General features: G+C 40.9%; 42 protein-coding genes and 1 pseudogene. 34 read left to right on the forward strand and 9 right to left on the reverse strand.

The window, feature by feature from the left end; all coding sequences use genetic code 11:
* The coding region (locus GQY27_RS21700) for an alpha-amylase (protein WP_236570513.1) at positions 1 to 939 on the reverse strand (939 nt) is incomplete at its 3' end.
* 325 nt (positions 940 to 1,264) lie between these two features.
* On the opposite strand from GQY27_RS21700, the gene GQY27_RS05515 reads away from it, so the two are divergent.
* On the forward strand, positions 1,265 to 2,668 hold the full coding sequence (locus GQY27_RS05515) for an MATE family efflux transporter (RefSeq protein ID WP_160032553.1): 1,404 nt from the start codon (positions 1,265 to 1,267) through the stop codon (positions 2,666 to 2,668).
* A gap of 334 nt (positions 2,669 to 3,002) precedes the next feature.
* Positions 3,003 to 4,181, forward strand: a complete 1,179-nt coding sequence (locus tag GQY27_RS05520; RefSeq protein WP_160032554.1) for an acyltransferase — start codon at positions 3,003 to 3,005, stop codon at positions 4,179 to 4,181.
* 90 nt (positions 4,182 to 4,271) lie between these two features.
* Here the strand turns inward: GQY27_RS05520 and GQY27_RS05525 are convergent, their stop codons facing one another.
* From GQY27_RS05525 to GQY27_RS05535, 3 genes are read right to left on the reverse strand one after another with little or no spacing between them, the layout of a single operon-like run.
* A complete protein-coding gene (locus GQY27_RS05525) occupies positions 4,272 to 4,946 on the reverse strand; it encodes a hypothetical protein (protein ID WP_160032555.1) in 675 nt (224 codons plus the stop codon).
* Between the two features lie 2 nt (positions 4,947 to 4,948).
* Complete coding sequence (locus GQY27_RS05530; protein WP_160032556.1) at positions 4,949 to 5,839, reverse strand: ABC transporter ATP-binding protein; 891 nt, start codon at positions 5,837 to 5,839, stop codon at positions 4,949 to 4,951.
* A 1-nt stretch (position 5,840) separates the two neighbouring features.
* Positions 5,841 to 6,206, reverse strand: coding sequence for a GntR family transcriptional regulator (locus GQY27_RS05535; RefSeq protein ID WP_160032557.1), 366 nt, complete (start codon positions 6,204 to 6,206; stop codon positions 5,841 to 5,843).
* 684 nt (positions 6,207 to 6,890) lie between these two features.
* Between GQY27_RS05535 and GQY27_RS05540 the strand changes: the two genes are divergently transcribed.
* The gene (locus tag GQY27_RS05540; RefSeq protein ID WP_160032558.1) at positions 6,891 to 7,499 is read left to right on the forward strand and encodes a TVP38/TMEM64 family protein; all 609 of its coding nucleotides are present in this window, start codon (positions 6,891 to 6,893) and stop codon (positions 7,497 to 7,499) included.
* 12 nt (positions 7,500 to 7,511) lie between these two features.
* Here the strand turns inward: GQY27_RS05540 and GQY27_RS05545 are convergent, their stop codons facing one another.
* Positions 7,512 to 8,039: a cupin domain-containing protein gene (locus tag GQY27_RS05545; RefSeq protein WP_160032559.1), complete on the reverse strand. Its 528-nt coding sequence runs from the start codon at positions 8,037 to 8,039 to the stop codon at positions 7,512 to 7,514.
* A gap of 224 nt (positions 8,040 to 8,263) precedes the next feature.
* Between GQY27_RS05545 and GQY27_RS05550 the strand changes: the two genes are divergently transcribed.
* The 22 genes from GQY27_RS05550 to GQY27_RS05655 all read left to right on the forward strand — a co-directional run bounded on the left by GQY27_RS05550 (position 8,264) and on the right by GQY27_RS05655 (position 38,964).
* Positions 8,264 to 8,734, forward strand: a complete 471-nt coding sequence (locus tag GQY27_RS05550) for a DIP1984 family protein (RefSeq protein ID WP_160032560.1) — start codon at positions 8,264 to 8,266, stop codon at positions 8,732 to 8,734.
* Positions 8,735 to 9,509: 775 nt separating this feature from the next.
* Positions 9,510 to 9,947: a DUF1641 domain-containing protein gene (locus GQY27_RS05555; protein ID WP_160032561.1), complete on the forward strand. Its 438-nt coding sequence runs from the start codon at positions 9,510 to 9,512 to the stop codon at positions 9,945 to 9,947.
* A 38-nt stretch (positions 9,948 to 9,985) separates the two neighbouring features.
* Positions 9,986 to 11,167: an NAD(P)/FAD-dependent oxidoreductase gene (locus tag GQY27_RS05560; protein ID WP_160032562.1), complete on the forward strand. Its 1,182-nt coding sequence runs from the start codon at positions 9,986 to 9,988 to the stop codon at positions 11,165 to 11,167.
* A 189-nt stretch (positions 11,168 to 11,356) separates the two neighbouring features.
* The gene (locus GQY27_RS05565) at positions 11,357 to 12,001 is read left to right on the forward strand and encodes an SDR family oxidoreductase (protein WP_160032563.1); all 645 of its coding nucleotides are present in this window, start codon (positions 11,357 to 11,359) and stop codon (positions 11,999 to 12,001) included.
* A gap of 30 nt (positions 12,002 to 12,031) precedes the next feature.
* Positions 12,032 to 12,751 carry a response regulator transcription factor gene (locus tag GQY27_RS05570; protein ID WP_160032564.1) on the forward strand — a complete coding sequence of 240 codons (720 nt, stop codon included), beginning with the start codon at positions 12,032 to 12,034 and terminating at the stop codon, positions 12,749 to 12,751.
* Complete coding sequence (locus GQY27_RS05575) at positions 12,748 to 14,112, forward strand: sensor histidine kinase (protein WP_160032565.1); 1,365 nt, start codon at positions 12,748 to 12,750, stop codon at positions 14,110 to 14,112. The genes GQY27_RS05570 and GQY27_RS05575 overlap by 4 nt, the downstream gene beginning before the upstream one ends.
* Before the next feature lie 100 nt (positions 14,113 to 14,212).
* Complete coding sequence (locus tag GQY27_RS05580; protein ID WP_160032566.1) at positions 14,213 to 14,926, forward strand: PepSY domain-containing protein; 714 nt, start codon at positions 14,213 to 14,215, stop codon at positions 14,924 to 14,926.
* 133 nt (positions 14,927 to 15,059) lie between these two features.
* On the forward strand, positions 15,060 to 15,629 hold the full coding sequence (locus GQY27_RS05585; RefSeq protein ID WP_160032567.1) for a PepSY domain-containing protein: 570 nt from the start codon (positions 15,060 to 15,062) through the stop codon (positions 15,627 to 15,629).
* Positions 15,630 to 15,899: 270 nt separating this feature from the next.
* Complete coding sequence (locus GQY27_RS05590; RefSeq protein ID WP_160032568.1) at positions 15,900 to 16,415, forward strand: DUF2179 domain-containing protein; 516 nt, start codon at positions 15,900 to 15,902, stop codon at positions 16,413 to 16,415.
* Positions 16,416 to 16,794: 379 nt separating this feature from the next.
* Entirely contained in the window at positions 16,795 to 16,998 is a 204-nt protein-coding gene (locus tag GQY27_RS05595) for a cold-shock protein (protein ID WP_047912726.1), read from the forward strand.
* Positions 16,999 to 17,119: 121 nt separating this feature from the next.
* Positions 17,120 to 17,335 (forward strand): cold-shock protein, encoded by a 216-nt coding sequence (locus tag GQY27_RS05600; RefSeq protein ID WP_160032569.1) that lies wholly within the window; start codon positions 17,120 to 17,122, stop codon positions 17,333 to 17,335.
* 140 nt (positions 17,336 to 17,475) lie between these two features.
* Positions 17,476 to 18,474, forward strand: a complete 999-nt coding sequence (locus GQY27_RS05605; protein ID WP_160032570.1) for a glycosyltransferase — start codon at positions 17,476 to 17,478, stop codon at positions 18,472 to 18,474.
* Between the two features lie 523 nt (positions 18,475 to 18,997).
* Complete coding sequence (locus GQY27_RS05610) at positions 18,998 to 20,950, forward strand: hypothetical protein (protein WP_160032571.1); 1,953 nt, start codon at positions 18,998 to 19,000, stop codon at positions 20,948 to 20,950.
* Positions 20,951 to 21,050: 100 nt separating this feature from the next.
* On the forward strand, positions 21,051 to 22,883 hold the full coding sequence (locus GQY27_RS05615; RefSeq protein ID WP_160032572.1) for a hypothetical protein: 1,833 nt from the start codon (positions 21,051 to 21,053) through the stop codon (positions 22,881 to 22,883).
* 16 nt (positions 22,884 to 22,899) lie between these two features.
* Positions 22,900 to 23,673 (forward strand): OmpA family protein, encoded by a 774-nt coding sequence (locus GQY27_RS05620; RefSeq protein WP_236570503.1) that lies wholly within the window; start codon positions 22,900 to 22,902, stop codon positions 23,671 to 23,673.
* Entirely contained in the window at positions 23,666 to 24,937 is a 1,272-nt protein-coding gene (locus tag GQY27_RS05625; RefSeq protein ID WP_160032573.1) for a hypothetical protein, read from the forward strand. The genes GQY27_RS05620 and GQY27_RS05625 overlap by 8 nt, the downstream gene beginning before the upstream one ends.
* Positions 24,938 to 24,941: 4 nt before the next feature.
* Positions 24,942 to 27,695, forward strand: coding sequence for a DEAD/DEAH box helicase (locus tag GQY27_RS05630; RefSeq protein ID WP_160032574.1), 2,754 nt, complete (start codon positions 24,942 to 24,944; stop codon positions 27,693 to 27,695).
* 108 nt (positions 27,696 to 27,803) lie between these two features.
* Positions 27,804 to 29,813 carry a type I restriction-modification system subunit M gene (locus GQY27_RS05635; RefSeq protein ID WP_160032575.1) on the forward strand — a complete coding sequence of 670 codons (2,010 nt, stop codon included), beginning with the start codon at positions 27,804 to 27,806 and terminating at the stop codon, positions 29,811 to 29,813.
* Entirely contained in the window at positions 29,814 to 31,139 is a 1,326-nt protein-coding gene (locus tag GQY27_RS05640) for a restriction endonuclease subunit S (RefSeq protein ID WP_160032576.1), read from the forward strand.
* A gap of 13 nt (positions 31,140 to 31,152) precedes the next feature.
* Complete coding sequence (locus GQY27_RS05645; protein WP_160032577.1) at positions 31,153 to 34,140, forward strand: type I restriction endonuclease subunit R; 2,988 nt, start codon at positions 31,153 to 31,155, stop codon at positions 34,138 to 34,140.
* Between the two features lie 230 nt (positions 34,141 to 34,370).
* Positions 34,371 to 36,575 carry an MrcB family domain-containing protein gene (locus GQY27_RS05650; RefSeq protein WP_160032578.1) on the forward strand — a complete coding sequence of 735 codons (2,205 nt, stop codon included), beginning with the start codon at positions 34,371 to 34,373 and terminating at the stop codon, positions 36,573 to 36,575.
* Positions 36,547 to 38,964, forward strand: a complete 2,418-nt coding sequence (locus GQY27_RS05655) for a restriction endonuclease-like protein (protein ID WP_160032579.1) — start codon at positions 36,547 to 36,549, stop codon at positions 38,962 to 38,964. Before GQY27_RS05650 ends, GQY27_RS05655 begins: the two co-directional genes overlap by 29 nt.
* Before the next feature lie 133 nt (positions 38,965 to 39,097).
* On the opposite strand, the gene GQY27_RS05660 is transcribed toward GQY27_RS05655, so the two are convergent.
* Both GQY27_RS05660 and GQY27_RS05665 read right to left on the reverse strand, forming a co-directional pair.
* Positions 39,098 to 40,018, reverse strand: coding sequence for a DUF6612 family protein (locus GQY27_RS05660; protein ID WP_160032580.1), 921 nt, complete (start codon positions 40,016 to 40,018; stop codon positions 39,098 to 39,100).
* Between the two features lie 158 nt (positions 40,019 to 40,176).
* Positions 40,177 to 40,626 (reverse strand): DinB family protein, encoded by a 450-nt coding sequence (locus GQY27_RS05665; protein WP_160032581.1) that lies wholly within the window; start codon positions 40,624 to 40,626, stop codon positions 40,177 to 40,179.
* A 221-nt stretch (positions 40,627 to 40,847) separates the two neighbouring features.
* On the opposite strand from GQY27_RS05665, the gene GQY27_RS05670 reads away from it, so the two are divergent.
* The 8 genes from GQY27_RS05670 (at position 40,848) to GQY27_RS05705 (ending at position 48,646) form a co-directional block, all read left to right on the forward strand.
* Positions 40,848 to 41,795: a nucleoside hydrolase gene (locus GQY27_RS05670; RefSeq protein ID WP_160032582.1), complete on the forward strand. Its 948-nt coding sequence runs from the start codon at positions 40,848 to 40,850 to the stop codon at positions 41,793 to 41,795.
* A 141-nt stretch (positions 41,796 to 41,936) separates the two neighbouring features.
* Positions 41,937 to 42,404 carry a signal peptidase II gene (gene lspA, locus GQY27_RS05675; RefSeq protein ID WP_160032583.1) on the forward strand — a complete coding sequence of 156 codons (468 nt, stop codon included), beginning with the start codon at positions 41,937 to 41,939 and terminating at the stop codon, positions 42,402 to 42,404.
* Between the two features lie 177 nt (positions 42,405 to 42,581).
* The gene (locus GQY27_RS05680; protein WP_160032584.1) at positions 42,582 to 43,505 is read left to right on the forward strand and encodes a prenyltransferase; all 924 of its coding nucleotides are present in this window, start codon (positions 42,582 to 42,584) and stop codon (positions 43,503 to 43,505) included.
* Positions 43,506 to 43,866: 361 nt separating this feature from the next.
* Positions 43,867 to 44,766: an oxygen-dependent tRNA uridine(34) hydroxylase TrhO gene (trhO, locus tag GQY27_RS05685; protein ID WP_160032585.1), complete on the forward strand. Its 900-nt coding sequence runs from the start codon at positions 43,867 to 43,869 to the stop codon at positions 44,764 to 44,766.
* Between the two features lie 21 nt (positions 44,767 to 44,787).
* Positions 44,788 to 45,414 (forward strand): helix-turn-helix transcriptional regulator, encoded by a 627-nt coding sequence (locus GQY27_RS05690; protein WP_160032586.1) that lies wholly within the window; start codon positions 44,788 to 44,790, stop codon positions 45,412 to 45,414.
* 325 nt (positions 45,415 to 45,739) lie between these two features.
* Positions 45,740 to 46,789, forward strand: a complete 1,050-nt coding sequence (locus tag GQY27_RS05695) for an ABC transporter substrate-binding protein (RefSeq protein ID WP_160032587.1) — start codon at positions 45,740 to 45,742, stop codon at positions 46,787 to 46,789.
* Between the two features lie 121 nt (positions 46,790 to 46,910).
* On the forward strand, positions 46,911 to 47,852 hold the full coding sequence (locus tag GQY27_RS05700) for an ABC transporter permease (RefSeq protein WP_160032588.1): 942 nt from the start codon (positions 46,911 to 46,913) through the stop codon (positions 47,850 to 47,852).
* The gene (locus GQY27_RS05705) at positions 47,852 to 48,646 is read left to right on the forward strand and encodes an ABC transporter ATP-binding protein (protein ID WP_160032589.1); all 795 of its coding nucleotides are present in this window, start codon (positions 47,852 to 47,854) and stop codon (positions 48,644 to 48,646) included. Before GQY27_RS05700 ends, GQY27_RS05705 begins: the two co-directional genes overlap by 1 nt.
* 99 nt (positions 48,647 to 48,745) lie before the next feature.
* On the opposite strand, the gene GQY27_RS05710 is transcribed toward GQY27_RS05705, so the two are convergent.
* Positions 48,746 to 49,327 carry a hypothetical protein gene (locus GQY27_RS05710; RefSeq protein WP_160032590.1) on the reverse strand — a complete coding sequence of 194 codons (582 nt, stop codon included), beginning with the start codon at positions 49,325 to 49,327 and terminating at the stop codon, positions 48,746 to 48,748.
* Between the two features lie 30 nt (positions 49,328 to 49,357).
* Positions 49,358 to 49,891 carry a hypothetical protein gene (locus GQY27_RS05715; RefSeq protein ID WP_160032591.1) on the reverse strand — a complete coding sequence of 178 codons (534 nt, stop codon included), beginning with the start codon at positions 49,889 to 49,891 and terminating at the stop codon, positions 49,358 to 49,360.
* Between the two features lie 238 nt (positions 49,892 to 50,129).
* Between GQY27_RS05715 and GQY27_RS05720 the strand changes: the two are divergent.
* Positions 50,130 to 50,625: pseudogene (locus GQY27_RS05720) on the forward strand (DUF6385 domain-containing protein); the annotation flags it as partial.

Raw genomic sequence — 50,625 nt, forward strand, 5'->3', positions numbered from 1 at the left:
AGACAGATTAAAAATCGTGGTTAAATCAAATGCTTTACCCGCAAGCGAAGCTTCGTGAAGTTTGTAATGGAGTGAAACATCAAATAGATCAATTTGATAATCGACAGTATCCAAGAATTTTTGGCAGGAAGCAAGATCTGGTTTCCAGAACTCACCTACAATATAGAAATCCTGCCCTCTTTTCTTAATCATCTCCTTGGCAAACTGTTTAACAAATTCATGATTGATGTGTTTAATCGCATCCAGACGGAATCCATTACACTGGAGGGTATCAATCATCCATTTGCCCCAGTTCATCATCTCTTCGCGAACTTCTGGTTTTCTATAGTCGATGTTAGCGAACATCAGGTAATCATAATTCCCAAATTCATCATCTACATTCTCGTCCCAGCCTTCTTCATTTGGGGCGATTCGGAAAATACCAGTTCGGTCTTCGGCTGCATCGTAGTCTGTTCCATTAAAGTGGGTATGGTTCCATTTGAATGAGGAGTAGGTATTTCCACGGCCCGGGAAATTAAATTTCGTCCATCCCTCTATTTCAAAAGGCTTGGAGATATCCTTGGTACGATTGTTCGGATCGACCTCAATGACTTGAAAACGTTCGGTCTCATCTGCCCCTGCTTTATGATTCATCACAAGGTCTACGTATACGGCAACTCCATTTTGAGTACAGATTCCCATAGCTGCTAAAAGTTCTTCTTTAGAACCATATTTGGTCTTCACCGTACCTTTTTGGTCAAACTCTCCTAAATCATAGAGATCATATACTCCGTAGCCTGTATCTTCAGGTGAACTGCCTTTGGTGACAGGAGGGATCCAGACGGAATCGATTCCTTTTTTCTTTAATTCAGGAGCTCTTTCAGACAGACGTTTCCAGTGTGCTCCATCTGCATCTACATGCCATTCAAAGAACTGCATCATAGTATGATTGCGTTTTATCATACGACCGCCCCCTCTCATTAGTATCTTTCTCTTACAACAGCACACCAAAAAGGATGTGGTTTGCGTGATGACAGACTGCCGCAATCTATAAATGCTTTTATTCAGAAATAACCACCCAGGGAGAGAACTAAACCCTATTAAGAAAATATATGGAACAAGAAACAAGATGATAAGGCTACTTATCTTCTTTATGCGTGCTTAAAAAAGATGGTAAATTATCGTGCATATATGAAAATTTTATGCTAAGATACGGTTTGTTTCAGAAAAAATTACGTAATTTTATGAAAATATAAACATTTACTATTAAGCTGAAGGTGAATCTATGACAACAGCAGCCGACGGGCGTGTTCTTAAGACAGAAAATCTCAATCTTTTTACATTAACCTGGCCCATCTTTTTAGAAATTATGTTATTTATGCTGATGGGTACCGTGGATACCTTTATGATCAGTGCTGTATCCGATGAGGCGGTATCTGCAGTAGGTACGTCCAATCAGATTGTATCGATTGCCATCCTCATTCTTGAAGTGATTGGGAATGGAGCAGCCATTGTGGTAGCTCAGTATATCGGTTCGAGAAAACTTACGGAAGCATCTCGCGTATCCGCCGTAGCAATTACACTTAACTTATGTGTCGGACTCCTCATTAGTGTTATTTTTGTATTCAGCGGCCGACATATTTTACAACTCATGAATCTTCATGGTGAAATCTTGGAACTCGGAAACACCTACATAACGATTGTCGGCGGGGGAATTTTCTTACAAGCCTTGATTAATATTATGTCCGCCATTATTCGTACCTATGGATTCACCAAACAGACGATGCTTGTATCGCTTGTCATGAACCTCCTTCATTTAGTTGGTAACTATGCACTCATCTTTGGTCATTTTGGATTCAGTCCGATGGGGGTAAAAGGAGCAGCCATCTCGACCGTGGTCAGCCGGCTGGTCTGTGTCGCAATCTTTATTTGGTTACTTTATAAAGTGATGGCCGTAAGGATCGAATGGAGACATTATTTCACGATCTCCAAAGATTATGTGAAAAAAATACTGAACATCGGTATTCCTTCTGCCTTTGAACAAATAACGTATCAAATGTGTCAGCTCGTCTTTCTGTATTATGTGACTTATCTCGGAACAGAATCACTTGCTACACGGCAGTATGCAGCTCAGATTTCTAATTATATCTACTTATTTAGTATGGCTGTATCGCTGGGAACATCGATTCTGACAGGACGCTTTGTCGGGGCAGGAAAACAGGATGAAGCCTACGCACGAGTGAAGAAAAGTGTGAAAATCGGCCTGATTTCCACAATAACGGTGGATATTATTATTATTTTGCTTCGAGAGCCGCTGATGGGGATCTTCACAGATAACGCAGAGATTATCCGATTAGGTTCTCAAGTACTCTTGTTCAGTATCGTACTGGAAACCGCAAGAACGTGTAACATGATTATGATCAATTCCTTGCGTGCAGCAGGGGATGCTCGTTTCCCAGTGTATATGGGGCTGATCTCTATGGTTGGCGTGAGTCTTCCGCTCGGTTATTGGTTTGTCTTCCATTTAGACATGGGAATTCTGGGTGTATGGGTCGCAAACGCAGTGGATGAATGGATTCGTGCCTTCATCATGCATTATCGCTGGAAAAATGGAGCTTGGCGCCGTCATGCGCTCGTGGAGCAGCCTGCTTCAAAAGATTCAGAATCTGCTGTGCCAGCTGCATTATAAATTTCTTGATCTGCAGTTAGCCTCTAAGCGAGGGTTGTCCGTATGATGCAGCTGCTCAGCATATGTATCTGCCGCCGTAAAGGCGGCTTTTTCATGTAAATATACATAGGAGCTACAAATTACAAAAAACCAGTTTTATTGTTATTTAGGATGAATTTGGAATAAATGTTATCGTAATTTGTCCAAATCCTTAAATAATTCTGTTATTATTATTAAGTTAAGGGATTTTTAATGTAAATTGTTTTCAGAAGTTTTACTATAGATAAAGTGATTTTGAGCCGGTCGAATAGAACGTCTCTATCAATCAACAAATTTAACCCAAGGAGTTAATATAATGAGTCAAACGATGACAGCTGAAAAAAGGGAACGTCTACCCGAGCTTAATCTTGTACGATGCATAGCAATTCTTGGTGTACTAAGTGTACACTCCACTTCTTTTGCTACCGTAAATATGGTGGATTCGGGTATGTACTGGCTGTATAACTTTTTTAATATTTTTATGAAGTTTGGTACACCGACGTTTATTTTCTTAAGTAGTTTTGTGTTGTTCTATAATTACTATACGAGACCGCTGGATAAGAAACTGGTTCTTGGTTTTTATAAGAAGAGATTGCTTTACATTTTAATTCCTTACTTTATGTTTTCATTGTTTTATTTTCTAATTTTACATGTTGTGTACTATCCGGATCGTTCTCTGATTGATACGATCGTAAGCTTTACAACCAAGTTGTTTACAGGTAAAGCGTACACTCATTTATATTTTGTATTTATTAATATGCAGTTCTATATTATGTTCCCGCTGGTACTGGCTTTATTCAAAAAAGTACCTTCTCTCGTCAAATGGGCAGTTCCGATCGGACTTGCCATTCAGTGGGGATTTATTCTGATGAACAAATACGGTGTAATTAGCGTGGAAAATAAAGGGAGCTGGTCTTTATCGTACTTTGCCTATTTCATGCTCGGTGCATGTCTCGGTGTGTACTTCCCTAAGATTAAAGAATGGATTGTAATCAAGAGAAGATACGCTACACCAGGAAAGGTTACAGCATGGTCGCTATTATGGATTGTATGGATCTGTGCAGGCCTGGCACATGTGTATATCTGGTACTTGAACCGTAAAGGAATTGCTGTATATGATTCGCTTTGGTATGAATTCCTGTGGAATCTGCATACCTTCTCTGCAGCGCTGGTGTTATTCCAGATTGCCTTCCTGCTATACGGTAACGGTAAGAGCGCTCTGGTACGTACGATGTCTAAAATTGGTGGATTGTCCTTCGGGATCTATCTCATTCACCCATTCTTCTTGCTTGTTTACCGTGAGTTCCCGCCGCAAACCGGAATTTCAATCCTTCACCACTTATGGTATGTTGGTGGATTCCTGCTTGCACTGATCGGATCATATATCGTAGTTGGTTTGGCATCTCACTTCTCTAAATCGTGGATTCTGTTTGGTAACCTGCCTAAACCGCAGCGAGGAGCAGGGGAACCCAAAAAACCAAATCTGCCTGCGTAAGTGAAATCATACGTTATCTTTATCGGAAGATATGACTAGACAAAAGAAGCATTCCCGTTTATGCCGGGGATGCTTCTTTTTTTATGAAGGTTAGATCGTGGATTTTCGCAGCCACATATAACATAGGAAAGCATACAGCAAAGTAAGAGGAGCGAGTAACCAAAGAATATCAGTCTGGTAGGTCGTAATCCATCTGCCGAATTCTCCCCAATATTGCCAGTAAGTCATCAGAACACTGCCTGTTCCTAGAACGATGAATGAGAGTAAGAGGAAGCTTATCAAGACTAGTTTGCCGAATCTTCTCACTATACTTGATAGCAAGAAACCGAATAGAAACAGATGGGATATGACAACAAAGTTCAGCAGAGCGAGATGCAGGAAGGAAAGACTGCTGAGAAAAGGAACATCAAAGAAGTGAAGCCCTGTACCCCATCCTGAAGTAAACTGTTCTAATTCTCTGAGGAGGGTAAGTGCGATGGAATCGATTAGACTGAAGAGAAGAAACATACTGATTGTCCCTAAGAAGTAATCTTTGCGCCGAATGCCAAAACTCAGTGAGAATGAAAAATTCATGGGAATTACCGCAATGCCTACACTCATTACAAACCCGTAAATGGACATTAAGCCGCCAGTCGTAAACGATCCAATTGACATACTAACGATCAAATTAACTACAAAACTACTCATAAGCACAATGAGGGGGACAATAAGCCATAACCAATAGTCCACAAAATGGGTACGCATTACTGTTTTAATCGCTGGCATTCTTAATTCACCTCTTCTCGGTTCGTTTGTTTGGTGAGGTGCACCATGAGCTGTTGTAAAGAAACAGGTGCAAGCTTAACGTTATTTAATTCCGCTTGTTTGCGGAAGTCTTTTTGGTTAGCGGTTTGGACGACAGCACTACACATGGAGCCCAGTGCTTCCTGATGAAGCACTTTTTTTCCTATAACGAAGTGATCTACATCAGACTGTTTTCCGCTAACAAGAAAAGCTGATCCTCGAAATTGTTCCGCTTCTTCACTTAGCAGAAGCTTACCCTCATGAAGTACAATTACCTGTTCGAGCAGGGCACTAATCTCATCAATAAGATGTGTTGATAAAACAATGGTGCGGGGATATTCCATATAATCTTGTATTAACTGATCATAGAATAATTGTCTTGCTACGGCATCAAGCCCAAGATAAGGTTCATCAAAGATGGTAAGCGGAGCACGGCTAGCAAGACCGATAATGATGCCTACAGAAGAAAGCATGCCTCTTGACAGCTTTTTGACTCTTCGATTTGCGGGCAGGTTGAATTGTAACACCAGGGAATCAGCAAGCAGAGCGTTCCAGTTAGGATAAAGGGAAGAGGCTACCAAGAGTACATCACGAACTCGAAACGTATCGGGATACTTTTGACTTTCCTTAATAAAACAAATCTGCCGAAGGACCTCCTTATTCTCATACGGTGCTTCACCAAAAACTTTTAGTTCTCCTGAAGTGGAGAAGAGCTGAGCTGTAATAAGATGAAGCAGTGTTGTTTTGCCTGCTCCATTACGCCCAAGCAGTCCGTAAATTTTGTTCTCCTGAATGGTGAGGTTTATATCATGGAGGGCATGAAATGTTTTTCCATAGCTTTTGGTCAAGCCATTTAACTCAATAACATCTGCCATTCTACTTTTCCTCCCTGTGTATCATTTCAGATAGTTCGGTTTTGCTGATCCCAAGCTTCTGCGCTTCTTGCACCATTCGGATAATGAACTGCTCATAGAACTGCTCACGCCGCTTCTCTACAAGCACAGACTGTGCTCCATCTGCTACAAACATGCCAATCCCTCTCTTCTTATACAGAATTCCTTGATCGACCAAGAGGTTTACGCCTTTAGCCGCTGTTGCCGGATTAATCTGATAAAAGGATGCAAATTGATTCGTGGAAGGAACCTGTGATTCTTCGGGCAGCCTTCCTTCGAGGATGTCATCTTCAATTCGTTCTGCAATCTGTAAAAAGATCGGGCGGTCATCATCCATCTGCATGCCCATACATTCTCACCACCAAGTTGGTTAGTTACTTATGTAACTAACCATATAACCAAACAAAGGGTTAGTCAACAATATTTGGTAAAAACGGACGGGTACACGAAACTTTTTTATATTTAAAACGTTTATTATTTTAGCGGGTAAAGGGTGTCATACTTTGGTAACGAGCTGAATATAATGAAAGTCCGGACCAAGGAGAGGTTTATCCCCGTTTCGTGAGACGGGCAGGAGGTTAATAGGAAGAGGGCAATTGAAGAAGCCAAATATTCGAGTAATTACCTCACATCCATGTTTAGCATAACAAGGACATGGACTAATTAGATTGAACTTATTCTTGGTTAATAATATAGAATTAAAGGTGATTTTATAATGAAGTGTCAAGCTTGTGGAAAAGCAGTAAAAGATGTTTTGGAGCATGTGGAGCATATTCTCCATGAATGTGGAAAAGTTCCAGGATCTTCTCCGAATTTGTCGTCAGTACCGCCAGATGCGGTGCACCAGTCAATGAAATTCTCAGAATCCATATCATAGAATAATCTAAAGAACCTGCCCCGTGTAGATGGATGGCAGGTTTTTCTCATAGTCTCACCTAATATCAACGAACTCTTCATACAATGAGGAGGATGGTCAGTTATACTGAGACGAGATATAAGCTATTCAGTTCAAATGCAAGGAATGAGGTGCTGCATGGAAGGGTTCTCCGTAACCGAATTAATCTCCTTTTTTACAGAAGAAAATATAGTGAGACTGCTGGAAAAATTCCGGGCACTGGGTCCGCTACCTGGAATTTTCCTCGCTTTTATGAAATCATTCATCCCGCCGCTTCCTACCCTGTTCATCGTGGGAGCGAATGGGCTTGTGTATGGATGGGCTGGATTCTTCTACTCTTGGATTGGACTTGTAGGAGGAAGTTTCCTCACCTTTATGGTCATACGGAAGCTCGCAGGCACGAGATGGGCAAGTCACTTGGCAAAGAGACCAAAGGTTCAGAAAAGTCTAATCTGGATCCGGCGTAATGCATTCAGTTATGTTTTTTTACTCGGCATGTTTCCGGTAGGACCGTTCGTCCTTGTAAATATGGCAGCGGGAATCGCCCAGATGCGCCCGCGCTCCTTCTTACTTGCAGCAGCTTTAGGTAAAGGAATCATGGTATTTTATGTGACCTTCATCGGCACGAATCTAGTCGCTATTATGGAACAACCTCTAATTTTGGCATTTATCCTCTTATTCATAGGTTGCGCAATTTGGATCAGCAGAAAGATCGAACGATATTATACAGGCTCTTCTAACATATAGTGAGTTCTACAGTTAATTAGGGTTCTCTGCCTTTCCCCAGTGGACGAGCAGCGGACCCTCGGTACCTAGCAGGGGATCTTGATCGGGGAGCGGAACACGAGCAATCTCTCGGAGGACCTGCGGACGTTCTTCTTTGTCTCCCGTGTGGGTATTGTAAGACATCCCGTCTGGGTAGGCACCAACTAGCTGAAAATCGAGACTGGACTCCAGTTTTTTATGACCTGTTCCGGCAGGAAGAACAAGAATATCACCGGCGGATGCAGTCAGAATAATCCCCTTTTCTCCACCAATGTGGAGTTTGACCGATCCTTTGATGACACCGAGTACTTCATGCGAGTTGCTGTGATAGTGGTGGTACGGAAATACCCCGCCTGTCCAGCTGTTTCGCCAGTTATGTTTATTGAAAATTTTCTCCGTATTCTGCTCCTCACCGCGTAATGCGCCGGGATAGAGAATGACAGGCAGTTCGGAGTTATTTGGAATCATCCCGTCATCTTTAAAATAATATACACTCGTCTCTACATGAGTCGTTCTCATCATAAAAGCCCTCCTTTGGTAGAAATAAAGCCATGAATAAGGCTGCCTGTGCCTTTTATCATGGCTTATAATCATTATATTCCAAAATTTACTATTTACTGTTATGTACCACAACATAAGAAGGGTTAAACAGGCTTTCATTCAAATTGATTGTAAGAGATTGGATATCCGCAGACTAATAAGTTACAATTAGATTACATCTAATATGTGGAGGCGTAAATCCGATTATGAAACTTGCCGAAGCACTCATTCTACGTTCTGATCTACAAAAGAAAATCCAGGAACTTCGTTTTCGTTTGCGTAATGTGATTAAGATTCAAGAAGGCGAAGAGGCAGCCGAGAATCCGGCCGATCTTTTTCGTGAACTGAATGGAATACTTGAGCAGTTTGAGTCTCTTGTTCAGAGAATTAACAAGACCAATTCACAGACGGAATATGCAGAGGGAATGACGATTACTGATGCGCTTGCACGCAGGGAGAAGCTCCAATTGAAACGAAGTGTGCTCAGTGATGTTATGGATACTGCATCTATTCGTTACGACCGGACCAGCAGGACAGAGATTAAGTTTATAACAACCGTTGATATCAGCGCACTGCAGAAGCAAATAGATGAACTTGCCAAAGAACATCGTAAGCTCGATACGCGCATTCAAGAGCTCAACTGGACAACTGAACTTATAGAATCGTCATCGTCATAAGAACGTCCTAGATTCAATTGCAGCAGCGAAGTCCTAGCGTTGGTAGTCAGTATGAAAAAAAGCGAGCATAAGCCTCCCAGCGGGTCAAGTCTGGATCTCATAAAAATAGTGAAGGGAACGGGCGCCCTATACTTACAATTTAGCCCACGCACGATTTACATCTGTACAAGGTAATGTTACTTCTTACTACCATATGCTGATTTTTTCAACTGGCGAGGGCCGGGTGTGGGGACTATAGGACTTCTCTCTGCAAATCTGTTAGATACAAGGAATTGCCTACTCCAAAAAAACGCGAAATGATCTCTACTATCTCTCAAATAAATAGATGTAGTTAACAATGGTATTAATTAGCACTGTATATAGTAGAAAAAGCGAGAATATGTGTCTTTTTCAAGCCCAAAAGCGAAAATTCATTGTATTGACAAAAATAGAGGTTTTGTTACAATGTTCACAAGGTATTCACAAGTATAGTTAGATTTAACTCGTGTTTATGTGTAATAAGTGTAATATTAGGGTATAGGTTCGTAATTGGCCTGTTCGGATAAATTTGTGATTGCGATGGAATAAACAACTATTCATTTTTGCAAAAGATCCATGAATTACATCACATGTGTATGCTAAAGCTGCCTGTGCCGCTTGAAAGGACGCGGCTTTTTCTAATGTGTGAAAATTGTTACATTACAATTCAGTGTGCATTCATGGGTCGTTCATTTGATTATCAGGTAGGGTCAAGCAAGCGGGCTTTTTAACCCAAAGTAAAGGAGGACGTTCTCTTATGTCACAACCGACTCAACAAGAGGTACCAGTAAACGGTGCAGCTCCTGCACAAAATCAGGATGTACTTGATCAATTGATGAAGCCGGAGGTTCAAGACTCTCTTATTGTTCTTGTGGAGAATCTGCCTAAACTGGCTGAAATGGTAACTGCTATGACAAAAGCTTATGATTTCGCTCAAGGCTTGGCAACAGATAAAGTCTTCGTTAACGACATGAAAGTCGCTCTTGGAGAATTTACAACGCCTGTAGTAGAAAAAGCAAAAGGTGTAGCATCCGCGGCTATCGAAGCTGGAGACCGTGCTCAAGCGGAACAGTCTTCTGTTGGTCTTTTCGGTATGCTCAAAATGTTGAAAGATCCTAACGTACAGCAATCTCTTCGTTTTGCTCAAGCATTCCTGAGTGTGCTTAACGAGCGTCAAGGGCAAAAACAAGACTAAAAAAGTTATTGATACGAAAGTAAGAACGGAGGATGGATATGTCGAAGCAAATTTTGATTCTGGGCGGAGGCTACGGCGGCTTGCTAAGCGCGCTGTCAGCGCGTGAGTATTTGTCCGCTGAAGAAGCAACAATTACAGTTGTGAACCGCTTCCCAACTCACCAAATTATTACTGAATTACACCGTCTTGCAGCAGGTTCCATCGCTGAGAAAGCTGTTGCACTTCCACTGGAGAAACTTCTTCGCGGTAAAGACGTTAACCTGAAAATTGACACAGTTTCCGAGATCAAACCAGACGAGAACAAAGTTGTAATGCAAAGCGGAACGATCTACAGCTATGACTATCTCGTAGTTGCTCTTGGTAGTGAAACAGCGTTCTTCGGTATCCCAGGACTTCAAGAGTACAGCTTTACTCTGAAATCCGTAAACGATGCTAACAAAATCCGTGCACACGTGGAAGCTTGCCTGGATAATTACAAAAAAACCGGAAACAAAGCAGACGCAACAATCGTTGTCGGCGGCGGCGGTTTGACAGGTATCGAGCTTGTTGGTGAATATGCTGACATTCTGGATCATGTATGTAAACAAAAAGGTATTAAACGTGAAGAAGTACAGCTCTACAACGTAGAAGCAGGTCCTTCTATTCTTGCAGGATTCCCACCAGAGCTTGTTGAGCGTGCTCAAACAAGTCTTGAAAAACGCGGTGTGAAATTCATCGTTGGTGTGGCAATCACTGAAATGCAGCAACACACAGTAATGCTGAAAGATGGCAGCTCCATCGAAACAAGCACACTGATCTGGACAGGCGGCGTACAAGGTAACGCAGTTGTAGCTAACTGTGGTATCGAAGTAAACCGTGGCCGTGCAACCGTAAAAGAAACACTACACTCTACTTCCCACGAGAATGTATTCATCGCGGGCGACAGTGCAGTTGTTATTCCTAGCGAAGGTGCTCGTCCTTATCCTCCAACAGCTCAGCTTGCTTGGCAAATGGGTGAAACCATTGGACATAACCTTGCTGCAACGATCAAAGGCGGCGACCTTGAAGTCTTCACGCCAGTCTTCTCCGGTACTCTCGGAAGCTTGGGACGTAAAGATGCAATCGCTATGCTTGGCGGAAGCCAAACTCGCTTGAAAGGCTTGCCTGCAACAATGATGAAAGAAGCAAGTAACATCCGTTACCTTAAACATATCGATGGTTTGTTCGCTCTTGCGTACTAATCTATTACGATAGAAGAATAGGAAGGCAGACGACCACTATAGGTTGTCTGCCTTCTTTTTTCATTTGATACGTGGCTATCACCCTGCCCTTCATCAGGTGTAGACTTGTTATAGATCGTGCCTGGAGGGTAAATGAAGGGAGAGAATGGATGATGAAAAGAAATCCAATTTTGAAGGGAGAAATGAGTCATGAATATTTTAGTAATTGGCGCAAATGGACAGATTGGGAAACAAGTGATCTCACAGCTTAAGGATGACAAAGAGCATACGGTAAGAGCGATGGTTCGTAAAGAAGAGCAGGCAGAAGCCTTTAATAAAGCGGGTGTAGAACCTGTACTTGCTAACTTAGAAGGAACCGTAGAGGAACTTGCAGAGGCGATGAAGGGCAGCGATGCAATCGTGTTTACGGCAGGTTCAGGCGGTAGCACAGGTCTTGATAAGACACTGCTTATTGACCTCGATGGAGCTGTGAAAACGATGGAAGCTGCAGAGCAGGCAGGGATTTCGAGATATATTATGGTAAGTGCTCTGTATGCAGAAGATCGGACACGCTGGCCAGAACAAATTAAACCCTATTATGTAGCCAAGCATTACGCAGATAAACAGCTGGAACGATCCTCTCTGCAGTATACGATTTTGCGTCCGGGCGGGCTGCTAAATGAACCGGGTCGTGGTAAAGTAACAACGGATATCGAGCAAGGAGAGTCAAGTATTCCGCGTGAAGATGTGGCGAAGGTTATTGTAGCGGTACTGAATGCAGAGAATACGTATAGAAAAGCGATTCCTCTTGTGTCTGGAGAGCATTTAATTCAGGAAATGGTGCAAAATATATAACATTGCTTTGAACAAAGCGGAGGAGGAGCTATGAAACCATCCATTCTCATAGTCGAAGATGAAGAGAAAATTGCTAGAGTGTTAGAAATTGAACTGGAGTATGAGGATTACGAGGTCTCCAAGGCAATGAGCGGTACGGAAGGGCTGGAAGCTTTTCAGAATGGTGATTTTGATCTGGTATTACTTGATATCATGTTACCGGGTCTTAGCGGGATCGAAGTCTTGCGGCGGATACGCAGCCATGACGAACATATCCCTGTCATTTTGCTGACGGCTAAAGGCTCCGTAGAAGATAAGGTCTCCGGTCTTGATCTCGGAGCGACAGATTATGTCACAAAACCATTTCAGATTGAAGAGCTGCTTGCCCGGATTCGTGCCGCCCTCCGTTTACATAGTAAAGTTCAAAAATCAAACATGACGGCAACAGAAGAACAGAATCAAGAACAGGAAGTATGGCTGTCTGCCGGTGACTTAAAATTGAATGAAAAGACAAGAGAGGTACTGCGAGCCGAAGATGGAATAGAGCTTACTCCTCGGGAGTTTGATCTGCTGGTTTATTTACTTCGTAATCAGCGGCAAGTCCTGAACCGGGAGCAGATTCTTGAGTCCGTATGGGGGTATGATTACATGGGTGACACCAATGTGGTTGATGTTTATATCAGATATCTGCGTAAGAAAATAGATCATGGACGCTCTCCGCTGATCCATACGGTTCGCGGTGTCGGTTACGTTCTCAGGACCGAGACATGAAGCTGCGTACAACCATCTATGTATATACTTCGGTACTTTTTATTGTCCTGTTGCTGTTGATTAATGGATTTATCTATTTCATGTTTGACCGAATGTCGACAGACACCCAGATGGAAAGAGCGGAAGCAGAAGCAAATTCGATCTCAACAGGTGTGCGCAATGCAGCTGATATCGTAGCTCCGGATGATCTGCTGCGTTCTTTTGTTCCAGCAGAAGGGATGCTTAGGATGGTGAGAATGACAGGCGATAACCCGCCTGCGGTTACTTCGCTCTCGGAGCGGCGTCTTGCTCAGATTAACCCTGCTTTTTATCCGAATAAACATACCGAAGTGTTAAAAATAGAAGGTGTACGTTATGTCTTTGTATCCATGCCCGTTATATGGGCCGATGGAGAAGTAGTGAACCTTCAGGTGACAGAAAGTCTTGCGAGTGTAGATAACAATCTGAAGGTGCTCCAGGTTGTCTTGATTTCTGTGTCTCTAGTTGCGCTGCTGGCTGTATTTGCTTCAAGCCGGCTGCTTGGAAGCATTATCATCCGGCCGATATCAAGTATGACGCAGACGATGAGGATCATTGAAGACGGGGGCGGATTCAAGACCCTTGATTTGCAGAATCAGTCCAAAGACGAGCTATACGAGATGGGTGAGACTTTTAACCGAATGATGGGCAGACTGAAGCGAAATTATGAGAAACAAGAGCAGTTTGTCTCCAATGCTTCTCATGAACTCAAGACACCGCTGACGGTGATTGAGAGCTATGCCAGTCTATTGAAGAGGAGAGGCATGTCGCGCCAAGACCTTTTTGAAGAATCCGTTGAAGCCATTCACTCGGAAGCCATTCGGATGCGAGAGATGACGGAACAGCTGCTTATGATGGCGAGAGAAACCGAGTCTTTCAGCATCACGTTAGAGCAACACGATCTAGCCGGTATGGTAAATGATATGGCCCGTTCCTACGGAACAGCATATCAGAGGGAAATTGAGGTCGAGACTCCCTCATCTGAACCTTGCTATGCTTCTACCGATATCAACAAGGCGAAGCAGCTGCTTGTTATTTTACTGGATAATGCCAGAAAATACAGCGAGGACTCTATCCTTATTCGTGTTCAGCCTGATGCGAGTTACGTTACCATAAGCGTAACAGATTATGGTCCGGGCATTCCTGCTGATGAACTTCCCAAAGTGTTTGACCGTTTCTACCGGGTGGATCAGGCAAGATCCCGTAAACAAGGCGGAACAGGTCTTGGTTTGGCACTAGCAAGTGAGATTGCTGCGCAGATTAAGGCGGAAATTGGTTTGGAAAGTACCTATGGTAAAGGTACCACAGCATATATACAGTTCCCAGTTCATCATCTTGCCTAAGCAGAAAGGCAAGATGATTTTCTTTTCTCAGAGAATTCTCATTGTTAAGGGTTATACTGGTGGCAGGTGTGAAGTGTAAACAGGAAGGAGTTTTTTTATAATGAATATAAAGAAAAAACTAGGATATGCGGGAGTCGGAGCTGCTGTGCTGATTGGACTTGTTCTTTTGTTTGTTCAGCCATGGAATCATGCGAAATCGGTTCTGTCCGCGGAGGCAGTGGAAGAGACGGTGATAAGTCAATATCCAGGTACGGTAGAGAAGAGTACGCTTGAGAATGGTGAATATCATTTGCGAATCAGTACAGATACAGGCACTTATGAGTTTGCCGTGGATAGCAGCGATGGAAGTATTCTATCTATTCAGCAGATCAGTAAGTCAGGTGCGAAAGAACATGCCATTCTTAGCCGGGATACAGTGAAAGAGAAGCTGCTGAGTGAGACAGGAGGCAAACTGCTCTTCCTAGAGCTGATTACGAAAGAAGATCAAGATATCTACAAAGCCAAAGTAAAGACGGATACAGAGCGTACTTTATTTGAGATAGATCCTTATACGGCAGAAGTGTTATCAAGACAAACGATTACCATCGATGAAGAAGATAACGAAGAAGAGAATCAAAAATTTCTAGCGGAAGAAGAAGTGGAGAAAATTGCGATGGCAGAAGTAGAAGGTGAAGTAGATGATACCGAACTTAGAGGGGAAGACACAAACCATCCTTATTATTTAGTTGAAATTGAGACGGATGATGATAAAGAAGCCGTTATTCAAATTCATGCAATCACCGGACAAGTTCAATCTGTAACCTGGGATGACTAATTCTTAGAAGCTCTTCTTCTTTTCTCATCGAATTCTAATCTAACTCTTTCTTTACTCTCATGTGGCAGAGGTAAGATGTATTTGTAAGCAAGTGAGACGTAAATAACAAAACAAGAAGAGGAGTCGATGAGACATGAAGAAATATAAACGTATTTTGGCAGGCGGGGTTCTGAGTGCAGCGCTTTTGATTGGTGGTGCAGCAGCATTTACAGGTGCAGAGTCAACAGTTGAAGCTAGTCAACTATCCTCTACATCTACATCTACATCTACATCAACAAGCAAAATGATCACTGTGGAGCAGGCTAAAGAAGCTGCACTGAAAGAGGTACAAGGTACCATTGATGATATTGATTTAGAGAAAGATCACGGAAAAGTATACTACGAAGTAGATATCGAGTCAGAAAAGGTTGATGCTACGGTATTAATCGATGCTTATACTGGGAAAGTGCTTAACGTATCTAAAGACCTTGACTTTGAAGTTCCTGCTTCAGAGGCAGTTGTAAAAGTTTCACTTGAACAAGCAACACAAATTGCGTTAAAACAACTTGATAACAGTAAAGTAATGAGTACAGAGCTTGATCTTGATGATGGTCGTTATGAATATGAGATCGAACTTGTAAATAATAAATACGAAGCCGAAGTTACGATTGATGCAAATACAGGAGACGTATTATCTGTTGATATCGATCGTGAGGACGACTAAATTCATATAGCTTTCCGCTGAAAACCAGCTGAAGAGAATATGAAGAGCACTTGTCAGTAATGACAGGTGCTCTTTTGCTTTGGCAACGAACTTATAAGTGATTTTTTCATTGGCTAATATATGAAATTTAATAAAAGAGGTTTCATGACAACAAAGATGTGGTATTTTGGATGGTATGGTTTTATGATTCATAAGAAGACCTATTTATTTTTTCGTTTTATAGGATAGAAAGTTTTGTCGGTAAGTTCTGCAGTTAGGAGAGTGGTAGCCATGGTTCAAACGCTACTTTTTATTTTTGCAATCCAGATTGTTTATGTCTCGGCGTATACCTTACGCATGATTCTGACATTAAAGGGTCAAAAGTACATCGCAGCCTTGATTAGTACGGTTGAAATTGTGATCTATGTACTCGGACTGAATTTGGTGCTTAGCTACTTAGACCAGATCTCAGCTCTTGTGGTATATGCACTTGGGTATGGATTGGGCATTCTGATTGGTGCTTGGATTGAAGAAAAAATCGCACTTGGTTATATAACCGTCAAGGTGATATGCGATCAGACCCGTGGTACGATTGTGACGACGCTTCGGGAAAAAGGGTATGGAGTAACTTCTTGGCTTGGCAATGGACGAGATGGAGATCGGCTGGTAATGGAAATACTGGCGAAACGAAAAAGCCAGAAAAAACTGTATGAGACGATCTTGGAACTTGATCCAAAAGCTTTTATTATTACAGTAGAACCCAAACAATTCCATGGTGGATTTTGGACGCGTTCGATCAAAAGATAGCACGAATAAGCAGGAGCATGCCGATCGGTATGCTTCTTATCTTTGTGCATATATTAATAAATAATTTAAAAATAAGGCTGTATATAGCAATAATTGATGATATTATGTACGAAATTGGTATGAAACCCTTATTTATGTGGAAATAATGGAGAAGCAAGATAAGTAATGGGGATGGTCTTATGTCTATATGTTATGTCAAATTAAACCATTTTTATGTTGTAATCTCTTGCGTTGATTTGGTAAATATGCTATTATTAGTTCTGTCATGTAATTCACATTTTGGAAAGAGACTCATTCCGAAAATGACACTTTTTCCAATATGTGAATTTTTTTCAAAGAAAATAACCATATTAATATAAGTGTAAAGGAGAATGACCAAATGCAAACAGGTACAGTTAAATGGTTTAACGCAGAGAAAGGCTTCGGTTTCATCGAAGTTGAAGGCGGAAGCGACGTTTTCGTACATTTCAGCGCAATCACAGGCGAAGGTTTCAAAACCCTCGACGAAGGACAACGCGTTGAATTCAACGTGGTAGAAGGTAACCGCGGACCACAAGCAGAGAACGTAGTAAAAGTATACTAATCCGACCTGCAAGCTGCCTTTGACTGACAAGTTAAAGGCAGTTCTTGTTTTCATTCCAAAAAAAAGCGATACGGAGTATGCGACGAGATTCGTTTATTCTGTAGATAGGGGGGAAGTATTCATGTACAGACGTCAAGTATCAGAGGAAATCCCCGAGGAGAACACGAAGGTCTGGTCTTGTACCAATGACGACTGCAAGGGTTGGATGCGTGATGATTTCGCATTTGAGAGCGAGCCGCAATGCAGTTTATGTTCCTCACCGATGGATCGGGAAATGAGAATGTTGCCCGTGTTATCCAACGCAGCAAATGATTTGAAAGCAATGAAAAAAGGGTAACGAGTTAGTACCATATTCGTTTTTGCATAAGTAAGTGTTTGTAAAAATAGCAAAACTCTGTAAGTGTACCGCGATACGGCGAGGATTCTCCTTCCGATATGGCGGTTTTTTTGTGCTATGGAAAAAAGGAGGATACGTTGATGGATAAAGTAGGACTCGTGATGCGTAAAATTCAGTTTACGGAAGCACAAGGACCCCGGGTTTTTGCAGATCGGCTAAAAGCCATTGGGGAAGAGCTAGGTGTAGAGATTGTGTTCATCTCACCAGAGCGTCATGTGAGCGGTTATGACTGGGTTCCAGGATATGAGCATGAAAAAGGGGACCTAGTCAACTATGATATCGTTCTCGATCAGATCTATTCACAGAATATCGACCATGTCATCTATACGGTTTCTGGTTTTACATATCTCAAGATGTTTCTAAAGAACAGCGTGCTGTTTCCGCACAGTTTTCCTGACCCTGCCCTCACAGGGTATGAAATGATGAAGCCTTTCTACCAGATCGTGGACAAAGCGATTGTGCAGACCGATTTCCTGAAAAGGGAGATGGCCGCTCAGTATGGTGTTCATGATGTAACGGTGATCCCCATTGGTTTTGATGAAGGACTAGCCCATAAACATTATGATCCTTCTGCAGTCGTCGACAACCGCATTTTGTGGATCGGACGGGATGAAGCCAACCGCCGCCCTGATCTGGTTATTGAATATGCGCATCAGAATCCGGATAAAGAAGTATATATGGTATTCGGCGGGGAGCGTTATAGAGAAAGTATGAAGAAATACGACATCCCAAATAACGTGAAGCTGAAGTTTGCACTTAGTCAGGATGAAGTGTTCCAGCTGATGAATTCGTCTAAGGTGTACTGGAGCTCTTCGCGCTTTGATACGTTTGCGATGCCCCTGACTGAAGCGATGGCGATGGGGAAAATGGTCGTGAAGCCAGAGCATCCTTGTTATGGACATATCAGTTCGACCCATACGTTTGGCGGGAATGAACGCAACTTCTTCGAACTGCTGAATATGGCAGCCGCCGCACCTCGCAAAGTATCGGAAGATAACAGGGATTATGCGTTTGGTGCCTTTTCAAGAACCGTGATGAAGGAAGAGTATCGAACCTTTTTCGAATCATGGCTTCGGTAATAAATGTGGTGAAGCGAAGTGAGAAATAGGTAAGAGTTTGAGGATTTAGGTAAAAGTAAAGTAGAGTATGACATTGCCGCCTGCAAGGGCGGTTTTTTTTGATGAAATCCGCACTAACTGAATGATTATATAGGCTTTAACTTACATAAAAGTGAAAGGTATGGAAGAGAAATGCAGGACACAAACAAAGATTCCCCTTTTTAACTTTCGTTTTTTTGCAAATTTATATGTTATATAGCAAATTTGTTCTATATAATGGTAAGGGTAGTTCTTAGGTAATGTGTAGAATAAGTCGTTCGGTTATTCGGCCCAGACATCTAGTTGTGTTTAATTAGGATAAAAGATCTATGAGCGCGTTAATTAGCAGAATGAATATGGAAAAGATGACGCTGACTATAACAGATGTTTACACTTTAAAATTATAGATAGGGTGCCAGCTGTTAGTTCTATTGACAGATCTATATGGAACAAAGCAACCCCAAAGACTATTCATGATAAACGGAATGGAGGAAGTTTAGGGAACATGTCGATTTTTAAGTTCTTATGTGAAGTGAACGCAGGGTTATCTGATTTGGCAATCCAAGCTGAAGCAGATATATGGATGAATTCAAGATCAACCTTAACCCAAGGAAGATTATTTAGTGAAGAGCTGGCAACTATTGTTTCAAAAATGGAGAAGGTAGAGCCCGTATATTACATTAAACCAAGCGATCGCGTTCAGCTTTTATCACGTAAAGATATTATCTCAAGTGAAATAAAGGATAGTTTTGACTGGCTCCGTAAAAATGGGAACATTGCAGCACATAATTCGAAACCCATTCCAACTGATCTAGCGTTAACCGCACACAGACATATCTTTATATTAGCGTTATGGTATGTGGAATCTTATGGACCTTTGGAAATTGAACTTCCCGTCTACACCATGCCGACTCAGCCTGAGAACGCAGCAAATCAAATGATGGGAAACTCTCCAATAGATATGAGTGAACATATTGAGCAATTATTGAGTGCACAATTCGAATCTAAAATACTTCCAACAATGAACGAACAGTTCAAACAGCTTCATGAAACGATTAACAAGATAACAGAGATGAATAAAAATCGTGATGAACACTCAGAAAGAAATCTGAAAGCATCAAATTCAGATACCCAACCGAGAAAATCAGCACCTAATGATGAAAAAAACAAAATATCAGAAATGGAAATTAGGGACTTTCTCACTGAAAAGGGATATAAGGTAGTAGATAAGAGATCAAGCAGAGGAGCTCTGTGGATCGTTGGAGGTTGGGAGCTTAAAGACGAGTTGTTAGAACTTAAGGAGTTTGGGGCACTTTTTAAATTTGCGAAAAATGGTAGTCAGTCCACGAAGCGGAATCCGGGTTGGTTTTTATTAGACAAAAAGCTAATTATCATATCGTTAGACAGAAGTAAAGATGGGACTAGAAATTCTGAAAATGAGGTAGCCGTTTCATCAGAAGTAATTAACATCCCTAAGGGTAATGCTGGTGATGGAAAAGTTTTATTAGAAAGTGTTGAAAATTATAAACCAAATAATGTGGCAGATGATTATGATGAAGAAAAAGCAGAGGATAAAACTGAATTCAGAAAAGCCTTTCTAAATAAAGAGCTTGTTTTTCCTGCTTCTATGGTCGGGATGTCATTAGTGGAGCTAAACCTTAAGGGAAATCAGGCAATATTGCAATACTTAATCAACGATCTTAAGGTATCAACAATTCAGAATCTCCCTGAGGATCTATCTGATCTCCAATTGAAAATTCCAGGTGTTGGGCCAAAATCTATTGAGCGTTTTGTAAAGCAATTAGAAGAGGCAATAGCAACTGAAAAGAAATTGATTGGTTCTGGTAAACGTAAGGAAAACCTAGTGATTAATTATCGTGAATTAAAAAAGAAATTAGGTCGGAGACCTACCTATTTAGAAGTACATAAACGAGGAACGGTAGATAGTCAGGAATACCGATTTCTTTTTGACTCTTATGTTAACTTCTTGTTAGTTGCAAATGAATTGGATAAAGAGGAAGCCTCTCTAGCTAGAAGATACTCTAAATGGTTTCATGAAGTAGAGAATACAATCTTGCGTAAAAGTTACAAAATGACCCTGCTGCTCGCTATGCTTGAACGTGGATCGGAGCAATGGATGAACCCCATTACTGCTTATGAAACAGCACCATTTTTTTATGACTTCTATATGAGTAACGAAATAAGAAAGTCCATCGATTTTGCAGATTCTGAGACTCGAAAATTGTGGGATGCGCCACTTGATCGTACTGCGCAATTAATTAGCAGGATGCCAATGACTCATTGGGCGAAGTCCTCGAATAAACAGGTTACCTACTCTAATGAAGAGTTCGTAATCGCTTTTCAGATTAGAGAAGTTGATCAAGAAATACTTTATAAGTGGACAAGAGAAATTTGTGAGTATAGGTTGGCTATGTATTTTGAGAGGAAGAAGTTATAAACATATTATTCTTACTCGTATCGAACATTAAGGGTGATAGTAAGGAGTTAATTTCTGGGCAACTAATTTAATTAATTTAGAACATGTGGAGGAGTTTTATTTGAACGCAATATATCTTTTTATAGTAATTAATGTAATTTTATTTTTGGGCGAGTTGTATTTAAAAATTGAAGACTATAGGGAAGTTAATAATGATTCAAATAAAATAAAAAGTAAACTATCTGAACTAGAGACTGAATCAGAAATGACAGAACGCTTTATTCAGATGAATGAGTGGTTAGAGGAAGAAAAGGATAGTAGATTCCTACAAAAACACTTAAAACATGCTTGGGCAATTTTTTACCAAAAGTATATGGGTTCAACACATAAGATACCTCCTGATACTTATGATTATTTTTTAGAAGAAGAGCTGGTTCAAAAGTATGGAAGAAGAAGAATGGTTGAGCTCCTTCCTGGGATATTTTTATCAGTAGGATTATTGGGAACATTCTACAGTATATCAGTTGGAGTAGGATCTCTTGATTTAAACTCAAATTCTGAAAATATGCGAGATGGCGTTAGTTTGTTACTTAACAGTATGCAGTTTAAATTTTTATCTTCTATAGTAGGTATTGCCCTATCTATACTTTGGCAGTTTTTAGACAAGACATTATTTATTAGAAACTTACAAGATACTTATATTGAGATTCGTGATGCATTCGACGAAGCCTTCCCTACTCAGGATCAGAATGTGTTTCTAGTGCAAATGTTAGAAAATCAAAAAAATCAGATGAATGATCTTCAAACTTTTATGTCAGAGCAAATGATTCCTCAAATGGTTAGCGGTTTTAATCAGAGTATAGAGCAGGCATTACTTCCTCCAATGGTACAAACTCAGGAATTGATGAATGAGCTAATTACAAGTGCTTCTGTAAACCAGATGGACGGGGTGAAACAACTGACCTCAGATGTAATGACTTCACTCAATGAGATAACAGGGGAACATATGAAGCAATTAGGGGAGGCCCTACACGCGACTGTGGAATGGCAAAAGAAAGTTCATGAAGAAATGACTGGCTTGGTAGACTCTATGCAGCAAGCAGCCAAAAACCAATCAGAAATGGTTGAAAAGACTACTGTACTTACCCATGAGATACATAACTATACCGATAATATAACGAATTACCAGCAGGTACTCGAAGGAACGGTTGCTCAGTTAAATGACACGACTTCCACGAATAGCGAATTGCAATCAGCAACTAGTAGCTTGTTAGGGAATATGATCGAAGAAAGAAATGTATTTAATGATTATTTTTCAGAACATATGACTAAGCTTCAAACAAATGTAGATTCAATTATGAATCAGACTGAAAAACAAGTAGAAGTGCAAGAGTTGCTAGGTAAAAATCTGGATCGTATTTCTGAAATGTCATCAAGTCAAGAAAAGTTAGCAGTTTCCCTCTCGGAACAGGCTAATCATACTCAAAGTTCAAGTGAGGAACTTGGCAAACTACTTGTTCATTTTGAGAAAAATGCCGTTCAATATAATGATCTACAGGAAAAAATGGGTGATATGTTACAACAAGCAGAAAAGGATCGTACGGTATTTGATCAACTAGTTGAACGTATACAAATTAATCTAGTAGAACAAGTTGAAGGAATGGATGAGCGCGTAGAGGATCTGGGTTTAATATGGTCGGAAAATAAAGAAACAATGAATAAGTTAAGTAAACAGCTTAGCACTTCAATGGGGCAATTTACGGATGATATGCACCGTGGAGTCATGAGGACGTTTGAGAAGTTTGATGAAGAGCTTACAACCTCCGTTAATCTACTTGCTAAGGGTGTAGATTCCATGAGGGATGGTTTAGTAGATATGCCAGATGTAATACAAGAACTTAAGCAATCAGTTATTGAAATAAATAAGCAGGCTAAGCGTGCTACAAACGTATAAGTGAGGAGGTTTACTAGTGGCACGAGGGACACGAGGTAAAAAAGGGAGTAGTAATGTAGGTGAGGAAGGCGAAAGTTCCTGGATTTCTTATACGGATTTGATGTCAGCGTTACTAATCATTTTTGCTCTTGTCATTATGATTACAATGTATGACACGCAGAATGCATACGAGCAGCAGAAACAAGCAATGGACGAAGCCGCAGAGGCGCTTAAAGAGAAGGAAGAAGTTATTAGCCAGAATAATCAGCTTATTGAAGAGGTAGTTGGGGTGAAATCTAAAATTATTGAAGAGCTGATGCTTGCATTCCAAGACTCCAATTTAGATTTACAAATAGATAAGCAGACAGGGGCAATTCGTTTCTCTGGCGGAGTGTTCTTTAATAAAGATAGTAGTACTGTCTCTGCAAAAGGAACAGAATATCTCGAAATGTTCATACCCAAATACATTGAAATTTTGTTATCTGACCAATTTCGCGATGAAATTGCCCAAATTATTGTAGAAGGCCATACCGACAGTGACGGCGGATATATATACAATTTGAAACTTTCTCAAGATCGGGCATTGTCTGTAGTTGAGGAAGTGTTTGCTCCGACTTTCTCGAAGTTTGCATACCAAGAGGAACTTAAGGCAGTAATTACTGCCAACGGACGTTCATTCAGTGTACCGATCCTTGATAAGAACAAGAAGATGGATCAGGATAAATCCCGCCGTGTGGAATTTAAATTCCGGTTAAAAGATGAGCAGTTACTTGAAAAATTACAAGGGCTAATGGTGGAGACAGATGGATGAGCAATCATATATTTTTCATTTCGCATTTACACCGAATAAATTGTCTGCGGTAAGAAAGAAAGTAGAAGAGAAATATCGTGACGTAGATATGCTCACAGCTTCACAGATAAGTTATCTACGACTTCCTAAAATTCTAGAAATGATTCGGAATACTTCTGAAGATCGTTTGGAACTTTTGGCCGCTGAGTTTAATAGAAGGGACTTTTCTGTTTTAACATATAGCTACCCTTACTCAGAAGAATCAAGCGAAGTTCAAAAGAAGATTAATATGGTATTAGCTAGCGGCTACACCCCAGGCAATGCAAATATGATCTGGGAAAAGTTTCAGAGAGAATACAAGCATATTTATATTCAGGATTTGCTACGAAGATTTTTACTTAAAGATGAGGACGTTTCTTTTATTTATTCAGATTATTCAGAAGCTGATTTAAAGGAAATGTTGCACCCTGCTTTCATGCATAAATCAGGAATTGCACAAGGTCTTTTGCAGGTCATGATTAATAAAGATCCTAAAATATCTGAGTTTTTAAAGACAGTAAAAATTAAACCGGAGACTCATTTAGAAGACTTTTTAGTCTTTGAAAGGTTAGATAAAGGTCTTAGAAGTGATTCGTTTATAGATAAAAATAGTGTTAGTTACATTACTCAGGTGTTAGAAAAATATACAGTCGAACAGTACCAAAGATTATTAAAAGTTTATTTAGAAAATAAAAACTACGAACAATTTCATGTGCCAATTCTAGACCAAGCAATCAAGCGATTACATGACCCAAGAGAACATGAAGCAGATTGGCTATTTCTAGGAGAGGAAATACTTGGTGAAGTTAAACGCTGGTTACTACAAAATGAGCTTGCTATTTTCTTTGAAAACGACAATAATCGAAGATTTGAATATTGGAAGAGGCACCTGCATTATATATACGATGTTAAGCAGCTTACACCTCCAAGGAATCCGAGTGTAGCGTTTATCTATTTCAAAGAGTTTGTAGTAGTCGAATTTGGAGAAATGGGAGCGGCTTATTTCTACCATAAGAAAGGCTTTAATCAATTCATATTAAGCAAGACTACAGGAACAGAGTTCCAAAAAAGATCTATTAAAGCGAAAGAAAGTATGCTTAAAATGAAGGACGTTGCTTTGTATAGAGGAGAAAAATTATATATAAATTCGTTGGGCCATAACGGACCTTACAATACATGGGCTGAAAAGTTCACTAGACATTTACATGAATATATGGATGGAAATTATAACTACTCGGGGTGGTGAGTTTATGAGTTTTTGGAGCAAGCTTAAGAAGCGTACTAAAGAACCGGAATATGATGCTATTGAGTGGCAGCTAGATAAAGTTCAGCAGGGGCTCAATATTAGATTAACTCGTGACAGGGGGCAGACAGATTTGTCTCTCCCGCTTCGTATGTCAGTTGCAGAAATTAGACAACAGCCCGATGTAGAGATCTTAGAACTCATTGAATCCATGTGGTATGAAGAGTTAATACAGGAGTCAGATAATGGATATTTGCTTCCCTATGAGCTATTGGTCGAGGCGCCTTCAGAAATTAGATTAACTCTTGGTATACCAGAGCCCGTTCAACTTGACTTATTTCTTAGTCACGAAGGGTTTGTAGGGAGTCCTCACTTTCAGTTTAAGCTAGAGAAGCATCTACCAGAGTGGAAACATATAGAGAAAACCTCTCGCCAAACAGGACCGTGGATCCAGCTCCCAGATCGCACATTTATTCTTATGAGTCCGGATCAGTATCAATTTGATCAAATAGTGTCACAACAGTTACCTGATGTAATGGATAAGGAGCAAGTATTTACATATGTAGCGAAAGTGCAATCTCAAGCAAGACAGCTTGGTATTTCCGTAGATAACTATTTGCAGAAACAGAATTATAAATTTGCAGATCAGCTAGATCTTGATGTGACTTACGATAACAATGAAATAGAAATTATCCCTAAGTACCTTTCGAAAGATGAAGTGCCTAAGTACCTGTTGAATGAAATGGCCAGTAAAGGTACCGCTTATTATAGTGATCCTGAGATAGGGAAGGTCTTTGTTTCAACAGATGTAATCAACAAAGCCAGCGCAGTTCAGCATAAAGCTCCCATTCGGGGACAAGATATCCCACGTTTTGCTGAGAATCCAGAAGCGTTTTTATCTGAGTTTGAAGAACTAAATCTATCTTTATTTGGAGAGCGAGTCAGATCTCTAGGGATCAGAGTTTATAAAGCACAACCTTATGTTCACGCCGAGGAAAAAGGGCGAGGATGGTTTGAGTTAAATGCGGGTGTATCGTTAGTTGATTCAGAGGGAGAAGTGAACGGGAATTTTTCAACAGAGCAATTTAAGGATTTAGTAAGCAATGCCAGAGAATCAGGTGATGAGTTTTTAAATCTGGACGGAAACTGGATCAAAGTACCTCATAATGTGGAGCAGTTTGATGAAGCGGTAGATCGATTTCATCAAATGCTAGGTGATAAACCTGAGGTGGACATTACTAAACTACCGTATGTACTGGAGATTTTCGAAAATATAACACAGCTTGATTATAATCAGCCAATTTTGGCAGCTCAACAGGAAATGATGGACCAAGGGATTTTAGATCGTGTCCCGCCTACATTCTTCAATGCACAACTAAAACCATTTCAACAAGATGGATTTGTATGGATGAAGTCGCTCCATTATCGTAAATTGGGCGGGCTCTTAGCGGATGATATGGGACTTGGTAAAACGATTCAGGTCGTATCATTTCTAAGTTATTTACATGAGCAGAGCAGGCTGACTCCCACTCTCATTGTAGTGCCGAAGTCTCTTATAGATAATTGGGTTGCAGAAATACAGAAATTTGCTCAGCCACTAGTTAATATGATTTATGTACATACAGGTGCTCAGCGGTTAAAAGAATTAGAAATGTTACAACAGCAACCGATTATTTTAACCACTTATCAGACACTAGTGAGAGATCAGCTTGTTTTTGGACAGGTGGAATGGCAGGCCTTAGTCTGTGACGAAGCACAAGCTATTAAGAATCCAACAACAGCTGCAAGTAAAGTAATTAAAGCGATGAATGTGAAGTTTAGACTAGCAATGACGGGGACTCCTGTAGAAAACGGGCTGAGTGAACTCTGGTCTATTATGGATTATGTACAGCCGGGACTCTTAGGAAGTTTGAGCGAGTTCAAGAAAGAGTTCATGGATAAATTAGAGGCCGAGGAAAGAGATGAGGAGACAGAACAGAAATTGTTAGCACGAATTAATATGGTCTACAAGCGTAGAACCAAGACTGAAGAACTTGCGGGACAGTTACCTTCTAAGACATTAATAGAGCTACCTGTTTCACTTGGAATGGAACAAAAACAATTATATTCGGCTATCATTTCTCAAGTTCAGAAAAAAATGCTATCGGGTCTCCAAGCAATTCAAAAATTAAGAGAACTTTGTTCGCATCCGGCTTTGGTTGATCCAAATCTAAAAACGTTACCAGTTAAAGCTGTCCCCAAGCTTGCCCAAACAATCACCTTACTTCAAGAAATTAAGAACAAAGGGGAAAAAGTGCTTATCTTTACGGAACTTCGTTTAATGCAAGAGATTATCCGGGATGCTGTTCGTGAGAAATTTGATATTGATGCATTCATTATAAATGGTGTTACAAATCGTAGACAGGAAGTAGTAAATCAGTTTAATCAGAAGCCTGGTTTTGACGTTATGATCCTATCACCAAAAGCAGCGGGTACGGGACTTACAATTACTGCAGCAAATCACGTCATCCATTATACTCGGTGGTGGAACCCTGCGGTTGAAAATCAGGCAACGGACCGGGTGTATCGTATTGGACAGAACAAACCCGTTCAAGTTTATTATCCAATCGTAACGGCCGAAAAGAAATTTTTATCTTCAGGGACAGTTGAAGAAATTGTCCATCGGATTTTGACTGAAAAGCAGGAATTAGCTTCGTCTATTATTGTATCAAGTCGGAAGTTGGAGATTGAGAATGAGGTCTTAGAGAGTGCTTTTCGATAAAAATTAGTGCTGACATAAATTTGTTACACTCCAAGACTTCCTTAAAACTCTAGAGACAAGTAAACTAAAGGCGTGCAATGATAGTTCTGACATAAGAGGAGACATAAAATGATTAACTTTCAAGATAAAGTAAGTTTTATCTGGTCGATTGCTGAAGTACTGCGGGGACCGTATAAACCGGATGACTACGGAAAAGTGATTTTGCCTTTAGCGGTATTACGTCGCTTTGATTGTGTACTGGAGAGTACAAAAGAAGAAGTGTTGAGTAATTATGAAAAATTTAAAGCAATGAACGAAGATGCACGAGAGCCGATTTTAAATCGGATTGCAAAGCAGAATTTTCATAATATCAGTAAGTATAATTTTACTAATTTACTAAGTGATGCTGACAATATTGCAGATAACTTACGTGATTATATTAATGGTTTTTCTAAAATAGCTAGAGATATTATGGATCATTTTGATTTTGATCGTCAAATCGAAAAAATGGATCAGAATGATCTATTGTATTTAACCATTAAGAGATTTAGTGAGCTAGATCTGCACCCAGAAGCCGTTTCTAATGTGGAAATGGGTTATATTTTCGAAGAGTTGATTCGTCGTTTCTCTGAGCATGCAGAAGCAGGTGATCACTATACCCCTCGTGAAGTGGTGCGTTTAATGGTTAGCTTATTATTCCTGCAAGACGATGATATCTTAACGAAGCATGGCTTAACTCAGACATTATATGACTGTGCTGCTGGAACAGGTGGCATGGGCTCGGTAGCACAAGAATATTTACATGAGCTCAATCCAACAGCAGACCTTGAATTTTTTGCCCAAGAGATTAACGGAGAGTCCTATGCGATCTGTAAGGCAGATATCTTAATCAAAGGTGCGGATGCAAAAAACATTCGTCTTGGAAACACGCTATCTAGCGATCAGTTTAAGGGCGAAAAGTTTGATTATCTCATTTCTAACCCTCCATACGGTGTGGACTGGAAGTCATACGAAAAGCCCATTAAAGCGGAGCATGAAGAACTCGGATTTAACGGACGCTTTGGCCCGGGCACACCACGTACGAGTGATGGACAACTCCTGTTCTTGCTTCACTTGATCTCTAAAATGAAGCCTGTTTCAGCAGAAAATCCGCAAGGATCACGGTTAGCTATCATTATGAACGGATCACCTCTATTTACAGGAGATGCGGGTTCAGGGGAAAGTGAAATCCGTCGTTATGTACTGGAGAATGATCTGGTAGAAGGTATCGTAGCAATGCCTAATGACCTTTTCTATAACACTGGTATTGCCACTTACATCTGGATTCTGAGCAATAATAAGTCTGCTATTCGTAAAGGAAAAGTGCAGTTAGTGAACGCGGTTGATCTCTCTAAGAAAATGAAAAAAAGCTTAGGTAGTAAGCGAAATGAGATCTCGCTGGAACAGATTGATGAGATTGTACGCCTCTATGGTGACTTTAAAGAAGGTGAATATGTCAAAATCTTCGATAACGAATACTTTGGTTATCACAAAATTACCGTGGAACGTCCCCTTCGTTTGAACTTCTTAATTTCGGAAGAGCGTATTCAGCGGGTTGCAGAAGAAAAAGCGTTTCTGAATCTTGCTACTTCTAAGAAAAAGGGTGAGACTGGACTAGCTGAAATCGAAGAAGGCAAAGCTCAGCAAGCCAAGATCATAGAGGTATTACGTGGGTTAGTAAGTGAACATGTATATAAGAATCGGGATAAATTTACTAAGATCCTAAAAGATGCACTTAAGCGTGCTGATGTATCATTAGGCGCTCCTTTATTAAAAGCTATTTTAAATGGGTTGTCTGAGAAGGACGAAACAGCAGATATTTGCATGAAAAATAAATCGGAAGCTGAACCGGATACTGACTTGAGGGATACGGAGAATGTACCGCTAAAAGAAGATGTTCATGAATACTTCGAGCGTGAAGTACTTCCTCATGTATCTGATGCATGGATTGACGAATCGAAGACAAAGATTGGATACGAGATTCCATTCACTCGGCAATTTTACAAATATACCGCTTTGCGTGGTTCGGAAGAAATTATGGCTGAGATTAAGGAGCTAGAGGCAAGCATTGTAGAGCAGTTGAAGAAGGTGTTGGGGTAAATGGACAATGCTAACATTTATTTTAAAGAGAGTAATATTGAATGGGTGGGGATGATTCCCAACACTTGGGATGTAACATCTATTGGCAAAGTGTATGAGATAGTTCTTGGGAAAATGCTTCAACCATTACAGATTGGTCCTACTGATAGGCTTGTTTCTTACTTAAAGGCAATGAATGTACAAGATGGATATTTAAAATCTGATAAAATTGATCAAATGTACGCTTCTATAAGTGAAATCCAAAGACTAGAAATACTGTCTGGTGATCTTTTAGTATGTGAGGGAGGAGACGTTGCTCGATCTGTAGTTGTACAAGAAGATATACCAGGTATTATTTTTCAAAATTCTTTACATCGTGTGCGACCACGTAAAGATAATAGTAACTCATTTCTTCATTATTATCTTATTGCTTTAAGGAATAGTGGATTTGTAGATATTTTAGTAAATAGAGCTACAATTGCTCATTTTACGAAAGATAAATTCAAGTCTTTAAAGATTGTATTACCTAATACTCTTGTACAAAAAGATATTGTGAATTTTTTAGATGAAAAATATGCTGAAATTGAAAAATTAATCAATCAGAAAATAGAATTACTTGATTTATTAGAAGAAAAACGCCAATCCATGATTACAGAAGCAGTAACAAAAGGCTTAAATCCTAATGTGAAAATGAAAGATTCAGGTGTGGATTGGATTGGTGAGATACCTGAGCATTGGTCCTTAAGTAAATTAAAAAATCTTTCTAGTAGAATAGGTGATGGTTTACACGGTACACCAAAATATGATGATAACGGAAATTACTATTTTATCAATGGTAATAACCTAGGAGAAAGGACTATTGTTTTTAAAGATGACACTAATACTATTAGTGAGGATGAATTTAAAAAGTATATAAATAATTTAAAAGAAGGTTCATTGCTAATATCTTTGAATGGAACTATAGGCAATGTATCAATTTATAACAAAGAACCAGTTATGTTGAGTAAAAGTACAGGGTATATAAATCTAACAAATCAAATTGAAATTGAGTATGTATATTATTATTTGCAGAGTTTAGGTGTGAAGATTTTCTTTGAACAGTCACTTGCAGGAACAACTATTAAAAATTTATCACTTGGTACTCTGAGAAGCACTAAAGTTACAATACCACCTATAATAGAACAGGTCCAAATTATAACTTATTTAAATAGTAAACTTGAAGATTTTAAACGTTTAGAAAATGAACTTAAAATACAAATAATATCTTTACAAGAATACCGCCAATCTCTCATCTACGAAGCAGTAACAGGTAAAATTGATGTCCGTGATTTCGAAGTCGATTCATAATGGAGGTGATCACATGGCTGTAGATGCAACAGAAAAAGGCTTTGAAACAAATATTGAAGAGTCACTGATAATGAGCGGCTATCGTAAGCGAACATTAGAAGGTGAAGCAAGCCGATTATTTAAGCAATATGCTATTGATGTAGAGCAGCTCTTTATTTTCCTTGAAGATACTCAGAAGAAATCCTTGCAATTACTAGAAAGATCATATGGGACGGATTATAAACAAAAAGTTTTAAACCGCATTTGCAATCAGCTAAAGAGCCAAGGTTTAATTCATTGTTTACGCCACGGGATTAAAGACCGTGGTGTAACATTGAAACTGATCTATAACAAACCTTCCACCACGATGAATCAGCTAATGAATGATCTTTACAGTAAAAACAGATTTACGGTTAGCCGCCAAATACATTACAGTGACAAACATAACAATAGCCTTGATATGGTGCTATTTGTGAATGGTCTTCCACTGGTTGTTATGGAACTTAAAAATCAGTTTACGGGTCAGACTGTAGAGCATGCAATGAAACAGCTGAGCAATGATCGTGATCCGAGGGAGACGCTGTTTAAGTTTAATGAGCGAGTTGTTGTTTATTTTGCGGTAGACCCGGATGAAGTATATATGACAACTGAGCTAAAAAAGGAAAAAACTCGCTTTTTGCCCTTTAACAGAGGAAATAACGGAGGAAAAGGCAACGCTGTCGTTTATAACAACTATCGTACCCACTATTTGTGGGAAGAAATTTTGCAACCTGACAGCTTACTTGATATTTTATTCCGTTTTGTATTCATGAAGAAGGACGAGATCTTGGATTCCAATGGTGAGACAATTGATGAACGTAAAGCAGTTATTTTTCCTCGTTTTCATCAATTGGATGTTGTTCGCAAAATAGAAGAAGATGTACGGGCAAAGTCAGTCGGATATAATTATCTTATACAGCATAGTGCAGGGAGTGGAAAAACAAACTCAATTTCCTGGCTCGCTCACCGTCTTGCAAAACTTCATGATGAAGATAATAATGCGATATTTAGTAGTATTATCGTTATTACAGATCGGCGTGTGCTCGATAAGCAGCTGCAGGATGCAGTGTATCAGCTCGAACATAAAGCAGGAATGGTTGAACGTATAAATAAAGATTCCAACCAACTTGCTCAGGCCATTACAAGTGAGACTCGGATTATTATCACGACTCTTCAGAAGTTCCCTTTTATTATGGAAAAGGTTACTAATCTCAATCGAAAGAAGTATGCGGTAATTATTGATGAAGCTCATTCATCGCAAGGAGGGAAGGCTTCAACTGCATTAACTAACATCTTGTCAGATAAAACGCTCGAGGATGCTTACGAAGAAGACCGTATAGCTGAAGAGAATATGGATAGCCTAGATGAACAAATTGTGGAAACGATTATGAAGAGTGGCAAGCAGGATAACGTTTCTTTCTTTGCTTTTACTGCAACTCCAAAACCGAAAACGATTGAAAAATTCGGAACAGTAGGCACTGATGGTAAGCCACATGCATTTCATGAGTACACGATGCGTCAAGCTATTGAGGAAGAATTTATCCTAGATGTATTAAGGAACTATACTACTTATGAAACTTTCTACAAAATAGCTAAACAAGTCGATGATGATCCACTCGTTTCTAAGAAACAGGCGACGAAAAAATTAGCTCAGTATGTCTCTTTGCATCCTCATAATATTGCACAAAAGACAGAAATCATCATAGAACATTATCGTAATTTCACACGTAAGAAAATTGCTGGACGTGCAAAGGCAATGGTTGTAACGGCAAGCCGGTTACATGCGGTACGTTATAAAATGGCATTTGATCGATACATTAAAAAAATGGGCTACGATGATCTTAAAACGGTAGTTGCTTTCTCCGGTATTGTTAAAGATGGTGAAGTTGCTTATTCAGAACCTGATATGAACGGATTCAGTGAGAAGGAACTCCCGGATAAGTTCAACTCAGATGAATATAAAGTGCTGCTCGTAGCAGAGAAGTATCAGACAGGATTTGATGAACCTTTGCTACATACGATGTATGTTGATAAACCCCTTAGTGGAATTAAAGCAGTTCAGACGCTATCCCGCTTAAATCGTACATGTCCGGGAAAAGAGAATACGTTTATCCTTGATTTTGTAAATAAGCATGAAGAGATCAAAGCTTCTTTTCAACCTTACTATGAAACTACAGGACTTGAAGAAGTAACAGATCCTAACATTTTGTATGACCTGCAAGCAGAGCTTGAGCCTTACCAAGTTTTCACTGAAGAAGAAGTTCAGGCTGTTAATGAGCTCGAGATAAAAAATGGGATGAAGAAATCGACAAAAGCTCAAACCGAGCTCAATGCATGGATTGATAAAGGTGTGGATCGTTTTAAGAAGTTGAATAGTGAAGAACAAGAGGCTTTTAAAGCATCTGCAACCAAATTTGTGCGGACTTATTCTTTTATATTGCAAATTGCTACGTTTATTGATGTCGGGTTACATAAACAGTATATCTATCTGAATTACCTTTTACGTAAACTTCCTCGCAGCGGAAAGGATAAGGATGTCTATTTGGCAGACGATGTAGCACTTCAGTATTATCGTAATCAGATTGTTGCTGAAGGTCAGATAGAACTTGAAATCACAGGAGGAGTAGAACTTAAGCCAACCTCGTATGGAACCGGCGGAGCGGTTGAGGATGAAAAAGTTCGTCTGTCATCTATTTTAGATAAACTAAATGAACGATTTGGCACCGATTTTACGGAAACCGATTTCTTGTCGCGTGAACAAGTTAAGGAAGACATGCTGAACAGTGAAGATATTCAGCAAAAAGCTAAAAACAATACAAAGGATAATTTCAAGTTTGCTTTTGAAAAAACATTCATGAACTTCGTTATTGATCGTATGAACAGTAATGAAAAATTCTTTATCAAGATTCTAGAGAACGAAGATTTCAGAAGTTTTATTATGGATGATATGATGAATGAAGTTTATGCAAAAGTTAATGCGTAACAGAAATAGAGCTATGTACGATCTATACATAGCTCTATTTTAATATTAAGGTGAAGCTATAATATTTATTTTTCATTAGAAGATTTTAAGATAAAAATCATCTATTCCTTCACTTAGCTGGGTTATCCATATTATAGGTCCATAGTTGGCAGTTTCCTTAAATTCAATTGGGAAACTGCTTTTATTTCTTTATAATTACATTAATCATGTTTTCTTACTTGGAGGTCATCATGCTACCAGAAGCACTTTCTAATATTTTTCGAGCCAAACAAAAATCATACAAAATGGTCTTAATCTTATCCATAATCGATTTTTATGAAGAAACTCACTCTTATCAGGCTTCATTAGATCAAATAGCTCAAAAGTTCTTGGCACACTATCAAAAAGAGAGCGAAGCGGGAAATACGGTAGATACTCCACCAGAACAGAAAGCTTCTGGATGGAGTGATTTCACACTAGGTCAAACAAAGACGTTATTAAAGACACCAATTGATGCTCTGTCTTCTGTTCTCAGCTTCGATCAAGCCAATCAGACTCTCACCTTGGCCAATCCAGAGTGGTTCAACGAAGAGACGCTTAAGGAGCTGAAAGCATACGCCATGGAAGAGCTGAATAATTACAATAAGAAACTTGAATTAAGTAGAAATCTTCCTTCTTTTTCTTTACAAGCTGCCTTATCTCAAGTGATGAACACGTATCTCCAAGCCAAAACAGAACCTTTTGCTCAGCATCCTTTAGGCACACTAGTGAGGAACACGATTCCAAATCAGTTGGTGGATCTGCTCTCTTTAGATGAACATTACAAAATTCAAGGTTCTATTGGGCAAGGCAACTGGGCAACTATCCCATGGATCGCACTCATGGACAAAAGAATTACACAGACGACACAAAAGGGAGAATACATCGTGTATTTGTTCTCCGAAGATATGCAGTCTATATATCTCACGTTAATACAAGGAGTTACAGAACCATTAAAAGACGGTAGGACTAAAGGATACGAATATCTCAAAAAGAAAACGGAAGAAATTCGTAGCTTGATCCCATTAGAAGGACTACATAAAGATGAGAACATCTTTCTCACGGATAAAAGCGGTCTAGGCCGAGACTACCAAGTTTCTACGGTAGCTTATATCAAATACGAACGAGGTGCTTTACCGGAAGATGAAGAGCTTATACAGGACCTCCAGAACTTAGTCTCTAACTATAATCAATATGTAGATATCGTGCTTCATAGTAGAGAAGAACTTACTTCAGATAAGGAGCCAAATCCGGTGACATTAACAGTCAAAGAACAACTGGAACAAGCAAAAAGGTATATTCACCATAAAGGGTTCCTTTATCCAGATGGTCTCATGGAAAACTTCTACTTGTCTCTCAAGTCAAAGCCCTTTGTTATCCTTGCGGGTGTATCGGGTACAGGGAAAACGAAGCTGGTAAAACTTTTTGCTGAAGCATTAGGTGCTACGATGGATAACGGACAATTTACTTTGATTCCCGTAAGACCGGACTGGAGTGATCCATCTGATCTCTTAGGTTACAAAGACCTTGCGGGCGTCTTTAGACCTGGAAGATTAACAGAAGTGTTGGTAGAAGCAATGAAGCCGGAGAATAAGGACAAGCCTTATTTTATATGCCTAGATGAGATGAACTTGGCACGAGTGGAGTATTATTTTAGTGATATTCTAAGCGTCATGGAAACCCAAGAATGGAACGGCGACCGTATTATTACTTCTTCCTTGATTGGGTCCGAGTCATTAAGAGAGGAAGATCAGCCTGTGTATGGCGGTGTATCTCTTCCAGATAACGTGTACGTTATTGGAACCGTTAATATGGACGAAACGACTCATCCGTTTAGCAAAAAGGTGTTGGACCGCGCAAATACGATTGAGTTCAACTACATTAATCTTCAGCAATATCCTGATTATGATGAGGAAGAAGTATTTTCATCTTCTGGCGCAAATAATATGTTCCTGAGAAGTGATTATTTACAGTTATCCGATGTATACAGCACGTATCAAGATCTGGTGCATTGGACAACGGACAAGCTTGTACGAATCAACAACATTCTCGAAGAAATTCATTCCCATGTCGGCTTCCGTATTCGTGACTCCATTTGTTTTTATATGGTGTATAATCAGCGCTTTGACCTGATACCCATTGATAAGGCTTTTGACGGACAGCTTCTTCAAAAGATATTACCTAGAATTCAGGGAAGCAGCTTATCTGTAAAAAGAGTGTTGTTGCAGCTGATGCAGGAAGCTCTAGGTAGATCTCTCCCAATTAAAGATCTGCTGGATGATGCTTCCGAATTGTATGGGAAATACGGCAGAAAGCAGCAGGATGTAGACGTGAAATATCCGCAATCCGCACGAAAGATTGCCTTTATGTTACGGAGGTTAGAAGAAGATGGATTCACCTCATACTGGCTTTCTTAATCAAAGTGTAGAGCTCATTCGAATAGAGACCAATCTTTTTAACCTATATATCCAGGGTAAGCCGTATCATCCTACGGTAGAATCTCTACAGCTCCATCGTAAGGATACAGGAGCATGGATCGATTCGAACACGTTGCAGATGGAGATCCTATCGGATGAGCTTGTACTAGAGAATATGTATGTTTTTTCACCAGAACAGGGGCAGTTAGTTCTTTGGAAGACAGGGGACAAAAGCTACCCTTTATTCTATGAAACGCAGTCCTATGAACTTGTCATTGAGAAAAAGCAAACGGCAGAACTTACTTTTCATCATAATAATGTTTATATTCGTCAGGCCATAAAGCCACTGGGTCGTTCGATTCTTTCTGGAATTCTGAATTTTCAGAATGAGGTAGGACTTACTGAGTTAGAACTTCAATACCGAGGACGACCGTTGTTCCAGCTGCAACTCGAAATCTATCCTTCTAAGATGGATTACAAAAGAGATTATCAGATGATCTTAAGTGATATTAATCGGCAGATATATAATTTGTCTTTTGATTTTTTGAGGAAGACCTATCATCTAATGGGGTTAAAAGAGACACATCATCAGAGTCTTACCGAGTTTTTTACAATCTTACAGTATATTTTTGACCAGCTTAAACAAGCGGTAGAACGGATTCATGTAAATCCTCATTATAGGCTGGAAAGAGAACCAAGAGTAGTCGATGCGTCTAAAGTAAAGAAAGCCGGCAAAGAGAATATAGCTTACATAACAAAACGTCCACATCTTCTTACACATCATGAACAGCATGGTTTTATTCCGCATCAGGGGCAACGGCTGTACCCAACACATGCCCTCGAAACGAAACGTCATGCTGAGTATGATACGATGGAGAATCGTTTTGTTAGATGGGTATTAATGCGAGTATCTAAGAAACTGAAACAGATGAAGATGAAACTTGCCGTATCAGGGAAACTCCAGGACCCTTTGTTGGATAAGAAAATAACATCCATGCAGAATCAGTTACAACGGCTTTTACAACTGGATTTTCTGAAAAATGTAGGGGAAATGAAACAACTCTCCGTCACGCTGGTACTGCAGATGGCACCAGGATATAGAGAGGTATATCGAAGTTACTTGATGCTTATGAAAGGGCTCACGGTACACAGTGATTTATTCCGATTGTCTATGAAGGACTTGGCGCAACTATACGAATACTGGTGTTTCCTTAAGATTAATGAGCTGCTAGCCCGCAAATATGAGTTGTTAAAACAAGATATCATCAAGGTTAATCGTACGGGTATGTTTTTTACGCTGGATAAATCGCAAGCAGCCAAAATGGTGTACCGTAATCAGAAAACGGGTGAAGTTTTTACGCTGTACTATAATGCTCTGCCGCGTGGTGACCGTAGTGCAACTCTTGGCCAAAAACCAGATAATGTGTTGACTCTGAAAAAGAATGAGTCTGCTATGGAGTACAAATATATCTTTGATGCTAAATATCGGATTAACCCTGCCTATGAAGGATCTTATTACTATCAGAAGTACAAGCAGCCTGGGCCTGAAGAGGATGATATTAATACAATGCATAGATATAGAGATGCGATTGTGTATGCTGATGGGGGGCAGGAACTAGAGCGAAGTATGTTTGGAGCTTACGTGCTATTTCCATATCATGACGAAAAAACGTATCGTGAACATAAATTTTATAAAAGCATTGAGCTCGTTAACGTTGGTGCATTTCCCTTTTTACCAAACTCCACGGAGTTAATGGATGCATTTCTGGATGAGATTATTATGGATAGTCCAGAAAAAGCATATGAGCGATCAACGCGTCCTCGTGGGACGAAAAGTTATTATCAGAATAAGTTATCCGGTAAAAATGTTCTGGTAGGTTCGTTAAGAGAAGTCGCTCAATTAGAAAGTGCACTACAGTATCATTACTATCATCTACCCCTTGAAAATATATCTGACCATACGATTCTTACACAGATTGAGTACGTCGCTCTTTATCAGTCGAAAGGAAAATTCGCGGGTACGGGTGAAACGGGAATTCATTGGTATGGCAAGGTAAGGAACTGGAAAGTTGTACGGAGAGGTGAAATAAAGGAACGCCCTGCTAGAAAGGGAACAGAAGATAAGCTCTATGTGAAGTTATCGGTCGAGAAATGGATCAAACGAGAAGAGCCAATTATCTCGGGTGGTCTAGGTATCTATCGATTGCTTTACACATCCAAATACATTTTCGATCGTGCAAAGGAAATTGCTGAACTCAAGCTAGAGACGGAAGAACAATTGAATGAATGGCGAGAATTGCGGCGTAAAGGCACAGTGAAAGTAGAATTGGATCACTCTCAGGTCGATTTGGCACATCAAGTTAAAGAAATTCGAAATGATATTGATTAAAAGTGGTTTCCGTTTAAGTATCGAATTCTCATCAATAGAAAATCGATAACGAAGCGAGTCTAATTCTGTTCTTTATAGTTTAAAAAATAGCGACCTTCCCACAAGGGATCAGTCGCTATTTCTTATATGTCTTTTATGGAGTTGTTGTCTGCGCTGGCATCTGCTGTTCAACCGCATTATCGAGTACATCCTGCGGTATTTTTATGCTTTCTGTCTTATTGTAGTCCGTGAGTGAGCTGTCCATCTTCATTATGATCGAGAGTGCCTGACCATCCATGTCCATATCCATAGTCATGGAATAGACGAGATCTTTTGGATAGTAGGTCTCTTTATCTACACTATAGGAAATGTCCATGGTTTTAATGCTCATTTGCTGCATCATGGCCGCCATTTGCGGATCGGTAGCACTGCTTTGAGACAAGATGGCTGTAGCAAGTTCTTTGACTTTATCTCCGGAAAGTTTAGCTTTCAGCCAGTAGACATCTCCTTCTTCTTCAACTTGGAGATCACTTGCGATACTGTTCAGCTGTTCGAATTGGGAAGCTGTATTGGACTGATTCTTCATCTGTTCCAGCAGAGGAGCGGTGGATTCCTTAGGAAGGGTTACCCAAGTATCCTCGACCTGTGTGTATACTCCATCTTCCGTAATATATTGCTTTATCTCCTGTGTGCCCTCTAGACCGGGCATGGATGTTTTGATTTCTTGATAAGCAGCGATGGGGTTTAATACCACATCTGTTTTCATTTCCATATTCACATCTTGCTTTTGCTCTTCTCCCTCCATGGTAATACTGAGGTTTTGTTCGATTTTGCTATCCATAGAGTAACTCTTAATTCCTTTGCTTGCTTCTGTAATCCGTGTGATTAGTTCTTCTGCTGTAGGGGTTTGTTGTGTTTCTTCATTTACGTTTTCGTTGTTACCTGAAGTTTGATCGTTTGCTGCTGGTGCTCCTTCGGTTGTCCCCCCTGTGCTTGGCTCGGCATCATTATTACCGCAAGCTGCAAGGACGAGGACAAGGATGACCCCCATGATAAATACATTCCACTTTTTCAAAAGAAAATACCTCCCAGTTCAAGTTATTACTCATTACCCAAATTTCATAGAAATGAATTAAAAATTAGGAAATAAATAAACAATATAGAAAATAAAAGAAAAACCAGCCCATTACAAGCTTTGTATAGGACTGGCTAAAAGATGATAAATCTATGTTTTTACATAAAGAAAGGAAGTTCACTAACCCCTGCCACACGAGCAAATGTGAACAGTTGACCCTTATGATGAATTTCATGGTCAAGAGCCATGTTCAGGATGCCATAGCCGGGTACTGTTTTTCCGAACAATGCGATTTCTTGTTGCAGCTGCTCTTCGGTAATGGAAGCGAGCAGGGAGGATGTAGATTCCGTATAACGATGAACGAGGTTACGCACATCTTCCAAAGTGGTCCACTCATTTTTTGTTTGTGGGGGAGTGAATTCGCCGCGAATCAAGGTGTTTGCAAACATCTCCATCGATCCAGCAATATGAAGTGCGAGTTCTCCATAACTCATGCTGCCATCCCATGGTTTAAACTCAGCAAGTCCTTCTTGATTCAGATCAACGAGTTTATGTAGCACTTCACGGTGTGTGTTCCAACGATGGATAAAACTTTGCATTTCTAACATATAAATAATCCTCCTGTATAATCGTAATGAGTTCTTTAAAATGGTAACGAAAAGGAAGAAGGAATGCAAATAAAGGGGATATTGTAGCCGTATTAGAGACCATTCTAATAGGATGAGAGGCGAGATAAATACTTGCAAGAATGATGAGGAAAATGGTTCAATAATGAGAGATGTACATGCTTTTTTTGGTTAGAGAACATGACAACAGGGAGTGTATACAGATGAAACGAGTAATTATTGATACGGATACGGCAGGAGACGATACGATAGCGATCCTGACAGCGCTTCATTATTTTCAGGTGGAAGGAATCACGATCACCGGGGGAAATGTGGAATTTAATCAGGAAGTAGAGAACGCACTATATACTGTACAAGTAGCGGGAAAAAGCGGACAAGTTCCTGTATATAAAGGGATCGAGCGGCCCATGCTTACCCTTGGAACAGCTCAGCACCGTTATGTCGATGATGTACATGGGGATGACGGCATGGGCGGAGCTCATTTTCCAAAAGCAGTTCAGCGTCCCGAAACCAAACATGCGGTAGATTATATCATTGAGACGGTACATGCAAATCCTGGGGAAATTCATATTCTGGCGATTGCACCGCTTACGAACATTGCTATGGCGATTCAAAAAGACCCTACGATTATTCCGCTTATTCCTCATATCTATATCATGGGCGGGGCGAATAACGCACTTGGTAATATCACGCCTGCAGCAGAATATAACTTCTATACCGATCCGGAAGCAGCACGAATTGTACTCCACTCTGGCATCCCAATGACGATGGTCGGCTGGGAGATGTGTACTCGTTATTCGGTGATGGATGATGCAGACCATGAAGAAATTGCAGCACTGGGTACAAAAGGATCTCAATTCTTCATCGATATCAATAAAGTGGTTATGCAGTTTAATAAAGAGGTACATAAGCTTCCGGGCACCACACACCCAGATACGCTTCTGATGGCAGTGGCTGCGAATGAATCAATTATGACGAAGTCTGGCACGTATTTTGTCGATGTAGAAGCGGCAGGGCAATATACAAGAGGATACAGCGTTGTTGATATCAATGGTCGTCTGGGGCAAACACCGAATGTACGCGTATGTGAAGATATAGATCGTGGAGCATTTAAACAGATGCTGATCGATGTATTATCGGCGATCAACTAATGGAACTAGGAGGCACTCTCATTCGAAGGGGGCCTCTTTTGTATGCACGGATCTTTCATCTCACTTAGATGTACAAACTGCAGCTATGGTACATTAGTAAGGTACATACAGATTACATATTGCACGGATAAGGAGGAAGCGATGGTATTTTACTTTACGGCATTTCTTGTTATTCTGCTTGATCAGCTGAGTAAATGGTGGGTGCGTGACCATATTGCAATATCTGAAGTAATTCCTGTAAGGGGGATTATTTATGAACTCCAACATTATGAAAATTCAGGTATGGCATTCAGCTTATTTCAGGGGTATGCTCGTTTATTTGGTGTAGTTGCTGTCATCTTTATCTGTCTTATTCTTTATTATCGGTCCAAAGGGGACATTCAGGGCCGTATTTCGAATGCGGGAGCCGGGTTTCTTGTCGGCGGTGCAGCAGGGAATATGATCGATCGGTTCTGGCATGGAACCGTAACGGATTTTATTGTTTTCTCTGAAGGCGGAGGAATTATGAATATTGCCGATCTGGCTCTAAATGCAGGAATCATACTCTATATCATAGGGATGATCTTGAATTATTTTTCTTCTCAACAAAAGAAAAGGAATTTTCCTTAAAAGAATCAATTTCATAATACCTTTCGTTGCTTTCCTCAGAATCAACTTTTTTTGAATAGTATATAATTTTCCTATGACAAAATTGACGATTTGGGTGTATAATCTAACATTGTGTGAACATTGTCACAAAGTGTTTACACAATGGTCATGAATTTTTGTAGGAGGCTTTTATACATCATGAAGAAGTGGGAATTTTTTAAACAACTTACCCGAATCTTTTCGATAACGGTGATGATTGTTCCCGTGATTCTCGGAACGGTAGCTGCTTATGCAGTGACGAAAGAGTTTCATTGGTTTTTATTTTTAGTCACACTGGTGGGGGCTGTATCTGCACATATTTTCTCGAATCTCATTAATGATCTCTGGGATTACCGCAATGGGGCGGATACAAAAGCGGTCGAGCTAGAAGGTGACATTGCTACACACTCCGCGATTCTTACATCAGGTAAAATAACGGAAAAGCGTCTTGCAAGTATTACTTGGGCATTCTTGCTGCTTGCTGCGGTGTGCGGTCTTGTACTTACCATGATCTGCGGTTGGCCTATCCTGGCTTTGGCTGTGGTCGGAGCATTGCTTGCTTATTTCTATGTAGCACCCCCGCTGAAGTTGGGTTACCGAGGAAAAGGGTATGGTGAGATGGCGATCTTCATCTCCTTTGGCGTTCTGCCTGTGCTGGGTGCTTACTATGTACAGACTGGCGAATTTAATCTTACACCGCTGTTACTGTCGTTCCCAATCGGGATGCTTACTACAATGCTTTTGTATAATCATCATTTCTTGCACAGAAATGCCGATGCTGCAGCGGGTAAGGACACTTTAGTTGTCGTGTGGGGTGAAGAGAAGGGGCTTCGCGCATCAAAAATGATGACGAGTCTTGCTTATGTATTTTTGATTATCGCCGTTGCGTTTGATGCACTGCCGGTGTATGGTCTTATCGCTATCATTTCTATCATTCCACTTTATAAAGTGTATAAAACACTAAGTGACAAAGAAAATCCTACGGAAGCTTATTTACCTCTATTTGGAGCTTCCCAGCAGTCTTCCGTATTATGTGGACTGATGATGATTATTGCGTTATTCATTCAGATTTGGACAACGTAGTAACTGATTATATGGTACACAAAGGTTATCTCGAAGGATTCAGGTCCTTGCTGAGATGACCTTTTTTGATTTCAGGAATTTTTGCATTAAATAAAGGAGGATCCAGACAAGGCACTTAATCAACTTTTTATACCTTTATATTGACTAAGTGGGTCCACTTCGTTAGACTAGGAATATCATTTTGACCATGAATTTACATGTAGCGGCAGAGGGATCTTTTTCATCCTTCTTGTGGCTGCTTCTTGTTGTTTAGGGGTCTGTAATTGAATACGAAGTGAACGCCAGCAAGGTCTTTACTTCCTCGTTGTTGTCGTCTAATTCATAGCTTGGAACTATAAATAATGACAGGTGGAAACAGAGAATGAGTCAATCTAATTACCGTGTACTGCTGTACTATAAATTTGTCCACATTGATGATCCAGAGACGTTAACTCGGGAACATTTACAATATTGCAAGGATCTTGGACTGAAAGGCCGGATACTGATTGCTGAAGAAGGAATCAACGGAACGGTATCTGGAACTTATGAGCAAACAGAACAATATATGCAGGATATGAAAGCGAACCCGCTGTTTAGCGATATATGGTTTAAGATTGACGAAGTAGAAGGTCACGCGTTCAAAAAAATGTTTGTGCGTCACAAAAAAGAACTAGTGACTTTCCGCTATGAAGAAGAGCTGGATCCAAACGTCTTGTTCGGCAAACGTCTCTCTCCTAAGGAATTTTATGAAGAGCTGCAAAGCGACGATGTTGTGGTAATTGACGGCCGTAACGATTATGAATATGAAATTGGACATTTCCGCGGAGCGATCCGCCCTGATGTCGAGTCTTTCCGTGAATTCCCGCAGTGGATTCGTGAGAACCTGGGTGACGTGAAAGACAAGAAAGTCATTACGTATTGTACGGGCGGTATTCGCTGTGAGAAGCTTACCGGTTTCTTGCTAAAAGAAGGTTTCCAGGATGTCGCTCAGCTTGAAGGCGGAATTGTTACTTATGGTAAAGATCCTGAGGTTCAGGGCAGACTGTTTGACGGTAAATGCTATGTATTTGACGAACGTATTTCTGTACCGATTAACCGTACAGATGAAGATATTGTGATTGCTTCCTGCTATCACTGCGGAACGATAGAAGACCAATATGTGAACTGCCCGACATGTAATTTACAGTATGTGTCCTGTGATTCTTGTGCGGAAGAGCATGATTTGTACTGTTCGGATGCTTGCCGGGAGAAAGCGAACGTAGCGGCTGCTTCGATCTCATAAACACGAAAGCAGGTGATTCTTATGAGTGCACCAAGAGATATGTCAACACGCCAGCAAGTGCTGCACATGTTAAAGCTTCAAGGTCCGCTGAGTGCCCGTGAGATCACTGCCGAACTGAAGATTACAGAGATGGCGGTACGCAGGCATCTTGCAACACTGGAGAAGGACGGGTATATTGCCCCTCATTTAGTTCGGCAGACTGCTGGACGTCCTTCTGCCGTGTATGGACTCACGGATACAGGTGAAACATTGTTTCCCAAAACCTATCCAAAAGTTACGCTGGATCTGCTTGAGGAACTGCAAGACGAAGCCGGTGAGGAAATGATCGATCTATTGTTTGAGAGGCGCAGAAACAAGCTTCGCGAACGATATATTAAAGAGATGGAAGACAAAGATCTAGAGAGCCGTGTTCATTCTTTGGCACGGATTCAAAATGATGGCGGTTATATGACTGAACTTACGGAAGACGAAGAAGGTTATATTCTGCGTGAATATAATTGCCCGATTTCTGAGGTTGCAGATGTATACCAACAGGCATGCCGCTGTGAGTTAGAATTATTCGAATCCCTGCTGCAAGCTTCAGTAACCCGCACCGAATGCCTTGCCAAAGGCGGACGCTGCTGTACGTATAAGATTAAACCATCTTAATTATGAAAACGTCAGAATGGAACTTAGGTTCTATTGTGGCGTTTTCTTTTTGTTTTTGTAACTTCCAGTAAAAGTAGTAATTGACGAATAGTACAAGCACCCGTAATATTAGGGAAAAGTTGTTTCTGACCATGCGTTAATAAACGCGTGGGTGACCCGTTTTTTAATTCTTGCAAACGGTTCATCTTGGAGGAACTTGAAGGGATGATGCCTTTTCAGCTCCGCATGCTTTAACACAGTAATGCTATTATGTAACACCGTATGTAAGAGATGTGTATGAAATGGGAGTACAGTAAGCGAGAAGAAAAAGAGAGGGGTCTTATATATGAAGAAAAAAATGTGGATGTCTTTGATTCTTGGTGCTTCGATGGCTTTGGCAGCAGGTTGTGGAAACGATGCAGGGAGTACGGGTACGAACGGTACCTCGGGCGGGGAAGGTGGAAATTCGGCAGGCGAGAAGAAGGTGTATACCATTGCGATCTCGCAGTACGTTGAACATCCTTCGCTAGATGTCACAAGAGAAGGTTTTATTGCTGCTTTGAAGGACGGTGGTCTGGTAGAGGAAGACAATCTGAAGATTGACCTCAGCAATGCCCAAGCCGATGCTGCGAATAACCTATCGATTGCTCAGAAGATTGCTACAGATAAAAGTGATCTTGTGCTCGGTATAGCTACCCCTTCTGCTCAAGCTGTTGTCCAGCAGGTAAAAGATAAGCCTGTACTATTCGCTGCTGTAACAGATCCTCTTAATGCAAAACTTGTGACCAATCTAGAAAAACCGGGCGGCAATGTTACAGGAGCATCGGATACAAATCCAGAGGCAATTAAGACACTGGCTTCTTTCATTGCAGAGCAATTGCCGGAGATTAAAAAGGTTGGCCTTGTACTTAATGAAGGAGAACCGAATGCGGTAGTTATGGCGGGGAATGCGGAAGCAGCTTTCAAGGAGCATAATATTGAACTCATCAAAGCCTCAGTAACGAATACGTCCGAGGTACAGCAGGCAGCAGATTCCCTAGTCGGCAAAGTCGATGCCCTCTACATTACACTCGATAATACCGTGGTAAGTGCAGTAGATACGATTATCAAAATTGCGAACGATAAAGATATTCCGTTCTTCTCCAGTGACCGTGATACGGTAGAGAAGGGTGCATTCGCAACCGTAGGTTTTAAATATTTTGATCATGGATATCAAGTAGGCGAAATGGCTGTAGATATTCTAAAAAATGGCGCAAATCCAGCCGATCTTGCGATTACCGTACCAGACAAACTTGATCTTATTCTTAACCTCAGTGCCGCTGCAGAACAAGGAATTGAAGTCACAGAGGAAATGAAGGCAAGCGTAACAGATCAGGAAACCAATATTATTCAGTAATAGGTTAGACAAGATGTATGGTATTTAAGTTAGGCAAGCTGAATGGTAGCTAGGAACAGGACAGCAATGTGCAACAGGGCGGGACTCCCACCCTGTTCTCTTTAACTAGGAGGAGAAAAGTATGGTTAGTACACTGCTCGAACTGCTTGCATCCACGCCAAAAGCGATTGAGCTGGGGCTATTGTATGGACTCATGGCACTGGGCGTATATATTACATTTCGGATTCTCGACTTCCCCGATCTAACGGTTGACCAAAGTTTCACGACAGGCGGAGCCATTGCGGCGGTGATGATTACAGCGGGACACGCTCCTTGGGTTGCCACCCTAGCTGCTTTTGGCGGAGGAGTTGCGGCAGGAGCATGTACAGGACTGCTGCACACCAAGGGAAAAATCAATGGCCTGTTATCCGGTATTCTGATGATGATTGCTCTCTATTCGATTAATATGCGAATTCTGAAAGCTCCCAATGTGTCGCTGATTAATACGGATACCCTGTTTACAGGCGTATCTCCTCTGTATTTCATGCTGATCATTTCCGTTGTCATTATCTTGCTTCTTGATATTTTCTTTAAAACGAATCTAGGGCTTGCCCTTCGTGCGACGGGTGACAATGAGCGTATGATTCGCAGCTTTGGTGCAAATACAGACATAACAAAGCTCGTAGGGATCAGCTTGTCCAATGGTCTTGTTGCTTTGTCCGGTGCTTTTATTGCACAGCAGTCTGGATTTGCAGATATTTCGATGGGGATCGGCATGATCGTGATCGGACTGGCTTCTGTCATTATCGGAGAAGCGATCATTGGTAAGCGGAGTATCTTCTGGGCGATTGTTTCCGTCATTCTTGGTTCGGTTGTATACCGAATTGTAGTCATGTTAGCTTATCGTATCCCATGGCTGGAGACTTCTGACCTGAAGATTATTACTGCAGTAATCGTCATTCTGGCGCTGCTTATTCCTTCCACTCAGCGGAAAATAAAACAGAAGAAGATGGCGAAGAAGCGGACGGCAGATCTGTTATCTGGATCGGGATATACAGGGAAAAATATAGGAGGTGGTCTATAATGCTGCACATTGATCATGTCTCCAAATTATTTAATCCAGGTACGGTAGATGAGAAGATTGCATTGATGGATGCGAATTTAACCTTAAACCAAGGTGATTTCGTAACGGTCATTGGCAGTAATGGCGCAGGCAAATCTACCTTGATGAATGTGATATCAGGTGTACTGAAACCCGATGCCGGAGAAGTGAGAATTAAGGATAAGACGATAAGCGGCTTACCTGAGTATAAGCGGAGCCAGTGGATCGGCCGGGTATTTCAGGACCCGATGGCAGGGACTGCGCCTCAGATGACAATAGAAGAGAATCTGGCGATGGCTTACCGCCGAGGCAAATCGAGAGGGCTTTCTTTTGGAATTAGTAAGGGGACGAAGCATCTATTCCGGGAACAACTGGAGAAGCTCGGGATTGGACTTGAAAATCGGACTAGAGCCAAGGTAGGACTCTTGTCTGGCGGGGAAAGACAGGCGCTCAGCCTGCTTATGGCGACATTTACTCGCCCTGAGATTCTGCTTCTCGATGAGCACACTGCTGCACTGGATCCATCGCGGGCTGAGCTGATTACCAGCATCACAGAAACGCTTGTCCGAGAAATGAACCTGACCACCCTGATGGTGACTCATAATATGGAACAAGCGATTCGGCTAGGGAACAGGCTGATTATGATGGATAAAGGCCGGATTATCCTTGATGTAAATGCGGAGCGTAAAGCAACCCTGACCGTGGCTGAACTGCTGCGGGAGTTCGAGCAGATCAGCGGAACAACGCTAGCCGATGATCGGGTTGTTCTTGGATAGAACCATGTTTATAGAATGGAACAGGAAGCGGGCACTCTTAGAGTGCCGTTTTTTTTCGCATCATATTCTACATGATTTAATAGATTCCATACGTTCTGCTTAGACCTCCCACCAGACGAGGTTGGCTGTACTGGCAAGAACCCCTGCAACGGACAAAGCGCCGCTTATGGTTAGTGTGAAAGATTGACCTGGAGGAATGATAAAATCACCGAACTCATTATATTCAAGGGGTCCTGCAGCTAGAGGCATGGAGAGGATCGAAGTTCCTCCCGTAGAAGCAGAGGTAGATGAGCGGACGGTCATTAGGCTTGTGTTACTGCTTGCAAAATTTAAATTAGATGCTGTCAGTGTAGTCGGTGCTGTTAAAGTACCATTTCTAATGATCGTCATTGATCCGGAAAATGAGGATAACAAGCTAAGCGAAACATTGATGCCGCCCGAAATGCGAGAGATATAAGCGGTTCTTCCACTGCCTGCGGGATTGGTCAGCTGTATGGTAATGATAGAAGATCCTCCAAGCAGTCCGAGCGTAGCTGAGTTCGTTGCTCCTGCTGTAAATAGTCTTCCCGCCTGACTTGCACTCGCTTCTGTAGGAGCCGCTGCGCTTGGAGACTGATACGTATTTAGTTGTAGCTGCTGCAGAGGTTTGTTCGCATTACTAAAAATATGATCGTTAGGCATAGAGCAGTATCCCTCCTTAGAAACTTTTTTTTAGAATTCCCACCAGCTTACATTGATGGACCCCGTCAGTGCACCGGTTCCAAGACTAAATGTTACGGATTGACCTGGTGGAACAATAATCGTCCCTGGAAGACGGATATCATAAGCGCCAGAGGTTAGGGGTATGCTCAGGATGCTCACAGGACCTCCTGTAATGGAACCGGCCACTTGCTGCGCCGTCATTACACTTGTAATCGGGCTTCCAAAAAGATTGTTAATCGGGGTTAATCCAGCTCCGCCGGTTAACGTACCTCCCCTGTATAAAATAAGCGAAGCAGCGGCTGTAGTACCCCCAATCGCTTGTGAGAAGTAAAGAGTGCGACCGCTGCCTGCTGGATTAACCACCTGTAATAACAGACTGCTTCCCGAAGCTAACGCAATGTTTCCCGTTGTTAAGGAGAACAGTCTTCCAGCGGCAGCAGCTCCTGCATCAGGAGTAGCTTCAACACCAGGCGATACATAAGTGTTCATCTGCTGTGTATACAAAGGCCGATTGGGTGAATTAAATACATTATAGTTGGTCATGGATCTTCCTCCTTTAGTAGAATTCAGTTCCTAAATTCCATCTGTTATGGTTATTTGAACACGGTTGATGATAAGTATTATCCAAGACTAGTATATGGAAAAAGCGCGTATTTGGTTTGGGTTGTCCTTACCCTGAAAAAAAGAGTGAGGCTTAAGCCGTTACGACTCGCTAGGTCCTGGCATAGAATGACGTAGCACTGCTGTGGTGTTAGATCATGTTCTATGGAGGAGGCCCTTGATGCCAAACTTTTCGAGTTTTAACTTAAACCCCGACAATTTAAGGACGCTGATATATGGCACGGACAATGAGGAAGTATCCCATCCTGTGCGTACGGATCCATCAGGTAACCTGGTGGGTGTTATTTTGGATGGTACGATTAGTAACATGCCTAGTATCACGAGCGTATCCATTACAGCGGGTACAATTACAAGTGTACTCGGTGCGACAATCACGGCGGGGACACTTACAAGTGTGCTCGGAGCAACGATTACGGCAGGAACACTGACGAGTGTACTGGGAACAACGATTACAGCAGGGACCATAACGGGAGTGCTGGGAGCGACAGTGACAGCAGGAACACTCACGAACTTGCTGGATGGAACGCTGACAAGCGTGCTTGGAGCGACAGTCACTGCAGGAACACTCACGAACTTGTTGGACGGGACACTGACAAGTGTACTCGGAGCAACGATTACAGCGGGAACGCTGACGAGCGTGCTAGGAACTACAATCA

It is taken from the genome of Paenibacillus sp. An7, from assembly GCF_009870785.1.
Lineage (GTDB): Bacteria > Bacillota > Bacilli > Paenibacillales > Paenibacillaceae > Paenibacillus.

What these genes read in the sequence shown, in the direction of transcription:
- GQY27_RS05560 (WP_160032562.1), top strand. Translation starts at nt 9,986, where the DNA reads ATGTCGAAGCAAATTTTGATTCTGGGCGGAGGCTACGGCGGCTTGCTA.
- GQY27_RS05705 (WP_160032589.1), top strand. Translation starts at nt 47,852, where the DNA reads ATGCTGCACATTGATCATGTCTCCAAATTATTTAATCCAGGTACGGTA.
- GQY27_RS05545 (WP_160032559.1), bottom strand. Translation starts at nt 8,039, where the DNA reads ATGATGAGAACGACTCATGTAGAGACGAGTGTATATTATTTTAAAGAT.
- GQY27_RS05565 (WP_160032563.1), top strand. Translation starts at nt 11,357, where the DNA reads ATGAATATTTTAGTAATTGGCGCAAATGGACAGATTGGGAAACAAGTG.
- GQY27_RS05670 (WP_160032582.1), top strand. Translation starts at nt 40,848, where the DNA reads ATGAAACGAGTAATTATTGATACGGATACGGCAGGAGACGATACGATA.
- GQY27_RS05715 (WP_160032591.1), bottom strand. Translation starts at nt 49,891, where the DNA reads ATGACCAACTATAATGTATTTAATTCACCCAATCGGCCTTTGTATACA.
- lspA (WP_160032583.1), top strand. Translation starts at nt 41,937, where the DNA reads ATGGTATTTTACTTTACGGCATTTCTTGTTATTCTGCTTGATCAGCTG.
- GQY27_RS05530 (WP_160032556.1), bottom strand. Translation starts at nt 5,839, where the DNA reads ATGGCAGATGTTATTGAGTTAAATGGCTTGACCAAAAGCTATGGAAAA.
- GQY27_RS05535 (WP_160032557.1), bottom strand. Translation starts at nt 6,206, where the DNA reads ATGGGCATGCAGATGGATGATGACCGCCCGATCTTTTTACAGATTGCA.
- GQY27_RS05640 (WP_160032576.1), top strand. Translation starts at nt 29,814, where the DNA reads ATGGACAATGCTAACATTTATTTTAAAGAGAGTAATATTGAATGGGTG.
- trhO (WP_160032585.1), top strand. Translation starts at nt 43,867, where the DNA reads ATGAGTCAATCTAATTACCGTGTACTGCTGTACTATAAATTTGTCCAC.
- GQY27_RS05690 (WP_160032586.1), top strand. Translation starts at nt 44,788, where the DNA reads ATGAGTGCACCAAGAGATATGTCAACACGCCAGCAAGTGCTGCACATG.
- GQY27_RS05680 (WP_160032584.1), top strand. Translation starts at nt 42,582, where the DNA reads ATGAAGAAGTGGGAATTTTTTAAACAACTTACCCGAATCTTTTCGATA.
- GQY27_RS05600 (WP_160032569.1), top strand. Translation starts at nt 17,120, where the DNA reads ATGTACAGACGTCAAGTATCAGAGGAAATCCCCGAGGAGAACACGAAG.
- GQY27_RS05525 (WP_160032555.1), bottom strand. Translation starts at nt 4,946, where the DNA reads ATGCCAGCGATTAAAACAGTAATGCGTACCCATTTTGTGGACTATTGG.
- GQY27_RS05580 (WP_160032566.1), top strand. Translation starts at nt 14,213, where the DNA reads ATGAATATAAAGAAAAAACTAGGATATGCGGGAGTCGGAGCTGCTGTG.
- GQY27_RS05625 (WP_160032573.1), top strand. Translation starts at nt 23,666, where the DNA reads ATGGATGAGCAATCATATATTTTTCATTTCGCATTTACACCGAATAAA.
- GQY27_RS05575 (WP_160032565.1), top strand. Translation starts at nt 12,748, where the DNA reads ATGAAGCTGCGTACAACCATCTATGTATATACTTCGGTACTTTTTATT.
- GQY27_RS05540 (WP_160032558.1), top strand. Translation starts at nt 6,891, where the DNA reads ATGGAAGGGTTCTCCGTAACCGAATTAATCTCCTTTTTTACAGAAGAA.
- GQY27_RS05645 (WP_160032577.1), top strand. Translation starts at nt 31,153, where the DNA reads ATGGCTGTAGATGCAACAGAAAAAGGCTTTGAAACAAATATTGAAGAG.
- GQY27_RS05650 (WP_160032578.1), top strand. Translation starts at nt 34,371, where the DNA reads ATGCTACCAGAAGCACTTTCTAATATTTTTCGAGCCAAACAAAAATCA.
- GQY27_RS05570 (WP_160032564.1), top strand. Translation starts at nt 12,032, where the DNA reads ATGAAACCATCCATTCTCATAGTCGAAGATGAAGAGAAAATTGCTAGA.
- GQY27_RS05605 (WP_160032570.1), top strand. Translation starts at nt 17,476, where the DNA reads ATGGATAAAGTAGGACTCGTGATGCGTAAAATTCAGTTTACGGAAGCA.
- GQY27_RS05515 (WP_160032553.1), top strand. Translation starts at nt 1,265, where the DNA reads ATGACAACAGCAGCCGACGGGCGTGTTCTTAAGACAGAAAATCTCAAT.
- GQY27_RS05585 (WP_160032567.1), top strand. Translation starts at nt 15,060, where the DNA reads ATGAAGAAATATAAACGTATTTTGGCAGGCGGGGTTCTGAGTGCAGCG.
- GQY27_RS05550 (WP_160032560.1), top strand. Translation starts at nt 8,264, where the DNA reads ATGAAACTTGCCGAAGCACTCATTCTACGTTCTGATCTACAAAAGAAA.
- GQY27_RS05710 (WP_160032590.1), bottom strand. Translation starts at nt 49,327, where the DNA reads ATGCCTAACGATCATATTTTTAGTAATGCGAACAAACCTCTGCAGCAG.
- GQY27_RS05595 (WP_047912726.1), top strand. Translation starts at nt 16,795, where the DNA reads ATGCAAACAGGTACAGTTAAATGGTTTAACGCAGAGAAAGGCTTCGGT.
- GQY27_RS05590 (WP_160032568.1), top strand. Translation starts at nt 15,900, where the DNA reads ATGGTTCAAACGCTACTTTTTATTTTTGCAATCCAGATTGTTTATGTC.
- GQY27_RS05610 (WP_160032571.1), top strand. Translation starts at nt 18,998, where the DNA reads ATGTCGATTTTTAAGTTCTTATGTGAAGTGAACGCAGGGTTATCTGAT.
- GQY27_RS05635 (WP_160032575.1), top strand. Translation starts at nt 27,804, where the DNA reads ATGATTAACTTTCAAGATAAAGTAAGTTTTATCTGGTCGATTGCTGAA.
- GQY27_RS05655 (WP_160032579.1), top strand. Translation starts at nt 36,547, where the DNA reads ATGGATTCACCTCATACTGGCTTTCTTAATCAAAGTGTAGAGCTCATT.
- GQY27_RS05665 (WP_160032581.1), bottom strand. Translation starts at nt 40,626, where the DNA reads ATGTTAGAAATGCAAAGTTTTATCCATCGTTGGAACACACACCGTGAA.
- GQY27_RS05630 (WP_160032574.1), top strand. Translation starts at nt 24,942, where the DNA reads ATGAGTTTTTGGAGCAAGCTTAAGAAGCGTACTAAAGAACCGGAATAT.
- GQY27_RS05695 (WP_160032587.1), top strand. Translation starts at nt 45,740, where the DNA reads ATGAAGAAAAAAATGTGGATGTCTTTGATTCTTGGTGCTTCGATGGCT.
- GQY27_RS05520 (WP_160032554.1), top strand. Translation starts at nt 3,003, where the DNA reads ATGAGTCAAACGATGACAGCTGAAAAAAGGGAACGTCTACCCGAGCTT.
- GQY27_RS05555 (WP_160032561.1), top strand. Translation starts at nt 9,510, where the DNA reads ATGTCACAACCGACTCAACAAGAGGTACCAGTAAACGGTGCAGCTCCT.
- GQY27_RS05700 (WP_160032588.1), top strand. Translation starts at nt 46,911, where the DNA reads ATGGTTAGTACACTGCTCGAACTGCTTGCATCCACGCCAAAAGCGATT.